At 46.1% G+C, this 57671-nt stretch carries 50 protein-coding genes, 3 tRNA genes and 3 pseudogenes (1 of these 56 running past the window's edge); 31 read left to right on the plus strand and 25 right to left on the minus strand.

Annotated features, from left to right (window positions below; translation table 11 throughout):
* The 4 genes and pseudogenes from ACE3T3_RS11530 to ACE3T3_RS11545 form a co-directional block, all read right to left on the minus strand.
* Positions 1-82 (minus strand): annotated as a pseudogene (locus tag ACE3T3_RS11530) (F0F1 ATP synthase subunit C); the annotation flags it as partial.
* 83 nt (positions 83-165) lie between these two features.
* A complete protein-coding gene (gene atpB, locus ACE3T3_RS11535; protein WP_374667073.1) occupies positions 166-1041 on the minus strand; it encodes a F0F1 ATP synthase subunit A in 876 nt (291 codons plus the stop codon).
* A 104-nt stretch (positions 1042-1145) separates the two neighbouring features.
* Positions 1146-1544, minus strand: a complete 399-nt coding sequence (locus tag ACE3T3_RS11540) for an ATP synthase subunit I (RefSeq protein WP_374667075.1) — start codon at positions 1542-1544, stop codon at positions 1146-1148.
* A gap of 170 nt (positions 1545-1714) precedes the next feature.
* Entirely contained in the window at positions 1715-2551 is an 837-nt protein-coding gene (locus ACE3T3_RS11545) for a metal ABC transporter solute-binding protein, Zn/Mn family (RefSeq protein ID WP_374667077.1), read from the minus strand.
* A 137-nt stretch (positions 2552-2688) separates the two neighbouring features.
* On the opposite strand from ACE3T3_RS11545, the gene ACE3T3_RS11550 reads away from it, so the two are divergent.
* The 4 genes from ACE3T3_RS11550 (at position 2689) to ACE3T3_RS11565 (ending at position 5399) form a co-directional block, all read left to right on the plus strand.
* Positions 2689-3183: a transcriptional repressor gene (locus ACE3T3_RS11550; RefSeq protein ID WP_374667079.1), complete on the plus strand. Its 495-nt coding sequence runs from the start codon at positions 2689-2691 to the stop codon at positions 3181-3183.
* Positions 3159-3947 carry a zinc ABC transporter ATP-binding protein ZnuC gene (znuC, locus tag ACE3T3_RS11555; RefSeq protein ID WP_374667168.1) on the plus strand — a complete coding sequence of 263 codons (789 nt, stop codon included), beginning with the start codon at positions 3159-3161 and terminating at the stop codon, positions 3945-3947. Before ACE3T3_RS11550 ends, znuC begins: the two co-directional genes overlap by 25 nt.
* Before the next feature lie 3 nt (positions 3948-3950).
* Positions 3951-4751, plus strand: coding sequence for a zinc ABC transporter permease subunit ZnuB (znuB, locus tag ACE3T3_RS11560; RefSeq protein ID WP_374667081.1), 801 nt, complete (start codon positions 3951-3953; stop codon positions 4749-4751).
* 132 nt (positions 4752-4883) lie between these two features.
* Positions 4884-5399: a DinB family protein gene (locus tag ACE3T3_RS11565; protein WP_374667083.1), complete on the plus strand. Its 516-nt coding sequence runs from the start codon at positions 4884-4886 to the stop codon at positions 5397-5399.
* A 362-nt stretch (positions 5400-5761) separates the two neighbouring features.
* On the opposite strand, the gene ACE3T3_RS11570 is transcribed toward ACE3T3_RS11565, so the two are convergent.
* A complete protein-coding gene (locus ACE3T3_RS11570) occupies positions 5762-6382 on the minus strand; it encodes a LysE family transporter (RefSeq protein WP_374667085.1) in 621 nt (206 codons plus the stop codon).
* Positions 6383-6548: 166 nt separating this feature from the next.
* Here ACE3T3_RS11570 and ACE3T3_RS11575 point away from each other — a divergent pair, with 166 nt between their 5' ends.
* Complete coding sequence (locus tag ACE3T3_RS11575; protein ID WP_374667087.1) at positions 6549-7469, plus strand: Dyp-type peroxidase; 921 nt, start codon at positions 6549-6551, stop codon at positions 7467-7469.
* A 51-nt stretch (positions 7470-7520) separates the two neighbouring features.
* On the opposite strand, the gene ACE3T3_RS11580 is transcribed toward ACE3T3_RS11575, so the two are convergent.
* From ACE3T3_RS11580 to ACE3T3_RS11595, 4 genes are read right to left on the minus strand one after another with little or no spacing between them, the layout of a single operon-like run.
* Positions 7521-8018: a hypothetical protein gene (locus ACE3T3_RS11580; RefSeq protein ID WP_374667089.1), complete on the minus strand. Its 498-nt coding sequence runs from the start codon at positions 8016-8018 to the stop codon at positions 7521-7523.
* Positions 8019-8021: 3 nt separating this feature from the next.
* Complete coding sequence (locus ACE3T3_RS11585; RefSeq protein ID WP_374667091.1) at positions 8022-10418, minus strand: hypothetical protein; 2397 nt, start codon at positions 10416-10418, stop codon at positions 8022-8024.
* Complete coding sequence (locus ACE3T3_RS11590) at positions 10418-10903, minus strand: hypothetical protein (protein WP_374667093.1); 486 nt, start codon at positions 10901-10903, stop codon at positions 10418-10420. The genes ACE3T3_RS11585 and ACE3T3_RS11590 overlap by 1 nt, the downstream gene beginning before the upstream one ends.
* An 8-nt stretch (positions 10904-10911) precedes the next feature.
* A complete protein-coding gene (locus tag ACE3T3_RS11595) occupies positions 10912-14283 on the minus strand; it encodes a type VI secretion system Vgr family protein (RefSeq protein WP_374667094.1) in 3372 nt (1123 codons plus the stop codon).
* A gap of 206 nt (positions 14284-14489) precedes the next feature.
* Here ACE3T3_RS11595 and ACE3T3_RS11600 point away from each other — a divergent pair, with 206 nt between their 5' ends.
* Together ACE3T3_RS11600 and ACE3T3_RS11605 are read left to right on the plus strand one after the other, a co-directional pair.
* Positions 14490-15644 carry a methionine aminotransferase gene (locus ACE3T3_RS11600; RefSeq protein WP_374667096.1) on the plus strand — a complete coding sequence of 385 codons (1155 nt, stop codon included), beginning with the start codon at positions 14490-14492 and terminating at the stop codon, positions 15642-15644.
* 134 nt (positions 15645-15778) lie between these two features.
* Positions 15779-17146, plus strand: coding sequence for an MATE family efflux transporter (locus tag ACE3T3_RS11605; RefSeq protein ID WP_374667098.1), 1368 nt, complete (start codon positions 15779-15781; stop codon positions 17144-17146).
* A 152-nt stretch (positions 17147-17298) separates the two neighbouring features.
* On the opposite strand, the gene ACE3T3_RS11610 is transcribed toward ACE3T3_RS11605, so the two are convergent.
* Positions 17299-18129, minus strand: coding sequence for an SDR family NAD(P)-dependent oxidoreductase (locus ACE3T3_RS11610; protein ID WP_374667100.1), 831 nt, complete (start codon positions 18127-18129; stop codon positions 17299-17301).
* A 236-nt stretch (positions 18130-18365) separates the two neighbouring features.
* Here ACE3T3_RS11610 and ACE3T3_RS11615 point away from each other — a divergent pair, with 236 nt between their 5' ends.
* The 3 genes from ACE3T3_RS11615 to phoR all read left to right on the plus strand — a co-directional run bounded on the left by ACE3T3_RS11615 (position 18366) and on the right by phoR (position 21388).
* Positions 18366-19067 (plus strand): TetR/AcrR family transcriptional regulator, encoded by a 702-nt coding sequence (locus ACE3T3_RS11615; protein WP_374667102.1) that lies wholly within the window; start codon positions 18366-18368, stop codon positions 19065-19067.
* Between the two features lie 212 nt (positions 19068-19279).
* On the plus strand, positions 19280-19990 hold the full coding sequence (gene phoB, locus ACE3T3_RS11620) for a phosphate regulon transcriptional regulator PhoB (RefSeq protein ID WP_374667104.1): 711 nt from the start codon (positions 19280-19282) through the stop codon (positions 19988-19990).
* Positions 19991-20029: 39 nt separating this feature from the next.
* Complete coding sequence (gene phoR, locus ACE3T3_RS11625) at positions 20030-21388, plus strand: phosphate regulon sensor histidine kinase PhoR (protein ID WP_374667106.1); 1359 nt, start codon at positions 20030-20032, stop codon at positions 21386-21388.
* Between the two features lie 60 nt (positions 21389-21448).
* Here the strand turns inward: phoR and ACE3T3_RS11630 are convergent, their stop codons facing one another.
* From ACE3T3_RS11630 to ACE3T3_RS11640, 3 genes are all read right to left on the minus strand, one after another.
* Entirely contained in the window at positions 21449-22099 is a 651-nt protein-coding gene (locus tag ACE3T3_RS11630; RefSeq protein ID WP_374667108.1) for a glutathione S-transferase family protein, read from the minus strand.
* Positions 22100-22227: 128 nt separating this feature from the next.
* Positions 22228-22626: an OsmC family protein gene (locus ACE3T3_RS11635; protein WP_374667110.1), complete on the minus strand. Its 399-nt coding sequence runs from the start codon at positions 22624-22626 to the stop codon at positions 22228-22230.
* A 138-nt stretch (positions 22627-22764) separates the two neighbouring features.
* Positions 22765-23712 carry a pirin family protein gene (locus ACE3T3_RS11640; protein WP_374667112.1) on the minus strand — a complete coding sequence of 316 codons (948 nt, stop codon included), beginning with the start codon at positions 23710-23712 and terminating at the stop codon, positions 22765-22767.
* 416 nt (positions 23713-24128) lie between these two features.
* Between ACE3T3_RS11640 and ACE3T3_RS11645 the strand changes: the two genes are divergently transcribed.
* Both ACE3T3_RS11645 and dcm read left to right on the plus strand, forming a co-directional pair.
* A complete protein-coding gene (locus ACE3T3_RS11645; RefSeq protein WP_374667114.1) occupies positions 24129-25478 on the plus strand; it encodes a GGDEF domain-containing protein in 1350 nt (449 codons plus the stop codon).
* Between the two features lie 158 nt (positions 25479-25636).
* Positions 25637-26668, plus strand: a complete 1032-nt coding sequence (gene dcm, locus ACE3T3_RS11650; protein WP_374667116.1) for a DNA (cytosine-5-)-methyltransferase — start codon at positions 25637-25639, stop codon at positions 26666-26668.
* A 42-nt stretch (positions 26669-26710) separates the two neighbouring features.
* Here dcm and ACE3T3_RS11655 read toward each other — a convergent pair.
* From ACE3T3_RS11655 to ACE3T3_RS11665, 3 genes and pseudogenes are all read right to left on the minus strand, one after another.
* A pseudogene (locus ACE3T3_RS11655) lies at positions 26711-27642 on the minus strand (restriction endonuclease).
* Between the two features lie 240 nt (positions 27643-27882).
* Positions 27883-29451: a glutamine-hydrolyzing GMP synthase gene (gene guaA / locus ACE3T3_RS11660; RefSeq protein ID WP_374667118.1), complete on the minus strand. Its 1569-nt coding sequence runs from the start codon at positions 29449-29451 to the stop codon at positions 27883-27885.
* Positions 29452-29682: 231 nt separating this feature from the next.
* Positions 29683-30100 (minus strand): annotated as a pseudogene (locus ACE3T3_RS11665) (DoxX family protein).
* A 194-nt stretch (positions 30101-30294) separates the two neighbouring features.
* Here ACE3T3_RS11665 and ACE3T3_RS11670 point away from each other — a divergent pair.
* Positions 30295-30927 carry a DedA family protein gene (locus ACE3T3_RS11670; RefSeq protein WP_374667120.1) on the plus strand — a complete coding sequence of 211 codons (633 nt, stop codon included), beginning with the start codon at positions 30295-30297 and terminating at the stop codon, positions 30925-30927.
* A gap of 17 nt (positions 30928-30944) precedes the next feature.
* Here the strand turns inward: ACE3T3_RS11670 and ACE3T3_RS11675 are convergent, their stop codons facing one another.
* The 5 genes from ACE3T3_RS11675 to ACE3T3_RS11695 all read right to left on the minus strand — a co-directional run bounded on the left by ACE3T3_RS11675 (position 30945) and on the right by ACE3T3_RS11695 (position 34028).
* A complete protein-coding gene (locus ACE3T3_RS11675; RefSeq protein WP_374667122.1) occupies positions 30945-31538 on the minus strand; it encodes a LysE family translocator in 594 nt (197 codons plus the stop codon).
* A 342-nt stretch (positions 31539-31880) separates the two neighbouring features.
* On the minus strand, positions 31881-32288 hold the full coding sequence (locus tag ACE3T3_RS11680; RefSeq protein WP_374667124.1) for a hypothetical protein: 408 nt from the start codon (positions 32286-32288) through the stop codon (positions 31881-31883).
* A 13-nt stretch (positions 32289-32301) separates the two neighbouring features.
* Positions 32302-33138 carry a ParA family protein gene (locus tag ACE3T3_RS11685; protein WP_374667126.1) on the minus strand — a complete coding sequence of 279 codons (837 nt, stop codon included), beginning with the start codon at positions 33136-33138 and terminating at the stop codon, positions 32302-32304.
* A gap of 172 nt (positions 33139-33310) precedes the next feature.
* Positions 33311-33703 carry a SirB2 family protein gene (locus tag ACE3T3_RS11690; protein WP_374667128.1) on the minus strand — a complete coding sequence of 131 codons (393 nt, stop codon included), beginning with the start codon at positions 33701-33703 and terminating at the stop codon, positions 33311-33313.
* A 16-nt stretch (positions 33704-33719) separates the two neighbouring features.
* Positions 33720-34028, minus strand: coding sequence for a BolA family protein (locus ACE3T3_RS11695; protein ID WP_374667170.1), 309 nt, complete (start codon positions 34026-34028; stop codon positions 33720-33722).
* Positions 34029-34263: 235 nt separating this feature from the next.
* On the opposite strand from ACE3T3_RS11695, the gene ACE3T3_RS11700 reads away from it, so the two are divergent.
* From ACE3T3_RS11700 to ACE3T3_RS11710, 3 genes are all read left to right on the plus strand, one after another.
* Positions 34264-34336, plus strand: a tRNA-Gly gene (locus ACE3T3_RS11700).
* Positions 34337-34383: 47 nt separating this feature from the next.
* Positions 34384-34459: transfer RNA gene (locus tag ACE3T3_RS11705), tRNA-Gly, on the plus strand.
* Positions 34460-34505: 46 nt separating this feature from the next.
* Positions 34506-34581: transfer RNA gene (locus ACE3T3_RS11710), tRNA-Gly, on the plus strand.
* A gap of 398 nt (positions 34582-34979) precedes the next feature.
* Here ACE3T3_RS11710 and ACE3T3_RS11715 read toward each other — a convergent pair.
* Entirely contained in the window at positions 34980-36431 is a 1452-nt protein-coding gene (locus ACE3T3_RS11715; protein ID WP_374667130.1) for an NAD-dependent succinate-semialdehyde dehydrogenase, read from the minus strand.
* Between the two features lie 848 nt (positions 36432-37279).
* Here ACE3T3_RS11715 and ACE3T3_RS11720 point away from each other — a divergent pair.
* Entirely contained in the window at positions 37280-38491 is a 1212-nt protein-coding gene (locus tag ACE3T3_RS11720) for an iron-containing alcohol dehydrogenase (protein ID WP_374667132.1), read from the plus strand.
* 255 nt (positions 38492-38746) lie between these two features.
* Positions 38747-39709 (plus strand): alpha/beta hydrolase, encoded by a 963-nt coding sequence (locus tag ACE3T3_RS11725; protein WP_374667134.1) that lies wholly within the window; start codon positions 38747-38749, stop codon positions 39707-39709.
* A gap of 31 nt (positions 39710-39740) precedes the next feature.
* Here ACE3T3_RS11725 and ACE3T3_RS11730 read toward each other — a convergent pair whose 3' ends face one another.
* Positions 39741-40913 carry a transcriptional regulator gene (locus tag ACE3T3_RS11730; RefSeq protein WP_374667136.1) on the minus strand — a complete coding sequence of 391 codons (1173 nt, stop codon included), beginning with the start codon at positions 40911-40913 and terminating at the stop codon, positions 39741-39743.
* 205 nt (positions 40914-41118) lie between these two features.
* Here ACE3T3_RS11730 and ACE3T3_RS11735 point away from each other — a divergent pair, with 205 nt between their 5' ends.
* Both ACE3T3_RS11735 and ACE3T3_RS11740 read left to right on the plus strand, forming a co-directional pair.
* Positions 41119-42630, plus strand: a complete 1512-nt coding sequence (locus ACE3T3_RS11735) for an aldehyde dehydrogenase family protein (RefSeq protein WP_374667138.1) — start codon at positions 41119-41121, stop codon at positions 42628-42630.
* A gap of 272 nt (positions 42631-42902) precedes the next feature.
* A complete protein-coding gene (locus ACE3T3_RS11740; protein ID WP_374667140.1) occupies positions 42903-43802 on the plus strand; it encodes a LysR family transcriptional regulator in 900 nt (299 codons plus the stop codon).
* 185 nt (positions 43803-43987) lie between these two features.
* Here the strand turns inward: ACE3T3_RS11740 and ACE3T3_RS11745 are convergent, their stop codons facing one another.
* Together ACE3T3_RS11745 and ACE3T3_RS11750 are read right to left on the minus strand one after the other, a co-directional pair.
* The gene (locus tag ACE3T3_RS11745) at positions 43988-44593 is read right to left on the minus strand and encodes a 2-hydroxychromene-2-carboxylate isomerase (protein ID WP_374667172.1); all 606 of its coding nucleotides are present in this window, start codon (positions 44591-44593) and stop codon (positions 43988-43990) included.
* Positions 44594-44650: 57 nt separating this feature from the next.
* Positions 44651-45397 (minus strand): SDR family oxidoreductase, encoded by a 747-nt coding sequence (locus tag ACE3T3_RS11750; protein WP_374667142.1) that lies wholly within the window; start codon positions 45395-45397, stop codon positions 44651-44653.
* A gap of 108 nt (positions 45398-45505) precedes the next feature.
* Between ACE3T3_RS11750 and ACE3T3_RS11755 the strand changes: the two genes are divergently transcribed.
* From ACE3T3_RS11755 to ACE3T3_RS11805, 11 genes are all read left to right on the plus strand, one after another.
* Complete coding sequence (locus tag ACE3T3_RS11755) at positions 45506-46096, plus strand: TetR/AcrR family transcriptional regulator (RefSeq protein WP_374667144.1); 591 nt, start codon at positions 45506-45508, stop codon at positions 46094-46096.
* 297 nt (positions 46097-46393) lie between these two features.
* On the plus strand, positions 46394-47515 hold the full coding sequence (gene ribBA / locus ACE3T3_RS11760) for a bifunctional 3,4-dihydroxy-2-butanone-4-phosphate synthase/GTP cyclohydrolase II (protein ID WP_374667146.1): 1122 nt from the start codon (positions 46394-46396) through the stop codon (positions 47513-47515).
* A gap of 11 nt (positions 47516-47526) precedes the next feature.
* The gene (gene ribE / locus ACE3T3_RS11765) at positions 47527-47997 is read left to right on the plus strand and encodes a 6,7-dimethyl-8-ribityllumazine synthase (protein WP_374667148.1); all 471 of its coding nucleotides are present in this window, start codon (positions 47527-47529) and stop codon (positions 47995-47997) included.
* A gap of 4 nt (positions 47998-48001) precedes the next feature.
* Positions 48002-48451: a transcription antitermination factor NusB gene (gene nusB / locus ACE3T3_RS11770; protein ID WP_374667150.1), complete on the plus strand. Its 450-nt coding sequence runs from the start codon at positions 48002-48004 to the stop codon at positions 48449-48451.
* Positions 48452-48474: 23 nt separating this feature from the next.
* Complete coding sequence (gene thiL, locus ACE3T3_RS11775; RefSeq protein ID WP_374667152.1) at positions 48475-49392, plus strand: thiamine-phosphate kinase; 918 nt, start codon at positions 48475-48477, stop codon at positions 49390-49392.
* The gene (locus ACE3T3_RS11780; protein ID WP_374667154.1) at positions 49370-49891 is read left to right on the plus strand and encodes a phosphatidylglycerophosphatase A; all 522 of its coding nucleotides are present in this window, start codon (positions 49370-49372) and stop codon (positions 49889-49891) included. The genes thiL and ACE3T3_RS11780 overlap by 23 nt, the downstream gene beginning before the upstream one ends.
* A gap of 21 nt (positions 49892-49912) precedes the next feature.
* The gene (gene glmU / locus ACE3T3_RS11785) at positions 49913-51277 is read left to right on the plus strand and encodes a bifunctional UDP-N-acetylglucosamine diphosphorylase/glucosamine-1-phosphate N-acetyltransferase GlmU (protein WP_374667156.1); all 1365 of its coding nucleotides are present in this window, start codon (positions 49913-49915) and stop codon (positions 51275-51277) included.
* A 12-nt stretch (positions 51278-51289) separates the two neighbouring features.
* Complete coding sequence (gene glmS, locus ACE3T3_RS11790) at positions 51290-53128, plus strand: glutamine--fructose-6-phosphate transaminase (isomerizing) (protein WP_374667158.1); 1839 nt, start codon at positions 51290-51292, stop codon at positions 53126-53128.
* A gap of 156 nt (positions 53129-53284) precedes the next feature.
* Positions 53285-54106, plus strand: coding sequence for a TnsA endonuclease N-terminal domain-containing protein (locus ACE3T3_RS11795; protein ID WP_111860829.1), 822 nt, complete (start codon positions 53285-53287; stop codon positions 54104-54106).
* Positions 54090-56162 carry a transposase gene (locus ACE3T3_RS11800; protein WP_374667160.1) on the plus strand — a complete coding sequence of 691 codons (2073 nt, stop codon included), beginning with the start codon at positions 54090-54092 and terminating at the stop codon, positions 56160-56162. Before ACE3T3_RS11795 ends, ACE3T3_RS11800 begins: the two co-directional genes overlap by 17 nt.
* 6 nt (positions 56163-56168) lie before the next feature.
* Positions 56169-57671, plus strand: the 5' portion of a protein-coding gene (locus ACE3T3_RS11805; RefSeq protein ID WP_111860830.1) for an AAA family ATPase. The gene runs 153 nt beyond the window's last position; 1503 of the gene's 1656 nt are visible here — the first part of the coding sequence; the start codon lies at positions 56169-56171; its stop codon lies beyond the right edge, outside the window.

Consider the following 57671-nt stretch of genomic DNA (forward strand, 5'->3'; position numbering starts at 1 on the left):
CAAAACCAATCGCAGTACCTAAAGCACCAAAAGCGATCAAGATAGCAGATGCAATTGCAACTAGACCTAAAGTGAGTTCCATGATAATTCCTCAGAGGTTAGGTTTATACCAAATTAAATTAAAAAAATTATACCTAACCACCCGATGATAGTTAGGCAATACCATTAATGCTTTTCGCTTGCCATGCTTAGATAAACAATAGTCAGCATCATAAAGATAAATGCTTGCAGGGTGATAATCAAAATATGGAAAATCGCCCATGGCACTGACAATGCCCATTGGATCCAGAAGGGTAATAATGCAATAAGAATGAAGATCAATTCACCCGCATACATGTTACCGAACAGTCGTAGAGCCAAAGAGATTGGACGTGCAAGGAAAGTTACCAATTCCAAAAGCAAGTTAAATGGAATTAAAAGCGCTTTAGCAAATTTGTTACTTGGATTAAATGGGTTTAATGCCAATTCGCCCACAAAGCCACTCACACCTTTTTCACGAATACTGTAGAAAAGAATAAGAGCGAATACAGATAAAGACATCCCTAAAGTGACGTTTGGATCTGTTGTAGGTACAATTTTGAAATACACACTGTGAGGATCCATTCCAAATACATTGCTGCCGATAATTGCGGCAAGATGAGGAATAAAGTCAATTGGCATTAAATCCATTAAGTTCATGAGGAAAATCCACACGAAAATAGTGAGCGCCAATGGTGCAATCAAACGAGACTTCCCATGGAAAGTATCACGTACACTTGAGTCAACAAATTCGATAATCATTTCGATTGCAGACTGGAACTTGGTAGGAACACCAGCATTTGCAGCTTTCGCTACGCACCAGAACAGCAAACAGAAAATCAGACCAAGCCCGATTGACCAACCCATTGAATCCAAGTGAATAGCAGTGAACCCCATCTGTTGAGCCTCAGCACCACTTTCAGCTAACTTCCATGTACCGTCCGGCATTTTGCCATAGGTCATGTTAGTCAAGTGATGCTTGATGTACTCGGTCGAAGTAAGGGCATGTTCTTCAGCAGCCATAAATCACACCTGGTCAATGTCAAAAAACTAATGGAACTCACGAATATCGCGTGCTGCTTGATATCTCGTCAGCTCCTGAAAAAACTTTTCAATTTTTGCTGCGCTTAAATCCGCTTCTGCAGACGTGATGCCCAAAATGGAGCAACCCACGACATGGCCTGAACAAGGATAAAACCGCAAAACAATGCGGCCGGTGACAGCGGCTTTACATTGCTCAAAATTAAAATGAATCCAACAATCACTATTGCAAACTTGCCCATCATGCCACGATACATGTTGGACAGCACTTGTTTGGTGGCGCGGGCGCCTGCGGCTCGAAAAGACTGCCATGTAAAATAGCAGCTCGCCAGCCAGCAGACCAGTGCACCCAAGGCTGCACTTAATGCTGCAACAGAATCTTTCAAGACCCATCCAATCAAGGCTGAAACAGGAATCATTAATGCTTGCAAGATGATCAAAGCTTTCGCTAATCGTCGATCAATCAAGCGACTAGTTCGGCTCATTTTTATACACTCACAGCAATTATGCTTGACAAGTTTAGCTGATGATTATTTTTAATCGCAGGCATTATAGAGTTACCCCCCTGAACATGCAATCTTTTCCCGACCTAAGTCTGGTTTTTTTGCATGTTTGGATTGCGCTTAAACTAAACAATAGTTGAGTATTTTTTGCATTATTTCCGTGCGTTTAGCACACAGCTGCGGCTTTGTTCCGCCAAAGTTTTCCAGGCATGGATAAAACTGGTCTCTGCATTCATGCTTTCATCCACGGGCTGAAACACGATGGGACTGAGCTTTTGGTATTGATTTTGACTGGCCTGCCCTTCCGCCAAAAGGCACATTTTGGCTTTTGGACGGCTGTCCTGCAGGTATTTGATTTGCGCGATGGTCGGCGCAATATGCGGATCATCGGTCAATGCGCCGGCAAACTTCAAATTGACGGAACGCTCTAAATATTGATAAGCGTCATGATAGGCCCAATACGGCTGCGCGCTGTTGCTGCTGATGCGGTAAGAAGCCATCAGCATATTATGCGCAAAGGCTTTGGCGTTGGCCCAGTACTGCTCGCGGTGCTGCGGCATCTGCTGCGAACGCAGCGCGGCGATAAAAAAGCCGATGCGCACCGCATTATTCGGTTCCAGCCAGACATGCGTATCAACTGTATTGGCGATGGCCTGCCCGCGGGTATTGCGCAGCGGCAGCGTGCTCAAAATGCCTGAATCCAAAAGCGCGACACTTTTGGGGCTGCCGGCCAGCATTTTTTCCAGCGGCGCTTCATGCGCTTTGCCGATCCATATCACCAGATTGGCATCCTGCACAATTTTGCGGTGCATGGGCGTCAGGCTGACATCATGCCCGGATTGATTCTTTAATAATAAGGTCGGCGTCTCCACGCCCTTGGTCACTTCCTGTGCAATAAGATAGATCGGATGTGTAGACACCACCAATCCTTGCGCCCAGCTCATTGAACTGAACAATGCAAAAGCGTAGAAGGCCAAGATACGGGACATGGAAAAATCACTACAGAATGGGATAGTGTTATAATATAACAAATTCTCAAAAATACCTATGCCTGATCGAATCTTGCCGCGCTTCATGCTAAGATTTAAAGTCTTTTTCTTTTAAAGTTTCGCACTTGAGGTTAATCATGAGCTCTTGTTCGCACGAACATCATAATGCATTGCATGGCGTGCACGACCACCCGAACGTGGCGCAGCGGCTTGCAGAAGCGGAAAGCATGTGTTCGGCAACGGGCGCGCGCCTCACCCCTTTGCGCAAGGAAGTGCTGGAACTGATTTTAAATGCGGACGGCCCGATGGGCGCCTATGATCTGCTGGCCAAAATCAAAAGCGGTTCTGACCGTCCGGCTGCGCCGCCGACCGTTTACCGTACATTGGACTTTTTGCTGGAAAAAGGCCTGATTCACCGCCTGACCTCAATCAATGCCTATATCCCCTGCTGCCACCCGCGCGAAGGCCATCAGGCGGCATTTTTGATTTGCACCGAATGCAAAGCGGTAAAAGAAGCATCCGCTCAAGGCCTGCTGCAGCAGCTGGATGAATTGTCTGCATCGGATGGATTTACTGCGCATCACAGCATTATTGAAATTTCAGGAATCTGTCAGCAGTGCAGCCAACACTAAACCCAGCGCCTTTGATTGCGCTGAAAAATATTCATGTGCGCATTGATGAGCGCGATATTTTAAAGAATGTCGACTTCAGCCTGCACGAACGCGAAATTGTGACCTTAATTGGCCCCAATGGCGCGGGCAAATCCACGCTGATTAAAGTCCTGCTGGGCATTCTGAAGCCGCAATCAGGCCAAGTCAGCAGCGCAAAAAATCTTAAATTTTCCTATGTGCCGCAAAAGTTCAATCCTTCGCACAGCCTGCCTTTGCGGGTCAGCGATTTATTGGCTTTAGAAAAATGCGGGGCTGCTATAAAGGAAGAGATTATCCGCGACACCGGCATCGCCAAGCTGCAAAGCGCCAAAGTGCAGCAGCTGTCCGGCGGTGAACGGCAGCGGGTGCTGATCGCCCGCGCGCTGCTGCGCCAGCCGGATGTGCTGGTTTTAGATGAGCCGATGCAAGGTCTGGATATTCAGTCGGAAGCTGAACTATATGATTATGTGCGCAGTCTGCCGGAAAAATACGGCTGCGCGGTGCTGATGGTGTCGCATGATTTGCAATGGGTAATGCAGGGCACGCACCGCGTGGTCTGCCTGAATAAGCATATCTGCTGCAGCGGCCTGCCGGAAAATGTGCAGCAGCATCCTGAATATCAAGCGATCTTCGGCACCAACCGCGTATTCTATCAGCATCATCACGATCATTGCGGGCATGGCGATTCCGCCACTCCTTGCCAGCATGATCCGCGCCCGCACATTCACCCCGAACCGGAAGCCTGAGCCATGATGGAATGGTTACAACTGCTCTTGCCAGCATGGATTATGGGCACCCTTTTGGTGTTCCTGACTGCGCCGCTGGGCTGCCTGATGCTGTGGCGCCGCATGTCTTTTTTTGCCGACACCATGGCGCACGGCACTTTGCTTGGCGTGGCCATTGCCGGCGCGCTGAGCCTGCCTTTATGGATGGGCGTGACCTTGCTGGCCATCCTGCTGGTCGGCATTTTATGGATTCTGCACGATCCGCGCCTACCGAATGACGCGCTGCTGGCGCTGTGTTCCGCTACGCTGCTGTGTGCAGGCCTATTGCTGATTCAGCATTTGCCTGCGCTGCGCCCTGAATTGCTCAGCTATTTATTTGGCGACCTGCTGACGATTTCCTGGAGCGATTTGCCGGTATTTACCGCAGTCATTATTGGCGCCTTGGCTGTGCTGTATAAGCATTGGCAGGCGCAGATTCAAATCGCCATTGATCCGGATATTGCGGTCAGTGAAGGCATCAACGCCAAATGGCAGCGCCTGATTTTCATGCTGCTGCTGGCAACCTTTACTGTGCTGGCGCTACGCGCGGTCGGTTCTTTGCTGATGGGCGCGTTATTGGTGATTCCGGCTTTAACTGCGCGCCTGATGGCCAATTCGCCTAAACAGATGGTCATTTGGGCCTTTGCCTTTGCGCAAATCGGCATTACGGTTGGGCTATGGTCCAGCGCCGGGTTGAATGTCTCGACCGGTTTAAGCATTGTGCTGACCATGGCGATTCTATTTGCCATCATTTTTGCGGTGCAGAAATTTAAAAAAATGGCCTAACCCAGCTCAGCATTCAAGATGCGAATCAAAATATTAAAAATACTCAACTGCCTTCGGGCAGTTTTTTTGATGATGTTTTTTAGTTCATGCTCTGCTATATGTGAAAGATCTGTATTACAAAAAAGTTTGAAGATGGAACTGGATCATTTCATATTGATGGCCCGCTACAACAGCTGGGCCACTCAGCGTTTAAAACTGATTTTAGATCAAGTGTCGGATGAAGACTTTCATAAAGATCAGGGATTGTTTTTTAAAAGTATTTTTGGCACCCTCAATCATTTGCTGCTGGGTGAGCATTGCTTATGGTTTTCCCGTTTCAGCCGAGGCCATTCGCCGCAAATCGCCCTGAACAGCATCATTGAACAGGACCGTTATGCGCTGACCCAAACGCTGCTGGAAAAGTCTTTTCATTGGCAGGACTATCTGCAAAATCTTGATCCTGCACGGCTGGGCGGACTCTTTCATTACCAGACATCTACCGGTCAAAACATTGCTGTTCCCTTTGCCGGCACCTTGCTGCATGTGTTTAATCACGGTACGCATCACCGCGGGCAAATGAGCGCGGCCTTGACCGCAATGGGCTACGATTGCCCTGAACTGGATTTGATTTATATGCTCTTAGAGCAAACAGAAAGCTATCCAAAATAATGAATTGACTGATTTAAAGGCTATTTTTTAATTTATAGAACCGAAACTCTGGATTAAATAGCCCAATTAAAAATACGATTGAAAATGCGATCCAAAAGAACCATGCCATCATAATAATTTGGTCTTTCGTCCACTCTTCAGATTGGGAGGCGCTAAAGAAAAACCATGTTTTCCAGCCCTGAATATACGACGCACCGCCCCACGATATAATCCATTTTGTCACGATGCAATCTAAGACATAAATCAAAATCCATAACGCTGTAGACATTGTTTTTTCTACTTATTTTATTAACTATATCTCAAACATATCAGATCAGCCAATAAGATAACAATACATCATTATTAAAGCTAATTCGTATGAATCACTGATGCACCAAACTGAGCAGGCTGGCCGCGCAGGCAAACAGCACAGCAAAAGTCCGGTTCATGTATTTTTGCTGCTTCGGCGATTTCAATAACCGCAGCACTTTGGCCGCCAGTCCGGTATAGCCCGCCATCACAATCAGATCAATGGTGATCATGGTCGCCGCCATCACAACATATTGAATCACTTGCGGCTTGGACAAATCCAAAAACTGCGGCAAAACCGCCAGTAAAAACACAATGGCCTTGGGATTGCTCATGTTGACCAAAAATCCATTCAGCACCAGTTTGCCGCGTGATTTATTCGGCAGTTCCTGCTGAATATCAATGGATTGCGCCGGCGCCATCCACTGCAGATAAGCCAAGTACAGCAAATAGCACACACCGAACCATTTCACCGCTAAAAATGCCCAAGGGGTGGTGGCAAACAGCACCCCTGCCCCAGCCGCCACAATGCCGATCTGCACCAAAAGTGCCAGCTGCAGCCCTAAAGCATTCCAATAACCGCGTTTAAAACCGTAATTCAGGCCGCTCGACATCGACGCAATCGCGCCCGCCCCAGGAGAAACACTGATCACCCAGCATGCCAGCATATAGGCCAGCCAAATTTGGAAGGACATATCAAAGGATATCTTGCAAATAGAAGCGCAATTATATGACATTTACTGTTTTTTAGGCGCACGAAAGCGATGCGGATTTAAATGCGTTTCTGGGCTACCCACTGTACAGCCATTAAGGCACAATAGAGAAAACCACGCAGAAAATATCAAAATTTAGGAGCCATGAATGACAGCCCAATCTGTAATTTTGCCATTACCTTCAGATCATGCGCGTTTTATTGTCCTTCGTTTAAAAGATTTAAGCATTGAAGAACTGAAAGAAAAACTTGGGGATTTATTGAATACCCGCGACCGCTTAATGACCCAGCATCCGCATGCAGACATTAAAACAGCTGTGGCATTTGGCCCTGAGCTATGGGCCAAGCTGCATGCTGAAGCGCCTGCAGGTTTTAAACAGCTGGCGCCGATTGCGGGATCTTTTCAAATGCCTGTGGTTCCGGCTGATGTGCTGATTCACATTGCCGCACAGCGTACAGACATCTGTTTTGCGCTCAGCCAGTCTTTTTTTGACGGCATTCAAGATAAAGTCGAGGTTTTAGATGAGCGTGTCTGCTTCCGCAATTTTGATGGGCGCGATCTGACTGGCTTTATTGACGGCACTGAAAATCCGCAATTTTCTGATGACCGTGCTGAAACGGCATTGCTGAGTGAAGATGCTGGCGATTTTGCTGATGGTTCTTTTGTGTTTGCACAGCGCTATGCGCACAATTTAGAAAAATGGAAAAAGCTGAAAGTCGATGCGCAGGAACATGTGATTGGCCGCACCAAGCTGGAATCGATTGAGCTGGATGAGGCTGAACAGCCTGAAAACTCACATGTATCACGGACTGTGGTGGAAGATGATGAAGGTGAAGAGTTAGCAATCTTGCGGCATTCATTGCCTTATGGTGATGGCCGCGGCGACCAGGGCTTGTTTTTTATTGCCTACACCAATAATTTAAACATTATCGACAGCATGTTATTGCGTATGTTCGGCACCAGCGGTGACGGCATTCATGACCGCTTGCTGCACTTTGTCACGCCGATGGATGGCGCGTATTACTTTGCACCGAGTGAAGAGCTGTTGGAAGAAGTGCTGGAAGGTTAGATAAATAAAGCCGACGAGAGTCGGCTTTGATTAAATTCAACAAATTTATACTTATGAGCATCCCTCTTGATATTGCAATTTATCAAGTAAACCATAAGTAACTTCAATTACCTTGTCATCAACCACATAAAATTTAACGCCGTGGTACTGATCTAAATTATTTTGTAAATAATAAGTGTTTTCATCATATTCATTTTTTATCAATTTCAAGTTACTAATTTTTGATTTTAATTCCAATGAATTCATTCCTAAAAACACGGAATCTGAATACGTAGCTGTAGAAATCTTATTATCAAAAACCAAATAATCGATATTTCTTTTTTTATTTTCAGCATACATACAATTATCGATAACATCAGTATTTTCTACTTGACTAATTTCACCATTTTTGGAAAGCACTTTAAAATCACTTCCGATGTCCATCCCTGCAAACTCAGATAAAATTTTTTTATTTGGTTCATCATTATCACTACTAGGCAACTCTACTAAGTCTTTAGTATTACATGCAGATAAAATTAAAATTAAAGGAAAAATAATTGACTTTAACATACATTATATATCCTGAATTTTAGGTACACATGTACCTATATGTAAATGGTGATAATGATTTTTAGCATAACTTGTACCTGCAATTTTAGGTTTTTTGGTATATCCATCCTGTGTATAAAATGCAGTAAAACCAAATTTTTTAAATTCTTGAACTAACTTTATATTTCTCTGATCATCATAATTATCGTTTTGAGTCCAAATTGCATTAGCTATATGTGCATTATTTTTGCCTAGATATCTAAAGTCACAAGCTTCTCCATTTCTGTGCGTTACACTTGGTGCTTGAGAACTTCCATCGAGCAAACTAGCACCTGAACTAGGATACTCTTCATAACCCAAATTCATGAAAGTACCCAAAATCGCTGCCATAGATACCCCATTTAAATAAAACCTTATATTTCCTCCTGTTATGAACCATTTATAACCTAAGCCACCCTCTTTATATGATCCGTGTTTTGTAAAATCGATTAAGTAACTATATCCTGAAATAATCTCATTACCTGATTTACGCATAGGAGCTTTTACAAACTTTGATTTACCTAAATTATGTGCCTTACCATTGGCCTCATAATATATAAACTCAGCATAACCAGTTGCGGCTCTGTTTTCTCTTTTAATCTTCCCATCATAGTAAATATGATAACGTGTTGTATCACTTGTAGGTGGAGACTGATTGCTAGCAGTTGTTAATGGCTGACCACCATTTTCGGTGTATGTATTATCTTGAATAGGCTGATTTCTTTCTGACTCTAATTTTGCTTTTTCAGCCTGTTCTTTTGCCTTTTTTTCCTGAGCATCTTGTTGCTTCTTTTGCTGCATTTGGTCAGATTTTTTCTTAAGTTCATCTGCTTCCTTACGCTTTTGATCGGCAATTTCATACAACTTTGAAGCTTTTACAAATCCTTCATTAACTTTAAAATATCTAATTGGTATTCCTTTCAAAACACGAAGCTTCTCCAACTCTTTATTTTTTACACCAAAGCCAAAAACAAACCCCAGAAGCATTTTTACACTAACATCTCCATTACTATCTGTTCTTTTCGCAATTTGCTTATTTCTATAGAAAATACTTACTAGGGTATTTATTACATTTTTATTATTTTCTTTAACATTGATTTTAAAAGAACATACGGGTAATTTAATTTTAATAGTCTGATTAGATAAAGACTGTTCAACTTTAAAATGATGTATTTTTTGAGGTTGACCAGCTCCAGATACTGTAACCTCGATATCTTCACCTACTTCAGCCACTATCCCTTTTTTAGTCCCTGACGAATCAGCTGTATGCTTTTTTATACTCCCTTTATAAGTTAAATAAAAACCCATATTAGAAATAGCTTTCCTTGTATCCTCTTCTATAATTTGAACATTAAAACTCACATCTTTTGTATTACCAGCAATTACCTCTTTTTTTTCTTCAAATGAATTCTGCTCATTTCTTACTTCTTGAGGAGTCTTATCTGATTGAGGTTTTGGCTGAGGAGTACTATTTTGCTCTAACACAACTGGTACAGATATTTCTTTTGTTAATTTAATTGTATAGCTTTCTATCCTATCTTTTTGCTGTGTAATCTCTAATTTCTTACCATCAACGATTACTTTAATTTTAGTATTTGGATGTCTAACAATAACCGGAACTTTCCCTTCATTGTTTGTCTTATAATCATTCGAAATTTTTCCGATTTTACTGTAATATTTACCTTCTTTATATTCCGACTCAACTATAACTTTTTTACCTGAAACAGGATTACCACTCTCATCTATTACATTAATATATACTTTACGATTACAGCAACTTTCCAAATCGTAATGTGCGAATAAGGATATATATTCACCAACTTGCGTACCAAAAGCATCTGTACTATTACCTAAACCTTGAACAAATTCTAGAACATATTTAGGTCCTTTTAAATGTGCTCCTGCTATACAGCCAGATTCAGTTATTTCAACACCACCAACCCTAACACCATAAAATTCATTTAAATTTTGACTATTTAGTCTATTACACAAAGTATTAATCCATTTATTAAAAGCCTTTATTTGAATAGTTCTATCTTTTAAAAAAATACTTTTTGAGGTAACGCCATCTAACCCCGTCCAAGTACCATTCCAATCATTGACTTGTAGGGATTTTTGAAAATCACTTGACGATTTACCATTAAATTCAAAAGGCGGCTTAAAATAACCCAAATCATATAGTGCACTTTCACCAAATTGAAAATAGCCTATAAATCCATACCCAGCAGTTTTACCGTTATGAACATTTCTAGCTTGTAAATTTGGTCTAACTGAATCAGACAATGAGAGATTTGATGACGATTCTCTACGGGAAATAGCATATATATATGCTAGTCGATCTTCTCCAAAAGAAGGTCCATTTTCAAGCGAAACAAAACTCATTATAGCCCCTTAGATTCAAAATCAATTTTTTTAAATAACATTAATATTTTATTTTTGTTATTTTCATTTATACTTTTTGAAAAAATAATCATATTTTCATTAAAATCAAAGCTTCTATCTTTCTTTAAATTAAACATAACACTTCCTAAATTGTTAATGTCATCAATAAAGACATAGAACTCTAAAGGCTTGTTTTTATTTATAAACGAGATAAGCAGAATGTTTTCCTTTGAGTTTTTGATATTCCAACATTCATAAGGGATATGCATCCAATCTCCAGACCCAAGATCTATCTTATTTACTTTTAAAATACGATTTATTGAACTTTTTAAATCTTTTCGCTGAAAATTACATTTATCTGATTCAATATAGTTGAAGCTAACTTTTTCACCATCCAATATTTCATAAGGATATGATTTCAATATCTCCGCATGGGTAAAAGGCATTAGACACATAAACAACATAAAAAGGATTTTATTTTTCATAAAACTTCTCACAATCCAAAACTTTTAAAATCAGCTTCTAAATCACTATCATCATATAATTCTTCCGTGTTGTTGTGATGATGATTATCATCACAACAACAGCAATCCTCACTAGAATCTTGATTTTTTGTGCTGTTCAAGTCATTTTTAATGACAAAAAGCTCATCATGATTCTGACTATCATGTCCTAGAATAATTACTTCAACATTATCAGCACTATCGCTGAAAAAGCGTTGAGTACGACCGAACTCGTCTAAAAACCCATTAAATTCAGTTTTTTTGGCATGATTTATAAATTTAAATTTAATTTTTTGATTTAGTTGATCTTCATCAAATAGTTCACCAAAATCAAATCTTCGGCTAAATATTCCACTCTCAGGCATCTTAGGTAGTTGAGCATTCACAATCGCTCCTGCCACAAAACTATGCTGCCCCGCCTTACTCTCAAACTTACCGCCTGTTGTGGTAAAAATACCGTCCCCATTAATTTTCAGCTGAGAACCGCCAGCCGTCAGCACAATCTCTTTCGCACTAGTTAACTCAATCTTATCTTCCGTAGAAATCAGCTTAATCACTTTTTTCGCAATAATTTCAACCAAATCATCCTGAGCCTGAACTTTCAAAGGTCCTTTTGCTGCATAAGCACTCAAACCTTTTTGGGCAGCGAACAAACTGACCTTATCCTGTGCATGCGCCACTATATTTTTCTGTGCACTTAAATTAATTGATCCCCCTGAACTTTCTGCAATATCTTGCGAAGCTTGTAAAATGATGTCTTCAGGTGTGGTTAAAGCAATGCCGCTAGGCGATGCCAGCAGCAGCAGCGCCTGCCTGAACAGCTTGCCCTGTTCCTGCTGCTGCGGGTTGCTGGAACTTTCTAAATTTTGCGCATAACCTTCCATAAAGCCTTTCACATGTTCCAAAGCTCGGGTTGGCGTGAAAATCTCCGGCTTGCCGAAACCGCCGCCGATCATCATGTCTTCAGGCTTGATTTTAATTTCTTCGACCAGCTTGCCGATGTCTTTCAATGTTTTCAGCGGATCGCTTTTCAGCTGGCTTTTTAAATTACTGACTCGCGCCTGCAGCTGGTCAGAACCATAGTCTTCAAGGTTTTGAATCACCTCTTTCAAATTATCAAAAGCATCTTCAGCATCATCAAAATAAGATTTAAATTGCTGCAACGTACCTTTTGCATCATTGGTAATTGATCCAAGGTCTTGAATAAAACCCTTACAATTTTTTAGCGCCGCTAAAGGATCTGCACACAAATTCTCCTTAAATAGGCTCAGCGTCGTCATCACCGCCTGTGAGGTATTTTTAATTTCTAGGGACTGAATCAGCTTGGGCAAGCGCTCAATCACATTCAGCGCATCAGCCTGCTGCTTTACAGCAATGCTGCTAAGCATTTTCATGCGCTCATGGCCTTGATTCAGTAAGGATTGTGCTTCTGCTGCCGCTAAATGATCTGCAACGGCATTTTCCTGCGCATAGGTACTAATTAATAAGCCTTTTCCAGCCCGCATTGCACCCCAAGCATCAGTTCGCAACTCAAACCCCTCACCGCGCCCATTGCTTTGTTCTTTATCTTTCGGATGGCTGAGATTGCCTAAATTCAATTGCGTCGCCGCATGGCTGCTTTGCAGCTGGGTGCTGATCTGCCCCGAAGTATCATCAAAGCGCAGCTGGTTAAAGCCGCTGCCGCCGACTTCCTGCGAACGGATGCCGCTAAGCTTTTTGGTGTCCGGCAGCTGGCCTTTGACATCAAACATGGTTTGATAGCGTTCAGCCTCATGAATGCGCCCCACCACAAATGGCCGGTCGACATCCCCTTCAAAAAAGTCAATGACGACAATTTCACCGATGCGCGGATGAAAGCGTGCGCCATAGCCTTCACCGGCCCAAGGCGTCAGCACATCCACCCACGCCGAATCGGCATCGCTGTCATTGCTGCCGGCGCCGCCATCATGCTGATGGTCATCACTGCGGGTAAAGCTGAAACGGACTTTAATCCGCCCCCAAGCATCGACATGAATGCTTTCGCCTTCCGGACCCACCACTTTCGCCCGCTGCGGATACGCCATGGGCCTGTGCTGCAACGGATCATATTCAGGCACAACGCCAATGCTGCGGCGCATCAGCTGCAGTTCATTGGCTTGACGCTCATCACCTAAGGATGACCAGCGGCTGGCGCCGAGCAGCGCTTCCAGCTGCATCAAAATATCTTTGGGCAGATTGTTCTGGTTATAAAAGGCTTTACCCAAAATTAAAAATTCACGGTCTGGCCCGCTGTGCTGATCAATTTCAGGATGATCAGTCAGCTGAAACCAATAGCCGACTTGCGCATCGCGCACACTGCTGATGGCGGTAAAGGATTTGGCCTGCAGAATTTGATATTGATTCAGCTGCTGATTCAGCTGCTGCAGCTGATCAGCGCCGGAAGCGGCGACTTGATCATCGCCGTTCAAGTCGCCGGTCCATGCAGGACTGATCGACCAGACTTGCTCCAGACTGAGGCTTTCATTGTCCTGCTGTTCACTGTGCACATGCGTGCTGAGCAGCGGACTGGATTGATCCTGCGCCAGGCTTTGCGCCTGCCAGCGCTGGGTTTGAATGGCGGTGGACTGCAGCTGGCGCTGCCCGATCAAACTGGTGATGGTATCGAAATGTTCTGCCGCATGGCTGCGGTGAAAGCGGATCGAGCCGCGGCCGAACGCAGCAAAAGCCTGATTGCTGTCAATTAAGCGCAATTGCTGCGCCTGCATCGGCACGGCGGATGCCGCTACAGTCAGCTCAGCTTCATCAATCAGCCAATTGATGCCTTCACTGCGCCACAGCCGGGTTAAAAAGTCATAATCGCTTTCATTGGCCTGCATCACAAACGGACGCACCGCATAATCGCGGCTGAGACCCTCTAAATTCAGGCTCAAGCTGGACGCAAACAGCGCGCTTTTTTGCTGCCATTCACTGAACAGCACCTCGGTTATGCCGCGCACGCTTTTATTCATAAATACGCGGCTGTTGCGGCGTTTATGCCAAAGCGCTGAAGCATCTTCAATCACCAGCTTATACACCGTCAGCGCGCCGTCACTTTGCCCTTGGCTGGCGCCGGTGATCACACCCGTCATGCGCTGCAGCTGGCCTAAATCGGTCACTTGATCAATCGCCGCCCGTCCGCCGATAAACTGTTTTAAAGGAATATGCGCATGGGTGGACAGGCAGATCAGTTCGGCGCGCAGGCCCTGATTGATGCGGTGCTCACCTTCCATGCGCTGCAGAAAGATTTGGCTGTTGAGGTGTTCATTTGAAAAATGGATATGCAGCGCGCGCTTTTGCACACTGAGGCCAAAATTCTCAATTAAGGAATAAATATTTTTTAGCATCTTTTATTTTTTTAATACATTTATTTTATTTGTGAGCGCATTCTAAAAAATGCTGTTTTTTTAGTCCAGTCTTTTTTTGCTGCTGCATGCAATTTAATCCGATCTGCGGTACGCTCAAAGCATAAAATAATCAGCCGATTTGAACTTTCCGCGGCCGGATCAGGCTGTTACACTGCAGTTTATCTCCATATTTTAATTATCAAAACATGCTCCAGATTGAATCCAAACTTCCTGCGCAAGGCGTGACGATTTTCAGTGTCATGAGCGCTATGGCGCAGCGCCTGAATGCGCTGAACCTGTCGCAAGGCTTTCCTGATTTTCCGGCACCGCCTGCATTGCTGGACGCCTTAGCCAAAGCCGCACAGGATGGATTCAATCAGTACGCGCCGGGCGACGGCCTGCTGAGTCTGCGTGAGCAGCTGGCGCAAATGTTCCTGCAGCGTGACCAGCTGCAGATTGATCCAATAACAGAAATCACTATTACTCCAGGCGCAACCATTGGCATTTTCAGCGCCATACAGGCCATGGTGCATGCAGGCGATGAAGTGATTATTTTTGATCCGAGTTATGACAGCTATGCGCCCAGCGTGAAGCTGGCGGGCGGCGTTCCCGTTCATATCAACCTGCAGGCCCCCGGTTTTCAGGTGGATTGGAATGCGGTCAAAGATGCCATCAACAGCAAAACCCGCATGATCATTGTCAATACCCCGCATAATCCTTCGGGCGCGATTTGGTCCAAGCAAGATTGGCTGCAGCTGATTGAACTGATTCAAGAAAGCAATATTGCGGTATTGTCCGATGAAGTGTATGAACATCTGATATATGACAGCCAGCGCCATTATTCCGCGCTGTCTTTTCCAGCGCTGCGTGAACGCAGTTTCGTGGTCGGCTCATTCGGCAAAACTTTTCATGTGACTGGCTGGAAAACCGGCTACTGTGTTGCTGCGCCAGCGTTAATGACCGGGTTCCGCCAAGTCTATCAATTCACCAATTTCTGCGGCGTCACTCCAGTGCAGATGGCTTTGGCGGATTTTATGGCTGCGCACCCGGAACATATTGCCGAGCTGCCGCATTTTTATCAGGCCAAACGTGATCTGTTCAATGCCGGCATTCAACACTCGCGCTTTGAGTTTACCGCTTCGCCCGGCACCTACTTTCAAAATCTGGATTACAGCGCCATCCGCCCTGATTTGGATGACAGCGCCATGTGCCAATATCTGGCGGAGCAGCACGGCATTGTGGCCATTCCTGTATCTGTGTTTTATCAAAAACCGCCTGAAGATTTGCGTTTAATCCGTTTCTGCTTTGCCAAAAAAAATGAAACCCTGCGCCGTGCCGGTGAAATTCTGTCGCAGGTTTAAGGCCCGATTTTAGCTTCATTTTTTCTGCTTAATTTCGAGCCTGAATTACTTTAGAACTAAGGCTTTTTTAAGCATTTCCTGCTAATGTCAGCATTATTCAATACACCTCATAAGAACACGGTATAAGATTTGATATGACTGAGCACCAGCCGCTTGACGGTCAGCAAACCCTCTGGAAATCTTTTTTGATTTTTCTGGTTCCGCTGATTGCCACCAACATCCTGCAGAATTTGTCCGGCACAGTGAATACTGTTTTTGTCGGCCAAATGCTGGGCGTGCATGCGATTGCGGCTGTCTCGGTCTTCTTTCCCATTCTGTTCTGCCTCATGGCTTTTGTGATCGGCCTTTCTGCTGGCGCAACCGTCTTGGTCGGACAGGCTTGGGGCGCAAAAAATATTGAAAAGGTGCAAAGCGTGGTGGGCACCACCCTGTTTATGACGCTGATCGGCGGCAGCCTGATCGCCTTTTTGGGCGTCATTTTTGCCAAATATATTCTGCTGGCGCTGGGCACCAATTCCGAAGTCATGCATTTATCATTGCCTTATGTGCAGTGGATGCTGGCCGGAAGCCCGCTGCTGTTTATCTATATTATTTACACCTCTATTTTGCGCGGTGTCGGCGACAGCACCACGCCGCTGATCACATCCTGCATGACCATCGGCGCAGGCCTGATCATCACCCCCGTGCTGATCGCCGGCAAATTCGGCTTCCCGCATATGGGCATTATTGGGCCAGCCATTGCGACCACTGTCGGCTTTAGCATTGCACTGATTTTTTTATATTTTTATTTAAATCATAAAAACCACCCGCTGCGTCTGGATGCCGGTCTAATCCGCCATATCCGCTATCAGCCTGAACTGGTGAAGATTATTTTGCGCCTCGGCGTGCCGACCGGCATTCAGATGATCACCACATCGGTTGCAGGCCTGGTGATTGTCGGCTTGGTCAACCGATACGGCGCAGATGCGACAGCAGCTTATGGTGCGGTCAATCAGGTTCTGAATTACATTCAATTCCCTGCGCTTTCGATCGCTATCGCCGCGTCTATTTTTGCGGCTCAAGCCATTGGCGCAGGCAAGTCAGACTTGCTGCACAAGGTCAATCATACCGCGCTGATCATGAATGTCCTCTTTACCGGCACCCTGGTGATTCTGGCTTATCTGTTTTCTAAATATTTAATGGCGCTGTTTATTACCGACCCGCAGGTGGTGGTTTTGGGTCAGGAACTGCTGTTTATTGTGCTGTGGTCCATTCTGTTTTTTGGCGCCAGCGCGATTTTTGCGTCAATTATGCGCGCCAGCGGAACGGTGACGGTGCCGATGATCATCAACATTGTGGCGATTCTGCTGATTGAAGTGCCTTGCGCCTACCTGTTCAGTCAATGGTGGGGACTGAAAGGCATCTGGTACGGCTATGCGCTGGCCTTTGTCTGCCTCTGCCTGATGCAAGGGCTGTATTATCATTTGGTCTGGAAAAAGAAAACCATCGAATCGCTGGTCTAAGAGGCTGTATTTCAACCGCGCTGAAGCCTGTTCATATCAGGCAGATGGATGGCGGCGTTTGCCTCCCTGCAGGAAAAACCCTGCCACGGCTTTTATTCCCGCAGGCGTAAAAAACCTGCAATGCGCAGGTTTTTCCATCAAAGCCTTTCAGCTTATTGACCAAACTTGGTCGCCATCGCAGTCAGCTTCTGATAGCCAGTCGGCAATAGACGCTGAATAAAATCAATGGCTTTCGCATCATTACCGATCAATAAGCGGCGCTTGTCTTTTTGCACTGCTTCAATAATCTGACGCGCCGCTTCTTCCGGCGGACAGCGCAGGAATTTATTAAAGGACTGCGCTGATTTTTGCGGATTCATGCCTAAGCTTTTCAGGCTGTCATTCATTTTCGCCGCATTGGCGATATTGGTGCGGATGCCGCCCGGATGCACGCACAGCGCGCTCACGCCGCAGTTTTCGATATCCAGTTCCTGGCGCAATGATTCAGTAAAGCCGCGCACGGCAAACTTGGTCGCATTGTAGGCCGACTGCGTTGGCTGAGCCGTCAGGCCAAACAGGCTGGAAATATTGATAATATGGCCTTCACCGGACTTTTTGATCAAAGGCAAAAACTCTTTGGTGCCGTAGACCACGCCCCAAAAATTAATATTCACAATCCATTCCAGCTCTTCGTAGCTGGCGCCTTCCACGGTCGAGCCCAAAGCCACGCCGGCATTGTTGAAAATCATATTGACTGAGCCATGATTCTGCACCGTCTCCTGCGCCCAAGCGCGGACTTCTTCCAGATTGGCCACGTTGACTTTTTTGGTGGTGACACGCACGTTGCTGTCTTTCACCAGCTCTGCCGTGTTTGCCAAACCCTGTTCATTCACATCGCTTAAAGATAAGTGGCAGCCCTGCTTCGCCAGCAGCACCGCCAATTGCTGTCCGATACCCGAACCCGCACCCGTAATTGCAGCGACTTTATTTTTAAAATTTTTCATTCTGTTTCCTTTGCTTAAACGGTTCTGAGCCTGATCCGGTTTCAGCGCGGCGCAGGCTGAATTGCCCGATGCCCGCATGGACGTCTCATGCATTCAATATAGTTTTGACAATTTATATTGTCAATATCATCTCAGGACGCGCTGGCGGCATTTGGGGAGAATGCCGAAAACATAGGTGTTCTGCTTATTTATTGATAAGATAGCGCCATAAACCGTTTCAGAAAGATTTGATTTTTATGACTGAACAGCAGCCAACAGAAAAACAGCCGCCGGCAAAAAGCAATAAAGAACGCCAGTTTAAAGGCCTGTCTTTAACTGAACGCAAGCTGCTGCGCCGGGAAAAACTGATTGAGGCCGGCATTGAAGCCTACGGCACCCACGGCTTTTTTTCGGTTACGGTCAAAGACATTTGCAATGAAGCCAAGCTGACTGAACGCTATTTTTATGAGTCTTTCAAAAAAAGTGAAAATCTGTTTCAAACCATCTTCTTACAGCTGATTGATGAGCTGCAGCGCAATGTCATGCAGGCCATTATGCAGGCCTCTGCCGATCCGAAAAAAATGATTGAAGCCGGGCTGACCGCGCTGCTGACCACGCTCAAAGACAACCCGCGCATGGCGCGCATTATTTATATCGATGCCATGCTGGTGCAGGAACTGCATAATCAGGCCACCATTCATGAAACCATGTCGCGCTTTGACCGCATGATCCATGCGTTTGTGATGCTGATGATGCCGAATATCAACCGCCCAGAACAGGAAATTGCCTTGGTGGCGACAGGCCTCAACGGCTATGTCACGCAAATCGCCATCCGCTGGGTCATGAGCGGCTTCAAGCAGCCGATGGATGAAGTGTTATCTTCCTGCAGCATTGTGTTCTTATCCTTGCTGCAGACTTTTTCAGAAAATGGGCCGCTGCTGAAAAAAAACCAGCACTGATTTCAAATTTTTCACTGATTTTTGTTAACACATTTAAAATCATGATGTTAATTTTAAATAATGCAGAATTTCAGGCACATAATTGTCACAAAATCTTTCAAAAATGGGCTGTCCATGTCTTTTTGCAATGATACTGTCATAATTAATCTTTGTAATAAGCCTGTCATAAATATAAAACGGTCCACCGTTTGCATGAAATAGGGTATTGCGCTGTGAAAGATGACTACATTCTGATTGTCGACGATGAACTCCCGATCCGGGAAATGATCCATACCTCTTTAGATATGGCTGGCTTCCAATGCCAGCAAGCCGAAGATGCCAAACAAGCGCATCAAATGATTGTTGATCAGCGCCCTGCCCTTGTCCTGCTGGACTGGATGATGCCTGGCGGCGTCAGCGGCGTAGACCTGTGCCGCCGCCTCAAGCGCGACGAAACCTTATCCGAAATTCCAGTGATTATGCTGACGGCGCGCGGCGAAGAAGACCACAAAGTGCAAGGTCTGGATGCCGGCGCAGACGATTACATGACCAAGCCCTTTTCTACCCGTGAACTGGTGTCGCGCATTAAAGCGGTGCTGCGCCGTTCCAATGCCTTGGGCGGTGAAAAAAGCATTGATGCCAATGGCCTGATTCTCGATCCTGTCAGCCAGCGCGTCAGCCACGGCGACAGCATTTTGGACATGGGCCCAACCGAATACCGCCTGCTGGCGTTTTTCATGACCCATCCGGAACGCGCTTACACCCGCGCGCAATTGCTGGACCAAGTGTGGGGCGGAAACGTGTATATTGAAGACCGCACCATTGACGTGCATATCCGCCGCCTGCGCAAGGTCTTGGAACCGTATGGCGCAGACCGTTATGTACAGACGGTGCGCGGCACCGGCTATCGTTTTTCTACCCGTGCAGATGCCGTACTGGGCTGACTGCTGCAAGGCTAGAGTTTTATAGGTTAACTGTATTTTATGTACGAACCCTATCCTGTCCCTGAGCTGGCGCGCGAACATAAAAAATTCCGCTACAGCAGCTTATGGACTTTTGCCAAGCAGGATTTGCGCCTGCTGGCTTTTCTGCTGATTATTGGCGGCTGCATTGGCCTGGGGATCGGATATTTCTGGATCTGCATTTTTGCCGCCTTCAGCATCTTTTTTGCCTTGCAGCTGCGCTCGCTGTATTTGGTCAATGAATGGATTTCCAACCGCCCCTATGATGTGCCGCCCAATTTAGACGGCATTTGGGGCGCATTGCTGTTCAATGTTTACCGCGCGCAGCGTCAGGAACGCATTGTGCAGGCGGAAATGGTCGGCCTGATCGACCGCGCGCAATCCTCGCTGGTCGCGCTGGCCGAAGCCGTGGTGCTGATTGATGAAAACCATCAAATTGAATGGTGGAACCCGGCTGCCGAAACGCTGCTGGGCATTCAGGCCACTGACCGCGGCCGCAATATTTTGACCATTTTGCGCCAGCCCAGCTTTATTGAATATTTCAACAATATCGATCAGGCGCCGGATGGCCTGAAAATGAAGTCCACCGGCTTTGAAGAGCATTATGTGCAGGTCAAAATGACCCGTTTTGGCGGAGAAAGCCGCCTGCTGGTGGCTTATGATATGACCCGCATGCACAATCTGGAACAGATGCGCAAAGACTTTGTCGACAATATTTCGCATGAATTGCGCACGCCTTTGACGGTGCTCAGCGGCTATATCGAAACCTTTACCGATCAGGAAGACATCAATCCGCGCTGGAAGCGCGCCTTTGATCAAATGCAGTCGCAGACCCGGCGCATGAATGCCTTGGTCAATGACCTGCTGCTGCTGTCGCGTTTGGAAAATGACAAAAAAATCGCCAAAAATCAGATTATTGACATGCCCAGCCTGATGAATCAGCTGTATGACGATGCACATGCCTACAATGTCGATTATGGCCACGAGCTGAATTTAGACATTGACAGCCACTGCGACTTGATCGGCTCGGACACCGAACTGGCCAGCGCCTTCAGCAACCTGATCACCAACGCCATTAAATACACGCCCAAAGGCGGAACGGTGACCATCGGCTGGCATGATGACGGCGAGCACGGCTATTTTACCGTGGAAGATACCGGCATCGGCATTGACCCGAAACACTTGCCGCGCCTGACCGAGCGCTTTTACCGCGTGGACAGCGACCGCAGCCGGCAAACCGGCGGCACAGGCCTCGGCCTCGCGATTGTGAAGCATGTGCTGATGCAGCATCAGGCGCATTTAGAAGTTGAATCAAAAGAAAACCGCGGTTCGATCTTTAAAGTGGTGTTTCCTAAAGAACGCCTGTACAGCGCCAGCTGATCTGCTGCGCACAATGAAAAGCCTGCTGATGCAGGCTTTTTTTATTGCATGCCGCAAAAATCAGCTATTCAGCATTTTCTCTTTCAGCAGAGCGCGCTGAAAGGCCGGACGGCTGCTGATGCGCTGCACAAACGCCTGAATTTGGGGATATTGGCCTGGCGCCCGCGACTGCATGGCCTGCAGCGGGAAGCCCATCTGAATATCCGCAAAGCTGAATGCCCCGGCAAAATAGTCATGCGCGGATAAATAGTCTTCTAAAAACTGAATATGATCTTTCAGGCGCGGCTGCACAAAACCAGCTTTTACCCCTTGGCTAATCTTCTGAGCAACGGGCTTAATCAGCCAAGGCACATGTTTCGGCACATTGCTCATCACCAGCTGCATCACCAACAGCGGCATCAGCGAAGCTTCGGCATAATGCATCCAGTAGCGGTATTGCTGGCGCTCGGCAGCATTTTTCGGCGCAAATTGCCCTGCGGCATCCAAGCTTTCCTGCAAATGCTCCAAAATGACTGCAGATTCTGCAATCGTCTGCTCGCCATCCGTCAAGATCGGCGCCTTGCCTAAAGGATGCACAGCTTTCAATTCCGGCGGCCCTGAAAAATTCGGCAGGCGTTTATAGAATTTTACCTGATACTCTGCGCCCAGTTCTTCCAGCGCCCATAAGATTCGGAACGAACGTGATTGTTCCAGATGATGCAGCGTCAGCATATTGTTATCCTTATTGTTGAACTGAAAAATTGGCCCTTTTAAGCCTGATCAATGCCTGACCGCTGACATGCTGCCGGCAGGAGCCTGACAAAAATAAAAGCCGCGCTGTACGGCGCGGCTTTCAATAGCTAAAGCAATTGGGTCTGAATTTCTACACTGCGCAATAGGGTTTTCGTCACTGGGGTTTTGCTGCAAATATCCAGCACTTTCTGCTGCAACGCCTCATCCAGCGCATTTTGGAAATGCACACGGCGCTCAATCCATTCCTTGCCTTCTTTATTGGCGCAGAAATCGGCCTCAACGCTGAACTCGCCCAGCGCAATGCCTTTATGCTGCGCATACATGCGCAAAGTAATCATGGTGCAGGAAATAAGGCCTGAGCAAATCAGGTCATACGGCGCTAAGCCTTGGTCCTGACCGCCAAATGATTCCGGCTTATCAGTGATCAGCTGATGCTTGCCGCTGCTGATGGTTCCAGACCACGGTTCAGGCAGCGTCTCTACTTTTGCTTTTGCAATAACAGCCATATTCTGTCCTTCTTTATCTTCTTTTATATGCAAATTTTGTCTGTAAAACCGTACATAATGCATTGAAATCATGCATAGAAATCTTTAAGCGCCGCACACAGATGCAGCGCCTAAAGCCAAGCAGGCGAAACCCTGCTGTTATTTCGATGGACGCATTTTGTCCGGAAAAGCCGGCGCTTCCAAACGCGGGCCTTCATAATCAGGAATATTGCCGAAGCGCTCATCGCGGTTAATCCACTGCTCGCGGGCCGCGTTCAATTCTTCCTGTGTGCGGCCTACAAAATTCCACCACAGCAGAATCGGCGATTCAAACGGTTCCCCGCCCAGCAGCAGGACTCGGCTGTGCGCATGAATTTCCAGATCGACATGATCCAAGCCGGATTCCAGCACCACCATATTGTCTTCAGTCAGTTCATGGCCATTGATGGATGCAGTGCCTTCCAAAGCCATGAAGCCGTATTCAAATTTTGGATTCAATGTTAAGCGGGTGCGCGTGCTGTCTTTGGCCGCCAAATCAACGCCTAAAAGTTCGCTATGCACAGCAACCGGCGATTTCTGGTCTAAGAACTCGCCCACCAGCACCGTAAAGTCCACACCATCTTGGCTGATTACAGGCAATTCAGGATAATGATCAAAACGCGGCGCCATATTGATTTTGTCATCCGGCAAAGCAATCCACAGCTGCGCTGCATGCATATGCGTTTCCGTTTCCGGCGCGACTTCGGTATGGGAAATGCCGTAGCCCGCAGTCATCAAGTTTACCTGTCTGGGCCGGATCAGCTGTTTGCTGCCCAAACTATCGGTATGCATCATGGTGCCTTCTATCATCCATGTGAATGTCTGCAGCCCGATATGCGGATGCGGGCCGACGTCGAGACCCTCTCCTTGCGGAAACACCACCGGGCCGGCATGATCCAGAAAGCACCACGCGCCAATCATGCGTTTATGGCGGCTGGGCAAAGCGCGCTTAATGACGGTACCTCGGCCAATTTCAGCGCTGCGCAGCGGAAAATCCTGCACAAATTGATTGATGTATTTTTCACAATCGTCCGAAGATGACAGCTCGGTGTAATTGGTATTGGTCATAATCCTTTCCTGAATCTGGCGAAATGTTGTCTTATGGCTGAAAACGGCATGCTGTAAAACACAGGCAGCTGAATATGCGCTATTGCTGAAATATTGCATGGAATGCATTTATCTTAGCCAGTTTCAGCGCCAAAACCCATGCGTTCTGCAATACGTTGAATATTATAAATAGGACAATCCTGAAGGCTCTATCCTTTCTTCTGCTGAATCTTGCCTGCTGAGCCTTCCTGCTAATCTAGCATGCTGCAATTAAAGGCAAAAGCGCCAAAAAGTATCTGAATTTTTAAATCTGCGGGCATTTACACATTTTGTCATAAATTTCGCTAGAAAATACCCAAATCTGGTGAGTTTATTTTTTAACCAATTTTCCCATAATAGCGCTTACACAACTTTGCTGTCGCAATAAGGAATAATGTATGACTGCCGATTTGCGGATGGGTAAAAAATACCATTCCAGCCAAGCCACACAGCACATGCCTCAGCAGCATTTACTGAAATCTTCTGAATGCAGCCTGAGCAACCGTGCCGTTATTGAACAAGCGCTGGCCGATCACCGGGCTCAGATTCCTGCGCATTTTCAGCAGGCATTCCTGAATTTCCAGTATCAGCAGCAGCATTTTTTCCTGCGCCGCATCAACTACATTGCGCAGCTGGTGTTTTTGATCTACTTTTTTGCAGATTATTTTATTATGCCGGATGTATACTATGAATCGGCTCTGCTGCGTGTCGGCTGTGTAGCCGCATCTTTAATCGCGTGCTTTTATCTCTTTCGGTATAAAAAAGATATCCGCCTGCTGGATATGCTTTTGCCGATCAGCACCGCCTGCAGCATGGGACTTTGGATTCTTTTGCTGCTGCAGTCATCCAGCCCATGGACCAGCTCCTATATTTATGCCTCCGTAATTTTTGTGCTGATTGCCAATCTCTGCATTCAAGTGCGCTTTAAACCTGCGCTGTACAGCACGATTTTTATTACCTTATTTGCCATGATCGGTGTGCTGAAACTCATGCTCATACAGGAAGCGCTGGTCTTTTTCCTCACGTTCATTCCTATTTTTCTGTTCAGCCTGTATATCAGCTGGAACAGCGCCTTAAACGGCCGCAGAAACTTTTTGCGTTCTTTGCTGGATGACTGGAACCTGAACAGCTACAAAAACATGGCGCATACCGATGAGCTGACGCAGCTGTTCAACCGCCGCCAATTTGTGCATGTTGCTGAACGCCGCATACATGAATGGCCGCTGCCTGCCAGCACCTGCCTGCTGATGTTTGATGTCGATTATTTTAAAAAAATTAATGATACTTATGGCCATGACGTCGGTGACCGCGTCCTGCAGGTGATTGCTGACATCACCCGTAAAGAGATGCGTCAAAAAGACGTGCTGGCGCGTTTTGGCGGTGAAGAATTCATCGCCTTGCTGTCTGAAACCTGCATTCAGGATGCCATGCTGATCGCAGACCGTATCCGCGTGCGCATCCAAAACGAATGCGTCCAAGTGAAAGGCAAAAGCCTGAACTTTACGGTTTCCATCGGCGTTGCTGAATTAAAATCCCATACACAGGATTTGGATGAATTGGTGAAGCAAGCCGATCTTGCGCTCTACCAAGCCAAAGAAAGCGGCCGCAATTGTATTGTGCAGTATGCGCCGGCCATGAGCATGCAGCATAAACTGACCCCGGTTAAAAGCAAAAAATCTTTTGGTCCGTCCAGAAAGGCTTATTCACGTAAAAAAGAAGCAGTTTCTGATTCTTGGTCCATCCTGTAGCACGAGCTGCATAGCGCATGATCAGCGTCAGCATGTCCGCATAGGCCGGGAGCCTCAGCTGAATTTTGAATGCATGAATTAACAGGATTGACCCTTTTTATTTCGCCAGTTTTAATTAAAATGAATGCGAGTTTTTATTCTCGAGTATTGAGTCTTTAATGCAGTCTGACCCGCTTCATCCCCCATTTCCACAGCCTGAAGATCATAAATTTACATTTATCGACCTGTTTGCCGGCGTGGGCGGCTTCAGAATGGCATTACAGCAACTGAATGGGCGCTGTGAGTTTTCCAGCGAATGGAATCCGCATGCGCAAAAAACCTATTGCGCCAACTATGGAGAATCTCCGAAAGGCGATATCACCTTAGATGAAACCAAAGCAAAAATTCCAAAAACCTTTGATATTCTCTGCGGCGGTTTTCCCTGTCAGGCCTTTTCCATTGCCGGGCATAGAAAAGGTTTTCAGGAAACCCGCGGCACGCTGTTTTTTGATGTGGCCGATATTGCCAAGAAGCACCGGCCCAAGGCGCTGTTTTTAGAAAATGTCCGCAACTTGGTCACGCATGACAACGGCAATACCTTTCAAGTGATCTGCAACACGCTGGAAGAGCTGAGCTATCGCGTATTTTATAAAGTCCTCAACAGCATGACGCATGCCAATATGCCGCAATACCGCCAGCGTATTTTTATTGTGGCCTTAGATCCCGTGCAGGTGCCAAGATATCAAGAATTCCGTTTTCCTGAAGAAATCCCGTTAACCACATCTATTCGCAGCCTGCTGGAAAAAGGCAAAGTCGATCAAAAATATTATTACGGGCCAAATCATAAATATTATTCAAGAATGGCCGAGGCTGTGACCTCGCGTGACAAGGTCTATCAATGGCGCCGTGTGTATGTGCGTGAAAATAAGCGCAACGTTTGCCCCACCCTCACAGCCAATATGGGTTCAGGAGGCCACAATGTGCCAATCATTAAAGATGACTACGGCATCCGCAAGTTGACGCCTAAAGAGTGTTTTGCCTTTCAAGGCTATCCTGTCAACGAGATGCATTTTCCCAAAAAAGTCTCTAATTGCAATTTATACACTCAGGCTGGAAATTCGGTCACCATGCCGCTGGTCAAGCGCATTGGCGAACAGATTTTAAAAGTGCTGGATTTAAATGAAATGCCGCAGCAAAGAAAGGCGGGGTAATGTTTGGGGGATAAAAAAGAGCGCCGAGGCGCTCTTTTTTAACTAAAAAGTATCTTCATCAAAGCGGTCTTGGTCAATTTTATAAATATGGAAACTACGTTCAATCTGAACACCTAATCCAAATTCAATCATGAGTGATGTTAATTTATCACCGTCAATCAAGACAATACCCAATTTCTTTGCAGACTCATGTGCTTCTTTACTAAAACTTGAAGTCGTAATGAAAACACCTTTTTTTGCTACCTGATCTGCTAAAGCACCTTTGAATTGCTGAATATCTGGACGGCCCACTGTGCTTTCCCATCGTTTCGCTTGAATATAAATTTTATCTAGCCCTAGACGATCTTCGCTAATAATTCCATCTATACCGCCATCACTGGTTTTACCAATTGCTTTAGCTGCATCTTGATGGGATCCGCCATAGCTCATTGCAACCAATAGATCGACAACCAATTGTTCAAAAAATTTCGGTGTATTTAATTTAATTTTTTCTAATAACTCATCTTTAATTGACTGATTAAGTTCTTTGGAAGCTATTTCGATGCTTTCCTCAGGCGTTTGTATTGATGGATATTGTTCTGAATTTTTAATACCTTCCAAACTTTGAACATGAATATTGTCTTCTTGTTTTTTCCAAATTTAAAGTCATTAAATCCATCAAATTGAGACAAAAATTCATTAGTTATAATATGCAATTTTGATAAATCAATTGTTTTACCTAAGTCGCTAATTTCACAATATGCCCTTTTAGGCTGATGAATCAAACCTGCTTTTACAAGATATGTCTTCGCCCAAGCCACTCTATCCTTAAATATATTCTTTCCGCTTGAAAGTGTTTTATTTAATTCTTCTTCTGGTAGCTCTGATCTTTCAGCCAAGATATTTGCCGCCTCTGAAATTTTTATCGGCCTATCTAATTCTGATAACAATTTCATTAATGGAAGCATCAACTGATCATATGTAGGCAAAGGCATTTAACTTGCTCTTTTTAAAATAATATTTTTATTAATTATAAACAAAAAAAAGAGCGCCGAGGCGCTCTTTTTTATTGAAATATTTAGGTCACCCTAAATAGCCTCAAGCATAGCTTTCGGCGTAAAACGGGCATGAAGCCTAGTCTGCCGCGAGCATCTTGCACAAAGTTTAAAGCAGTGCTTTAAACTTTGCTCATGGCGTAATTTAGGCGGACAGCAGTGCTGTCCGAAATCCCTAAATTACTCCCATTCAATCGTAGCTGGCGGTTTAGACGATACGTCATAAACAACACGGGAAACATCTGCAATTTCGTTCATGATACGAGTAGAAATTTTATCTACAAGATCATAAGGAAGGTGTGCAAAACGTGCAGTCATAAAGTCAACTGTTTCAACTGCACGAAGCGCGATTACCCATGCATAACGACGGCCATCACCGACTACACCAACAGATTTAACGGGTTGGAATACCGCAAATGCTTGCGCAGTTTTGTCATACCAGCCGCTTGCGCGAAGTTCTTGCATGAAGATGTCATCCGCAAGACGAAGAATATCTGCATATTCTTTTTTCACTTCACCCAAAATACGCACGCCTAGACCTGGGCCTGGGAATGGGTGACGGTAAAGCATTTCAAATGGAAGACCTAAAGTTGTACCTAAACGGCGCACTTCGTCTTTGAACAAATCACGGATTGGCTCAACCAATTCAAATGCTAAATCTTCTGGTAAACCGCCCACGTTATGGTGTGATTTAATTACGTGCGCTTTGCCGTTTTTAGTGGCTGCAGATTCAATCACGTCAGGGTAAATCGTACCTTGAGCAAGGAAGTTCACACCATCAAGCTTACGCGCTTCTTCAGCAAAGACTTCGATGAACTCACGGCCGATGATTTTACGTTTTTTCTCAGGATCAACTTCGCCCGCAAGCGCAGTAAGGAAACGGTTTTCAGCATCAGCGCGGATCACGCGGATACCCATGTTTTTCGCAAACATGTCCATCACTTGCTCGCCTTCGTTCAAACGAAGCAAGCCGTTATCAACAAATACGCAAGTCAATTGATCGCCAATCGCTTTATGCAAAAGCGCAGCAACCACAGATGAATCCACACCGCCTGAAAGGCCTAGAAGCACTTTTTGATCGCCAATTTGCGCGCGAAGCTGTTCAACACGTAAATCGATGATGTTTTCTGAGTTCCATAAGTTACGGCAGCCGCAAATTCCGTGAACGAAGTTTGATAGCAACTCCGCACCTTTTGCGGTGTGCGTCACTTCTGGATGGAATTGGATACCGTAAAAACGGCGGGCTTCATCAGAAACCATCGCAAATGGGCAGCTTGGCGTGCTTGCAGTCACTTGGAAACCTTCCGGAATCGCAGTCACTTTATCGCCATGGCTCATCCAAACTTTAAGTTTGTTTGCTGAATCTTCAAGATCACCAATCAATTTGTCACGGACTTGAATATCAACTTCCGCATAACCAAATTCATGTACAGTGCCCGGCTCTACTTTACCGCCCAGCTGTTCTGACATGGTTTGCAGGCCATAGCAAATGCCAAGAACAGGCACGCCAAGTTCAAATACAACTTGCGGCGCGCGCGGACTACCTTCTTCATGAACACTTTCTGGACCGCCTGAAAGGATGATCCCGTTTGGGTTAAATGCACGAATGTCTTCTTCAGACATATCAAAGGCGTACATTTCTGAATAAACGCCAGCTTCACGTACACGGCGTGCAATAAGCTGGCTATATTGAGAACCGAAATCCAAAATCAGGATGCGGTCTTCAGTAATTTGGGTATTGGTAGTCATGGCAAACAACTATGCAGGCAACGAATATAAGCGCCGTATTCTAGCATTTTTCTTGGACTTTCGCACACTATTCGGACAGGCCCCTGAATTGCCCGATTTCAATCAAGCATACAGCGCACCATCTGGGCTGAAATGCCGTCAAAACAAGCCGTTCACCATAAAAAAGCCGCACGGTGCAGCTGTTTTATGGCCGTTTTGGTGATTGCTTAGATTCTGCAAACCGGCTGCGCATTATTTTTCAATCTGCTGGTCAATGCTGAATTTGCCTGCGCCATGCAGCATCAAAAAACAGTAAACCGCCTGCCATGGCAACGTTTTTCATAAAATGAATACCGTCTTCTGCTCCGCCATGGAACATGAACGCAGTCATTAAACTGAAGGTGGCCAAGCCAAAGGCGGCAAAACGCGCCTGAAAACCCAAAAGCAGCGCTAAGCCGCCGCCCAGCTCAACCAAAATCGTTAAAGGCAGCAATGCGCCCGGCACACCCATAGATTCCATATAGCCCACTGTTGCGCTGTATGCAGTTAATTTTCCCCAGCCGGCCGCAATAAAAATATAGGCCATAAAAATGCGGGCGATGGTGCTGACGGAGGCATTGACAGCAGGCTGCGCGCTGATATTTTTGATGACAGCATTGGGATTAAACATAGGACACCTGATTTGTTTCTGCTTTAACAATGAGGCCTATGCTAGTTCGTCGCCGTTTTTTAGATAAATACCCTTTTTTAATACTTATTGTTCTAAATTTGGAATGATCATTCAGGAAATTAATTACGTTTTAATACTGACTTTAAGCGGTTGGGCTGATAGGATCAGACTACATTTTTGCTTACTTTTCAATCATGGAACTTATTGATTTTATATTACATGTAGATGACCATCTGCTGGAATTCATCACCAATTACGGCGTCTGGATTTACGGAATTCTGTTCCTGATTATTTTTGTGGAAACCGGTTTGGTGGTGATGCCATTTTTACCGGGCGACAGCCTGCTTTTTGCTGCCGGCGCATTGGCTGCGTCAACAGGCGCCATGAATCCGTGGGTGCTGTTTATTCTGCTTTTTGCTGCAGCGGTGCTCGGCGATACGCTGAATTATCATATCGGCAAGTATATCGGCCCTCGGGTATTTGAAATTGAATCGCGCTTCATCAACAAGCAGCATTTGCTGGCGACGCAGCAATTTTTTGCCAAACATGGCGGCAAGACCATTATTTTCGCGCGCTTTATTCCTTTTGCCCGCACCTTCGCGCCTTTTGTGGCCGGCGCAGGCAGCATGCATTATAAATTTTTCTTAACTTATAACGTGATTGGCGCAGCCTGCTGGACGGGTTCTTTTATCCTGCTGGGCTATGTTTTCGGCAATATGCCGATTGTTAAAGACAATTTCACGCATTTAATCTTCGGCATCATCATCATCAGCGTGCTGCCCGGCATTATTGGCTTTATCCGCCAAAAGCTCAAAAAGCGCGGATAAATGAACAGGCTGGGCGCTTAGGCAAAAAAGCGCATCAGCACTGGAAACATGCACAGCACCAGCATCATTGCCGATCCTTTATATAAGAGATCGGCTTTTATTTTCTTGACATCACCCGACAGAATGGCCCGGCCAAAAGACATCCAGAATAATGCGCAAGGCAGCAGCGCCAGGCTGAACGCCGCAAAAACCAAAATGAAATTGGTCGGGTTATTCCATGTTTCCAAAGGCATGATGCCGGCAGCAAATAGCAGGGCTTTCGGGTTTTTCAAAGTCGAGAAAAACAGCTGGCGCGGACGGATCGAAGTGAAGCGCTGATTGTGCTTATGCAGATCTGCAGACTTCCACAAATGAAAAGCCAGCCAGAAGACATAAACCATGCTGAAAAAATGCAGCAAATGAATCAAATTCGGCCATATCGGCGCACTGAGATGAATCAGCAGCGCCCACATATTGATGGCATAAAAGTAGCCAAAAAATTCTGCCGGAACAAATAAACTGGTTTTCGCAATGCCCTGTTGATGCGCTGAGCTCGCCAGCAATGCATTGGTCGGCCCTGGCGTCATCAGCACCGCAATCACTGCTAGAACAAAAAGCCAACTCTCAATCATAACAACCTAAAACCCAGTCAAAGTGGGCACACCTTAGCCGAAACCAATTTAAAAAAACAAGTACAGTACAGGTCAAAAATCGGCATTTTATGCATTGAAAATATTTAATTTATATTTTCCAGAAAAGGCTGGGAATACGGACAGAGAAATATCGGACAATAAAAAAAATATATTTTTCAAAATTTTATAAATATTAATTTAACGCTAAAGGTTTATGGCGCGAGAAAAATTCATCTTCATTCAATGCATCAGGCATGGAAAAACTTTATTACACTTTTCTCCTGCCCAGCCTCAGATAATGGATATTTTCCCAAGGCTGGGCAGAAGATGAAATACCGTTTGCTATTGAGCTGGCGCCGTCCGCGGAATCATCGGGCAGCCTTTGAATTTAGCCGCCTGCATCACCGCTTCCTGCTCGCCCATCAAACGGGCAATTTCCGTTTTTTTGCTATTGGATGATTGCCCCATATTGACCGAAACGCTTGGGCCGATGCCCCATCCGCCGTGGTTGCTCCATCCACCGCCCAAACCGACACCAACACCCATGCCGGTGCGTTTCGGCGGCTGCACGCCATTATTGAGGTATTCCTGAATACGGTTATATTCGCTCTGCAGCTGGAAACAGTTCAGTGACTGGTACTGTGTTGGAGATACATAGGTCGGTTTGACCGTTGTGGCGCAAGCGCCCAACAGCAATGCGCTGCCCGCGAAAAGCCCCAACTGGAAAAAGCGCTGTTGTATTGATTTCATAACATTCTCAATCTTATTTCTGCTCAATTTCATTGAACAATGATTGGTAGGCCTGCGTCAATTTATGATCTGCAGCCAAATGGATTAAAGGCTGATTTTTATGATGCGACTCTTTCATCAGCACCGACGGCGGCAGCATATTTTCCAGCACCGGCAAGCCCTCATCTTTCAGCTGCTGCACCACTTCACGCGGCAGTTTGGCCTGCGCCTGAAATTGGTTCACCACAATGCCTTCAATTTCCAAACGGTCATTGTGATCGTCCTGCGTTTCAATCACATTTTCAATCAAGGTCTGCAAAGCGCGCTTGGAAAACACATCGCAGTCAAAGGGAATCAGCACCCGATCCGCGGCAATCAGCGCAGACAAAGTGAAAAAGTTAAAAGCCGGCGGCGTATCGATAAAAATACGGTCATACTGGCCCATCATCTGCTGCAAGGCATCGCGCAGTTTGTAAATTTTGTGCTTAGATTCCAGCGCATGCGCCAAAGCGCCTAAACTGGGGCTGGCCGGAATCACATCGAGATTTTTAAACGGCGACTGATGCACATAGCTGTCCAAGCCTTTGGAGCGGTTTTTTAAAATTGAACCGATGGCATTGCCCAATAGCCCCTTGCTTTGCTGCGTGCCCAGCACTTCATCAAAATAATTTTCAATATTCGGTTCCAATGCCGGCTTGTCCGCCGAATAAGTCGCATCATCACCCAGCAGGTATTGGCTGGAGTTGGCCTGTGGATCAAGATCGATCACCAAAGTTTTCAGCCCTTGATGCGCGCTGATGGCCGCCAAGTTCACTGTAATGCTGGATTTTCCCACACCGCCTTTTTGGTTAAACACCACACGTGTACGCATTGCTCCCCCGCTTTATCTCTTTATTATTTAGACGGTTCCAGTCTACCTGAGAACCGCTGTTGAAGAATTTATTATGTCTAACAATTACACTGTCTCTTTATTCAGCGCAAGCTGCACGCATTCAGGCACCGTCATTCAGCCGCGATGGCCAAGATAAATCGGCCAAAGCGCATTAGCCGAAGTTCGGCTTAATGATGACCAGGCCAATAATCGCCGCAAAGGCAACTGCCGCCAGGAATAAGCCGGCACGGCGCTGCGCCAGCTGTACAGTGTCGGTTTTCCGGTAAGCTTTGCTTAAAGAAGACAGCAGCACTAGGAATAAAATGATCTTGGCGTAAAACCAGGGCTGCACATCAAAGTTCTTCATATACAGCAGCACAATGCCGGTGCCCGCAATCAAGGTCATGGACAGATGCTGCAGCGCGACAAAAAGCGTGCGTCCAGCCGGATTCGGCTGATTGCCCTGCACCCCCTGAAACAACGTGGAAGCGCGCAGAACAATCGCCAGGCATGCCAGCGCAACCGCAGACATATGAATAATTTTGATCAGCAAATGGGTATCCATATCAGTTCAGCATCCTTCAAGGCTTCGGCGCATGCGCGCATTCGGGGCTTGAAGTATCCTGCCCTTTCCATTCTTCAGGCAAAAAGGCATGGATGGCCAAGGCATGAATGTTGCCCGGGCCCAATAAATCGCCTGCAGCCGCATAGACTTTTTGATGGCGCTGCACTAAACGCAAACCCGTAAAGGCTTCACTGACAATGACAACTTTAAAATGCGATTCTTTGCCGGGAAAATAGCCGCCGTGCCCTGCAGATTCATTCACCGCCTCTAAATGGATTGGCGTTAGCTGCTGTAAACGTTCGATGAGTTGCTGTTCCAAGCTCAAGGCTGCGCTCCAAAATTTAATCAATACCGCTGGAGTATAACGTGTTCTGCAGGCCGGTTTCGCCTTTGACGCTAAATTTAAATCGCCTTTGCGCTGCGTCAAGCATCAGAAAGCGTCGCAATCTGCCCAAAAAATTAGCAACCCCTGCAAAATTGTTTTTATTTTATGCAATCGAACCAATGTTTTGCATAAAATGATTGACCTGAAAACTGCTTACTGTATTATACGTGGCTATGCGGGAATAGCTCAGTTGGTAGAGCATAACCTTGCCAAGGTTGGGGTCGGGAGTTCGAGTCTCCTTTCCCGCTCAAAATTTTTTCATTCGGTTTTTTATTTAAAAAATTGGATAGACTCCGCGGGAATAGCTCAGTTGGTAGAGCATAACCTTGCCAAGGTTGGGGTCGGGAGTTCGAGTCTCCTTTCCCGCTCCAAATTTTTTTCGATTCAGTTTTTTAGTAAAAAAACAGGATAGACTCCGCGGGAATAGCTCAGTTGGTAGAGCATAACCTTGCCAAGGTTGGGGTCGGGAGTTCGAGTCTCCTTTCCCGCTCCAAATTCAAAAAGCCCTCATCGAAAGATGGGGGCTTTTTTATTGTTGATTTATAATCCTTTGCATCAGCTTACGCTTTACCAAATTCGTGAATAACCGCCTATTCTACAAACGCTTTTTAGTGAAATAACGTAGTCCAGAAACCCAGCCATGCTGCTTCAGAACAAACCATTTCTGAAAGAATTGAAAATCAAATCCGAACACTGAAACCCAATCATCCCCCCAAAACAAAAGCCTGCACAAATGCAGGCTTTTCACATACAGCAATATTTATAAATCTGAAGTAATTTCTGCCAGCATCGGCGGACACACACTGGATAGGCCGATCAATACGCAGCACGCAATACGCTGCAACTTTAAAAGCTTGCTGCATGAAATTTCGATTTCAAATCAAGCCAAGATCAGACGCCCAAGCACAGGTATTTAATGGTCATGAATTCTTCTAAACCGTATTTAGAACCTTCGCGGCCAATGCCGGACTGCTTCACGCCGCCGAAAGGCACCACTTCATTGGAAATCGCAGTGGAGTTCATGCCGACCATGCCATATTCAAGCTGTTCTGAAACCTTGAAAATACGGGAAATATTTTCGGTATAGATATACGCTGCCAAGCCATAAATCGTTGCATTGGCCTGTTCAATCACTTCTTCATCGGTTTCAAAGCAGATCAACGGCGCAACAGGCCCGAAGATTTCTTCAGACACAATCTCCATGCGTTGATCCACACCCGTTAAAATAGTGGGTTCAAAGAAGCTGTGCCCTAAAACATGACGCTGGCCGCCGCATGCAATTTTCGCGCCTTTGCTGCATGCGTCATCAATCAGTTTTTGTGCTTTAAGCACAGCTTTTTCATTGATTAATGGGCCGATTTGCACGCCGGCATCCAAGCCGTTGCCAATTTTTAAGGCTTGTACCGCAGCCACAAATTTTTCTGTAAAGGCCGCATAAACATTTTTATGCACATAAATACGGTTGGCGCATACACAGGTTTGCCCTGCATTGCGGTATTTTGCCAGCATCGCGCCTTGAACCGCTTTGTCTAAATCTGCATCTTCAAACACGATCAATGGCGCATTGCCGCCAAGCTCTAAAGCCAGTTTTTTAACGGTTGGCGCACATTGCTGCATCAGCAAACGGCCGATAGCTGTAGAACCGGTAAAGGTCAATTTTTTCACTTTTTCATGTGCAGTAAAGACTGCGCCGATCGCTTCAGATTTGCCTGTCACCACATTGATCACACCTGCAGGAATGCCTGCTTTTTCAGCCAATTTTGCAAGCGCTAAAGCGCAGTAAGGAGTTTCAGAGGCCGGCTTAATCACCATGGTGCAGCCCGCAGCCAGTGCAGGCGCGGCTTTACGGGTGATCATCGCCAATGGGAAATTCCACGGGGTAATGGCCGCTACAACACCGACAGGCTCTTTGATCACTAAGAAGCGCTGGCCTGCATTGGTGGTTGGAATCACATCGCCATAAATGCGCTTGCCTTCTTCTGCAAACCATTGAATAAATGACGCGGCATATTTCACTTCGCCCAATGCTTCCGCCAATGGCTTGCCTTGCTCAATGGTCATGATGCGGGCAAGGTCATCGGCATGCTCTAAAGTCAGCTTATGCCATGCCAGCAATAAATCGGCACGCGCTTGCGCCGTTAAAGCCTTCCACGCTTGCAAAGCGCGATATGAGCTTTCAACCGCTTGCCGCGCCTCGGCTTGCCCCATATTGGGGATTGAACCAATTTCCTCATCTGTCGCAGGATTGGTCACAAGCACCCGGTCTTGATCATCTGCATCTACCCATTGTCCATCGATAAAAGCAGATTGCTGGAATAGTACGTTCTCTTGTAATGCTGACATTTTTTAATCCCTGCCTTTGGCGTATTGGGCTGAGAATAAGAATCGGCTTATTCCCAACCCCAAAATGGCGTTTTCAATTTATTGAGGCTTTGCTGCACAAACCTATCATTAAACTTTGCGGATTCGCTTGGATCGCTCCAGATTACTCTACGCTTTTCAGATGGCAAAAGCATATTGATATTAAAATTAGCTGCAAAAAAGCCGTGATGGATTGCCTCTGCTCATCGGCTCGACTGGCTTGAATTTTTTAGATAAAGGCGGATGAGAACCTAAGCAGCATCCGCCTGAACAGCGTCAGCAATGGCACCCATTGCCTATTGATCCAGCTGCTGAAACCTTGCAAATACGGGCTGTTCCATTGACGGCAAGCAATGCCAGTGATTCGCCAGTTTGGCGATTGACCCGATCAAATTCCACTAGATAAGCAGATGAGTTTTGCCTATACAGATGGACATATGGCACAAAATACTGCCAGCAAGGGATTTCAGATAGCCAATTCCTCACTCGACAAAACCCCGATCAAAAGATTGGCTTTTTACACCCCGCCTCTATCCAAAATCCATCCTTTCTGAGAAGCCGCCAGCGCAGTTTTCTTTGCTTCTCTATTAAGCAAGCGCTCGATGGCTATCGACCTTAGTTGTAAATTCCATCCTTTTGTTTTCTTTTTTTAAGATTAAATTCTTTTCTAAATCAATATTTAAATTCTTAAATGCGCTGCGGGCAGGAGAACGCCCTGCACATGGTAGGTCTTTGGTAGGTGCAATTTTTTAGACAGCTATTCAATACTCATTTTACGGTGAGCATCACCTATAACAATGACGACAAATAATGGTAGAAGGAATCGCACCATGGCTTTTAAAAATATTGCAGATCAAACCAACGGTTTTTACATCCCTTGTGTTTCACTTTTCGGTCCAGGCTGCGCCAAAGAAATTGGCAGCAAAGCGCAAAATTTAGGCGCAAAAAAAGCGCTGATCGTGACTGACGCAGGATTATTCAAATTTGGCGTGGCAGACACCATCGCAGGCTATCTGAAAGATGCCGGTGTTGACAGCCACATCTTCCCGGGCGCTGAACCAAACCCAACAGACATCAACGTGCATAACGGTGTGAACGAATACAACGCCAATGGCTGTGACTTTATTGTGTCACTCGGCGGCGGCTCGTCGCATGACTGCGCCAAAGGTATCGGCTTAGTGACCGCAGGCGGCGGCCACATCCGTGACTACGAAGGCATCGACAAAAGCACGGTGCCGATGACCCCGCTGATTGCAATCAACACCACAGCAGGGACGGCATCGGAAATGACCCGTTTCTGTATCATTACCAACACTGAAACTCACGTTAAAATGGCGATTGTCGATTGGCGCTGCACCCCGCTGATTGCCATTGATGATCCAAAACTGATGATTGCAAAACCGGCTGCGCTCACAGCGGCAACTGGTATGGATGCGCTGACGCATGCAGTTGAAGCCTATGTTTCTACTGCAGCCAACCCGATTACCGATGCCTGCGCTGAAAAAGCCATCAGCATGATCAGTGAATGGCTCAGCCCAGCGGTGGCGAATGGTGAAAACCTTGAAGCGCGTGATGCGATGAGCTATGCGCAATATCTGGCAGGAATGGCATTCAACAATGCGTCACTAGGCTATGTGCATGCAATGGCGCATCAGCTTGGCGGTTTCTACAACTTGCCGCACGGCGTCTGCAACGCAGTACTGCTGCCGCATGTCTGCGAGTTCAACCTGATTGCCTGCCCTGACCGCTATGCACGCATTGCACAGTTGATGGGAGTCAACACAGACGGCTTAACCGTGACAGAAGCCGCTTTTGCAGCTATTGATGCGATTCGTGAGCTGTCAGCGTCTATTGGCATTCCATCAAGTCTTTCAGAGTTAGGCGTGAAAGAACAAGACTTGGGCGTCATGTCTGAAAATGCGCAAAAAGATGCCTGCATGCTGACCAATCCGCGCAAAGCGACGCATGCTCAAGTGGTCGATATCTTTAAAGCAGCGCTCAAATCCAGTGCTGAAGTGGTGAATTTCAAAGCGGCTGTATAAGTCACTCCCCCTCTCTTGCTTCATGCTTAAGCAACCTAAGGGCCTGTAATTATTTACAGGCCTTACTGAATCTCCATTTCACCTGCATTCAGTGAAGGATGGCCAAGGAATGGCCGCTTTCATCCTTAGGTTGCTCTTTTTTTATTTTCCCTCGCCTTATTTTCCGGCATCCGCAGCTCACGATTTTTAATTTGACAAAAGCAATGTCCTCATCAAGGATAAAGCACAAATTTAAAAATTTTGATGAGTATAAAAATGAATGCACTTGCACCACATTATCAAGCCGATATTCTCGGTCAGGGCTATGAACAAGCGACCTTAAATTTCCCAGATGACTATGAAGGCCAAGTGACCGCCACCTTGGTACGTAAGAAAGCCAGCCAACCGACCAGCAAAGCCGTGCTCTATATTCATGGATTTATTGATTATTTTTTTCAAACCGAAATGGCTGAGCAATTCAACCAGCATGGTTTTGATTTTTATGCACTCGATTTGCGCAAATATGGCCGCTCGATTTTGCCGCATCAAAAATATTACAACGTCCGCGACCTCGCTGAATACGATGCCGAAATTGACCAAGCCCTGAAGATCATTGCGGCCGAAGGTCATGATGCCCTGCTGCTGTGCGGCCATTCGACCGGCGGCCTCACCACTACTTTATATGCAGCGCATCACGCCAATCATCCGCTGATTAAAGCGCTCTGGGTCAATAGTCCCTTTTATGACTTTAATATGAACCCGATTAAACGCGCTTTGGGCGTTCCGCAGATCAGCAAATTGGCCAAAAAATTTCCCAATCTCAAATTTCCAAGTGAGCTGAATAAGTGGTACACCGCCAGCCTGCATCAGGATTTAAAAGGTGAATGGGACTTTAATCTGGACTGGAAAAAAACGCGCTATCCGATGGTCTACATCAGTTTTATCCGCACGATTTATGAAGCGCAAAAAGAGATTCATCGCGGAGTTAAAGTCGATGTGCCGGTTTTGGTCATGCACTCACATCAAACTCAAAATCCGAAAAAATGGGGTAAAGCCGCACAGAGCAGCGATGTGATTTTAGGTGTGAAAGATATTCAAAAATATGCCAAAAAGATTCAAGGCGATGTCACGATTCAGAGCATCAAAAATGGCTTACATGATCTGGTGCTGTCAGAAAAACCAGCACGCGATCAAGTCTACCAGCAGCTGTTTCAATGGCTGAACAGCAAAGGCCTATAAACACCCGCCAAGGTGAAGGATGTGATTGATGCTATTTGAATTTTAATAGATTTTGATGAATCGGATGGCTATCCGGCATCAACTCAATTAAACGCTCAACCGCATCAATGGCTTCCGGGAAGCGTGCCACATGGCGCAGCAGCACATCAGTTTCATTGGCTTTAAAAATCGCATCACTCAAGCGCGACTCTAAAAAGTCGCGCCAGGCGCATAAAAACGGGCTTTCGGTTTTGGCCAAAAAGACACCGGAATACAACTTCAGGGCCGATTCGATATAGCCGGCATCCAGCGCCTGTTCCGCCTGTAAAAAATCAGCTTCGACATTGGCTAAAATGCGGTAAGGCCGTGAGCCGAGCATGCCGCCCAGCACATCGCGCAGCTGCGACATTTCCGCCTTTAACGTGCCGATACTGACTTTGCGCTCACCGTACAGCGCCTGATGCAGCGTATCTAAAGTCATGCCCTGCGGGCACAGCGCCAAAATGATTAAAATTTCAATCTGCCGCGGGGTCATCACCAGCACTTTGCCGTTGAACAGCACTTGCGAAGCGGAAAATGCCCGGATATACAATTGCTGCTGATGCTGCTCCAGCAGCGCCGCCTGCACAATGGACGCGCAGCGTTCGGCGGCCAGCAAGCCCAGGCTGTTATGGTTTTTCCACATGGTCGACAGATCAATGACGCCGAGAATCTGCTTGGTATGCGGATCAATAATCGGCGCGGCATAGCAGACCCAGTCGTGGATCGACGCCATATAGTGTTCATTGGAAAAGACGCAGCTGGACTGCTGAGTTTTCAGGGACAGCGCCAGCGCATTGGTGCCGACCAGCTCTTCTTTCCACTGCCCGCCCTGCATAAAATGCACGCTTTCCGCCGCGCTTTGCATCTGCCGGCTGGAAGCGCTCCAGATAATCGTGCTGCCGACATCTCCGACAGCAATCACCATGGAAGACTGCTGCGCGATGTGCTTTAAATCTTCAGCGCAGCGGGTTAAGGCATGCCGCAGGGCATTCGGCGCCTGCTGCGCAGCCGGCTGCAAAGGCGCAGCGGAACGGTCTTTGGGAATTTCTGCCGTTCGGGAGCGCTGCCACGAGCTGAGTATGCTTTGACCCAGCAATTCCGCATGCAGGGGAGATAGGCTGCTGCTTTGCCTAAACTGTTCTATCTGCTTCCTTTTTTCAATTAAATTCCGCATCACTGTCATCCTTTAGCTTCTCAGCTATGACTGAGGCCGATTCCTATCATTATTATCCTTGTAACCATTTGTCTGAAGGTTGTAAACCGCCATTCAACCAACCTTTTTCCAACCTTATATTAGATATGCTAGTTAAATAATGTACAAAAGTACCTTATACCAAAGCAGTAAGCTTTGGGACTAAGAACACCATAATAAGCAAAGGAATATACATATGCGTTACGTCGATCCTAATCAACCCGGTTCAAAAGTCCAATTTAAATCTCAATACGAAAACTTTATTGGCGGCAAATGGGTCGCGCCAGTAAAGGGCGAATACTTTGACAACATCTCTCCGGTGGACGGCAAAGCATTCACTAAGATTCCCCGCTCGTCCGCTGAAGATATTGAGCTGGCGCTGGATGCAGCCCATGCAGCCAAAGCCGCCTGGAACAGCTCATCACCCACTGTGCGCTCCAATATCCTGCTGAAAATTGCCGACCGCCTCGAAGCTAATCTAGAACTGCTCGCTGTGGCGGAAACTTGGGACAACGGCAAACCCGTCCGTGAAACCTTGGCTGCAGACATTCCGCTGGCCATTGATCATTTCCGCTACTTTGCCGGCTGCATCCGCGCGCAGGAAGGCGGCATTTCAGAAATTGATGAAGATACTATAGCCTACCACTTCCACGAGCCTTTGGGTGTAGTTGGCCAAATTATTCCATGGAACTTCCCGATCCTCATGGCGACATGGAAGCTGGCGCCGGCGCTGGCGGCAGGCAACTGCATTGTGCTCAAACCGGCAGAGCAAACGCCTGCCAGCATTTTAGTCCTTGCTGAATTGATTCAGGATATTTTACCGCCAGGCGTACTGAATATCGTCAATGGCTATGGTGTTGAAGTCGGCCGCCCATTGGCGACCAATCCGCGTATCGCAAAAATCGCGTTTACCGGCTCAACATCTGTCGGCCAGATGATCATGCAGTACGCCACTGAAAATATCATTCCAGTGACGCTGGAATTGGGCGGCAAATCACCGAATATCTTCTTTGAAGATATTATGGACAAAGAGGATGACTACCTCGATAAAGCGCTGGAAGGTTTTGCCATGTTTGCGCTGAACCAAGGTGAAATCTGCACTTGCCCTTCACGCGCCTTGGTGCAGGAGAGCATTGCAGATAAATTCCTTGAGATGGCGGTAGAACGCGTAAAACGCATTAAAACCGGCCACCCGCTGGATACTGAAACCATGATTGGCGCGCAGGCGTCACAGGAACAGCAGGATAAAATTCTGGGCTGTATCGCCACTGGTAAAAATGAAGGCGCTCAGCTGATCACCGGCGGTGATCCGCGCAATGAAGTGGGTTCAGGCTTCTATATCGAGCCGACCATTTTCAAAGGCACCAATGACATGAAGATTTTCCAGGAGGAAATCTTTGGCCCAGTGCTATCGGTTGCGACCTTTAAAGACTTTGACGATGCCATCAGAATCGCCAATGACACCATTTACGGCCTAGGCGCTGGGGTTTGGTCACGTTCTGCGCATACGTCTTACCGTGCAGGCCGCGCCATTCAAGCGGGCCGCGTATGGACCAACTGCTACCACATCTACCCTGCGCATGCGGCATTCGGCGGCTATAAGAAATCAGGCATCGGCCGTGAAAACCACAAAATGATGCTTGATCATTATCAGCAAACCAAAAACCTATTGGTGAGCTACTCAACCAAGGCGATGGGCTTCTTCTAATTTTTCATTTGCCCAGCATCACAAAAAAAGCGGACACAGGTCCGCTTTTTTATTCACTGTCAATTCATTCACTGAGTTCGGCCGATTCTGAAAACCGGCCGAATTTAAAAAAATCACACTGCTGCGCCGCTAAGCACAGCGCAATCAATAGCAGCCAAACCGCTAAAAGCTGACGCATGCTGAAACCTTCCTGAATATTCAGCTTTCAACATAGGCAAAATAAACGATCTAATCTAATATCAAATTTATAGCTATCCATCTCATTTTAAGATATGAAAACCCTCAAGCAGTTTCAATATTTCATCGCCATCGTCGAACACGGCAGTTTCACCGCCGCATCAGAACAGCTGTTCATTGCGCAATCGGCCCTAAGCCGGCAGATTAAAATGCTGGAAGAAGAGATAGGATTCAGTTTATTTGACCGCACGGATAAGAAAGTCCAGCTGACGGCAGCCGGTTTGTCTTTTTATCAAAAGCTGAAAATGCATTTATTGCATATTGAGCATTCCATAGAGGCCGCGCACAGCATTGCGCATGGACACGGGCGCTGCCTGCAGCTGGCGCATTCCAGCAGCATCGTGATGGATCCGCTGAAAATTCAATCCCTGAATGCACTGTGCCAGAAATATGCGCTTGAAATTGAAATCCATACGGTCTCCTCGGAACAGCAAGTCGAAGCCGTGCTGAATGGCAGCATTGATCTGGGCATGATCCGCCCGCCAGTGCTTCGCAGCCTGCAGGATGTGCGCTGCGCCGAACTGTATGCCCAGCCGCTGCATGCGGCCGTACATCAGGATGATCCTTGCTTCCTGCACAAAGACTGCGCCGATATTGCCGAATTCAGCGGAAAGCATTTTGTTTCCACACCGCATGCAGAGCGCGGCGGTTTAAGTTATTTAGCCGCAAATTTATGCATTAATCATGGATTTTATCCGCAGAATTCATCCATCCGCTCGCGCAAGGCGTCCCAGTTGGCGCTGGTTGCAGCGGGCCTTGGCATTTGCATTGTGCCGGAAGAGTTCCGCAGCCTGCTTCCCTCTGCAGTAAAGCTGATAGCGCTCAATCCCTCTCCGCCGCTTTCCAAAGTTTGCTTGATTTGGAATAAAGATGCCGATGCGGTGGTGCAGCAAGCCGCCGCTGAACTGCAGAACAGTTTCGCCTGCCGCCCATAAATTGACAGTTTTTAGCCCAGCACGCTCACGGAAGCGCAATCCTTTTGGCAGCTGTCCGCTCTTGCTGAGAGCCTATTTGCCCTGGCAGCAGGGCGATAACAGCTGAATCCTGCCTCATCTTAAGACAGATCTGCAGGCATAGCCTTGCATTGGATCAGCTTTCATTTTACTCACTCGATTGGCCGTCAAACATGCACCGCAGATGCGCTCAATGCCGATTCAATAAAATGCAGATGATCTACGCCCCAATACAGCTCATCACCCACAAACCAGCTCGGTGCGCCGAATACACCGCGGTCAATGGCTTCTTGCGTGATCACTTTCAGCTCGGACTTCACTTTTTCATCGTCCAGCCATGCCTGCACTTGCGCCGCATCCAAACCCAGCTCCTGCACCAGCGTCATGAATTCAGCCGCATCATTTAAATTGCTCGGATGGCCAAACATCGCATCAAACAGTGCAGTCAGAACCGGCAGGAAATGTTCCGGCTGAAACAGTTGCACTGCCGTGACTAGGCGCATCAGCTGCAAGGTATTGATGGGAAAATAGGGATTCATTTGCACAGGAATGCTCCACAACTTTGACCAGCGCTGCAGGTCAATCATGGAATAGCGCGCCTTGGCCGGCACGGCCATCGGGCTGCTGTTGCCTGTGGCTTTAAAGACCCCTCCCAAGAGCATCGGTTTCCAAATGATTTCTGCCTGACGCTGCGCAGCAATATGCTGTATGCGGTGGAATCCCAAGAAACTGTAGGGGCTGCCCAAATCAAAATAAAACTCGATCACTTTCATCATTCACTTCCTGTATTTTTCTCAAATCTTTTCTTGTTGTTCGTTCGCAAAAGCCTATTACCAATGCTCCATCCATGGTCTCAGGTCTAATTCATGCGTCCACGCATCCCGCGACTGCTGCGCCAAATGCCAGTAATTTTCAGCAATATGCGCAGGGTTCAATATGCCATCCTGCGGTTTTTTTGCATACAGCTCAGGAAATGTATCTTTAATAAAATCGGTATCAATGGCGCCATCCACCACCACATGCGCGACATGGATATTCCGCGGCCCCAGTTCACGCGCCATGCTTTGCGCCAAGGCCCGCAGCGCATGCTTGGCTCCAGCAAAAGCCGCAAAATACGATGCGCCGCGCAGGCCAGCCGTTGCGCCGGTAAAAATGATCGTGCCGCGCTCACGTGCAACCATGCGCTTGGCGACTTCACGGCCGGTTAAAAACGCCCCGAAGCAGGCCATTTCCCAAATTTTAAAATACTTGCGTGCCGTCTCTTCCAAAATGCTGCAAGGCACATTGGCGCCAATGTTAAACACCATGACTTCAATCGAGCCAATGTCTGCTTCGATCCGCTCAATCAGCTCAATCACCTGCGCTTCTTTGCGCGCATCGGAGGCAAAACCATATGCCATCCCGCCCTGCTGCTGAATCTCTTCAATCAAGGGCTGCAATTTATCTGCACTGCGCCGCGTCATGCAGGCAATATAGCCGCCGCGGGCAAAACGCTTGGCAATTTCTCCGCCTGTTGCGTCGCCTGCGCCGATCACCAAAGCCACTCTCGGCGCTGTCTTACTGTGCTGCTGTTCCATGCGCTGACTCCACTGCCATCTTTATATTTATAAAATAACGACCGTTATCATAACGAATACTATGTTATAATTTCCAACAGGTCAATCAATGAAAAGGCTTGCTCCCAAATGCGCTATCCAGCGGGATATAAACAGCAAAAACGTCAAGAACTGCTGCAGATCAGCGGCCAGCTGGCCAAACAGCAGGGCTTTGTCGCAACAGGCGTTGACAGCTTCATGCAGGCTGCCGGCATGACCAGCGGCGCATTTTATTCTCATTTTTCATCGAAACAGGAACTGTTCAAAGCGCTGATTGAGACTGAATTGCAGCAAAGTTTTGCGCATTGGCAAAACAATCCGCATCACAGCGCAGCCGAATGGATTGACTTTGAACTGGAACGCTATTTGACGCTGTCCCATCTCAAGCATCCCGATCAAGGCTGTGTACTGCCGGCCTTGGCGGCTGAAATTGGCCGTGCCGATCATGACATTCAGCAGGCCTATCAGCAGGAACTGATGCGCGGCCATGCGCTTTTCGCAGCGCATCTCGGCAGTGAAGAAAAAGCCTGGGCCATGCTGTGCCAGCTGGTGGGCGCAATCTTGATCGCCCGCGCCATGCCGGACCCTGCCGTGCAACAGCTGATTTTAACCGCCAATAAATCGGTGATGCGGGACTATCTCAACGCGCAGGCTGCAGAAAATAGCGCCGAAAAGGTCTAAACAGCAATAAATGCAGGAATTTTCATATTTGGCATCTGCAGCGCAGAAAGGCTGTTTTTCAGGCCTTGGCAATAGAACCTCATCCTTTTTCATGCTTTTCAATCGTTTAAAGATTGCGCAGATGAGCTGCTTTTTGAAATGCTGCTGACTTTAAAAGTCCGCTCGGACTGTGTATAACAATGAACCTGCAAAGGAAAATGATAAGCATAGGCAAAGTACGCAAAAAAACGTTAGACTATGCAGCAATCTATATAAATTTAATGTCTTCACAGAAGACGGAAAAGAAGGTGAAGGCTGATGCCGCTCAATACAGTTGAAGAGCTCGTCGCAGATATTCGTGCAGGCAAGATGGTCATCCTGATGGATGATGAAGATCGTGAAAATGAAGGTGATTTAGTCATCGCAGCGACTCATGTCCGCCCAGAAGACATTAACTTCATGATTACCCATGCCCGCGGCCTGGTGTGCTTGACCTTGAGCCGTGAGCGCTGTGAACAGCTGAAGCTGCCGCTGATGGTCGATGCCAATGGCGCACAGCATGGCACAAATTTCACCTTGTCGATTGAAGCGGCCAACGGCATTTCAACAGGCATTTCACCTGCTGAACGCGCGCATACCATTCTGACTGCCGTGGCCGCGCATGCCAAACCTGCTGATATTGTGCAGCCGGGCCATATTTTCCCGTTGATGGCGCAGCCCGGCGGCGTATTGCACCGTGCAGGCCATACCGAAGCGGGATGTGACTTGTCACGCTTGGCCGGCTTAGAGCCGGCATCGGTGATTTGCGAAATCATCAATGAAGACGGCACCATGGCGCGCCGTCCGGATCTTGAAGTTTTTGCTGAAAAGCATGGTCTAAAAATCGGCACCATTGCCGACCTGATTCACTACCGCATGACCAATGAACAAACGGTTGAGCGGATTGATCAGCAAACGCTGGACACGGAATACGGCACTTTTGAACTCTTCCGTTACCGTGAAATCGGCAACCCGGATATTCACTTAGCCTTGGTTAAAGGCGAACCGAAGCAAGGCGTGACCACGGTGCGTGTGCACGGTTTCAGTCCTGCGCGTGATTTGCTGAAAATCCGCAAGCAAGACGGTGAACCGGCATGGAACCTGGACAAAGCGCTGAAAGAAATCGCCAGCAGCGACCGCGGCGTTTTAGTCTGGATCGGCCAGCGCCATTTGCAGGACTTAGGGCCTGCACTGGAAAGCCTGGCTGCGCCAAAACCGGCAAAATCCAGCGCTGCGCTTTCGCAGCAGTACCAAACCATCGGGGTTGGCGCACAAATTTTACGTGACTTAGGCGTGGAAAAAATGAAGCTGCTCAGCTCACCATTACGCTTTAACGCATTATCAGGCTTTAACTTAGAAGTGGTGGAATATGTCGCCGCTCATCAAACATCAGAGAAATAATCGAGGTTGCTATGGCAGTTCGCCGTATTGAAGGTATGTTACATCTCGCGAGCGAAGGCCGTTACGCGATTTTAGTCGGCCGTTTTAACAGCTTTGTTGTTGAACATCTGCTGGACGGCGCAATTGATACATTGCAACGTCATGGCGTATCAGAGGATAATATCACTGTTGTTCATGCACCAGGCGCATGGGAACTGCCAGTGGTAGCTAAAAAATTAGCTGAAACTGAACGTTTTGACGCGGTGATTGCGCTTGGCGCGGTAATCCGCGGCAGCACGCCTCACTTCGATTTTGTTGCCGGCGAATGCGCTAAGGGTTTGGGCGTTGTTGGCCTGAACACTGGCCTGCCGGTGATTAACGGTGTATTGACTACGGACAGCATTGAACAAGCGATTGAACGCTCGGGTACAAAAGCAGGCAATAAAGGCAGCGAAGCTGCATTGACTGCAATTGAAATGGTTAACTTGTTAAAGGCTATTTAACGCTATGTCGCAAACACTTCAAGCAACTTATGCAGCAAAACGCAAAGCACGCCGTTTTGCTGTGCAAGGAATTTATGAATGGCAGATGAGCCACAATCCAGTGCATGAGATTGAAGCGCGCACACGCGTGGAAAATGCCATGCATAAAGTGGATCTCAGCTATTATCATGAATTGTTGACTCAAGTGGTTGCCAATCATGAAGCATTGGATGCGCTCTTAATCCCTGTGCTGGACCGCGAACTTTCTGCGCTGGACGGCGTAGAGCTGGCGGCGCTTCGCCTAGGCGCGTATGAATTGAAAGAGCATCTGGAAATTCCATACCGTGTGGTTTTGGATGAAGCGATAGAACTGGCTAAACACTTTGGCGGTGCAGACAGCCATAAATACATCAATGGTGTATTGGACCGTTTAGCCACTTCCCTGCGTGCAGCAGAAAAACAGCAAGCAAACTGATTCTTTAAAGTTGATTTGCTGCTATGGCTGAGTTCTCGATCATCGACACCTATTTCAACCGCAAGAATGCAAATTCGGTCGATCTAGGCGTTGGAGATGACTCAGCCCTGCTCACCCCTCCGCCGCATCAGCAATTGGTGATCTGCGCCGATACTTCGGTGGCAGGAAGGCACTTCCCTCTCGATACGGATCCGCATGCCATCGGCTGGAAATCCGTTGCAGTCAACCTGTCCGACATTGCCGCCATGGGCGCAAAACCGCACAGCATTTTACTGGCCTTGAGCTTACCCCAAATTGATCATGCTTGGCTGAAAGGCTTCAGTCAGGGCTTATATGACTGCTGTGATCAATTTGGCGTGAGTTTAATCGGCGGCGATACCACGCAAAGCCCGCATCTGACCATTACCGTCACGGCGCTGGGCTGGATCGAATCCGGCCAAGCCATCACCCGCTCAGGCGCCCAAGTCGGCGACCTGATTTGCGTCAGCGGCACCGTTGGCGATGCGGCTTACGGCCTGCAGCATTTGGGCCATCCGCTGCAAAAGCGCTTAGATTATCCAACTCCCCGCTGCCAGCTGGGTGAACAGCTGAAAGGCCTCGCCTCCAGCATGATTGATGTCTCAGATGGACTGGCGCAAGACCTCGGCCATATTCTACAGGCCTCACAGGTCGGTGCAGAAATTCATCTGGAAAACCTGCCTGTTTCTGCCGAAGTTGCAAAACTAGAACAAGAAAAAAAATGGCAACTGGCTTTAGCCGGTGGTGATGACTATGAATTATGCTTTACAATAAGCCCAAACAGCCATCAGCTGTTGATACAGCAAAAATTAGATGTAAATCTTACAATTATTGGACAAATTACCAAAAAATTGGGATTCACTTATTTACAGAATGGCGTAGATTGTTCCATTCCATTTCATGGGTATCAACATTTTGCATAAACCGGAAATTAACTTTAAGCAAATGCGCTGGCAAGACCGCTTCATTGTGTTTTGCGGTGTCGGTTTTGGCTCTGGGCTTGCACCCAAAGCGCCAGGCACCTTTGGCTCCGCCTTTGCCTTGCTGTTTATTCCGTTCTGGCTTGCAATTGGCTTTTTCAACGCCATCTTGGCCATAGTTTTCATGTCATTGATTGGCATTTATATCTGCGGGCAGACCGCCAAAGTCATGGGGGTTCATGATGATGGCCGCATTGTCTGGGATGAGTTTGCTGGACAATCCATCACGTTTTTACCTTTGATATATCTTGGAACAATGAATTGGCTCTGGGCGCTTATCGGGTTTGGCTTATTCCGCCTGTTCGATGTCTGGAAACCCTGGCCAATCAGCGTGATTGACCGCCAAGTCGGCGGCGGTTTCGGCATTATGCTGGACGATATCATTGCTGGCATTTGGGCCGCGCTCTGCATCTGCGTTTATTTTTATTTCACGTCTATATGATAAATACTCCTAGGATTTAACATGTCTACTAGCGTTATCATTCTCGCCGCTGGCAAAGGAACACGCATGCGTTCCAGCTTGCCCAAAGTTCTCCAGCCCTTAGCTGGCCGTCCTTTGCTTGGGCATGTAATTGAGACTGCAAAAAAACTCCAAGCCAATAATATTATTACGATTTATGGACATGGCGGAGACCGGGTTCAACAAGAATTCGCACAAGAAAATGTGCAGTGGGTCGAGCAGGCTGAACAGCTGGGCACAGGCCATGCGGTTAAAGTTACCCTGCCTGTTCTGCCGCAAGATGGGCAATCTTTAATTTTATCCGGCGATGTGCCATGCATTAGCCAAGCTACACTGCAAAAACTGCTGGATGCTGCGCAAAACACCGGCATTGCCCTCGTGACGCTGACGGTTGCCGATGCAACAGGCTATGGCCGCATTGTGCGCGAAAATGGCAAAATCCAAGCCATTGTCGAGCATAAAGATGCGTCTGAAGAACAGCGTAAAATCAAAGAATTCAACACCGGTATTTATTGCGTCAGCAATGCCAAACTGCATAAATGGCTGCCGCAATTATCCAATGACAATGCGCAAGGCGAATATTATCTGACCGATATCGTAGCGATGGCGATTGCCGATGGTCTAGAAGTGGCCTCTGTAGAGCCTGAACGCGCTTTTGAAGTAGAAGGCGTGAATGACCGTGCGCAGCTGGCGGCGCTGGAACGTGAATTCCAAGCCTATCAAGCCAAATTACTGATGCAGCAAGGCGTGCATTTAATTGATCCAAGCCGCTTTGATCTGCGCGGACAGCTGACAGCCGGCACAGATGTGTGTATCGACATTAATGTGATTATCGAAGGCCACTGCGAATTCGGCGATCACGTTGAAATCGGTGCGGGCTGTGTCATTAAAAATACCAAAATCGCCGCGGGCACCAAAGTGCAGCCCTACAGTGTATTTGACAGCGCCATCGTCGGTGAAAATACGCAGATTGGCCCATTTTCACGTTTGCGCCCTGGCGCCAAACTGGCAGATGAAGTGCATATCGGCAACTTCGTTGAAGTTAAAAATTCGACCATTGGCCTAGGCTCTAAAGCCAATCATTTCACTTATTTAGGTGATGCCGAAGTCGGCGCAGGTTCCAACATCGGTGCAGGCACCATTACTTGCAATTATGACGGCGCCAACAAATTCAAAACCATTATTGGCGATGCCGCCTTTATTGGATCCAACAGCTCGCTGGTTGCACCTGTTCAAATCGGCAACGGCGCGACTGTCGGCGCCGGTTCAACCATTACCCGTGATGTTGCAGATAACTGTTTAGCCGTAGAACGCTCTAAACAATTTGTCAAAGAAGATTATCCGCGTCCGCAAAAGATGAAGAAATAAGAGGGTTTTACTATGTGTGGTATTGTCGGCGGCATTGCTGAACGCAGCATTACAAATATTTTAATTGAAGGCCTAAAACGCCTTGAATACCGCGGTTATGATTCTGCTGGCTTAGCCCTGATCAACGCAGGTCAGGTGCTTCGCGAGCGCCGTGTCGGTAAGGTCGCGAACCTTGAACAAGCCGTAAATGAATCACATATTGCCGGTTCTTTAGGAATTGCGCACACCCGCTGGGCAACTCACGGCAAACCGACTGAAAATAATGCTCATCCGCATATTTCAGGCAATGTCGCTGTTGTTCATAACGGGATTATTGAAAATTACCAAGAGCTGAAAGATGATCTGGAAGCTTTAGGCTACGTGTTCACCTCACAGACCGATACAGAAGTGGTTGCGCATTTGGTCAATGATGCGCTGAAATCAACACCAAGCCTGCTGGAAGCGGTGAAACAGGTGGTGCCGCAATTAAAAGGCGCTTATGCCCTAGGCATCATTCATACCGATCATCCAGATGAATTGATCACTGTGCGTGAAGGTTCACCTTTGGTGATTGGTGTCGGCATTGGTGAAAACTTTATCAGCTCAGATCAGCTTGCATTGCTGCCGATTACCAACCGTTTTATTTATCTTGAAGAAGGCGACATTGCGCGCCTGACCCGCACCAGCATTGAAGTGTTTGTCGATGGCAAGCGTGTTGAACGTCCAGTCAAAGAGCTGGATGCAACCGTCAGCAACGCATCGAAAGGCGAATATAAGCACTATATGCTCAAAGAAATTTATGAGCAGCCTGAAGCGATTAAGCAAACCATTTCTCAAGCCTTAAATAGCAATACGCTGCGTGAAGATTTTCTGACTGCTGCCGTTGAAGATTTTTCTAAAATCCAGCAAGTTCAGATTATTGCCTGCGGCACCAGCTACCATGCCGGCATGATTGCAAAATACTGGTTTGAGCAATTGGTCGATGTGCCTTGCCAAGTCGAAATTGCCAGCGAATTCCGTTATCGCTCACCGGTGATTGTCAACAACACATTATATGTGTGTATTTCTCAATCTGGTGAAACCGCCGATACTTTAGCTGCGCTACGTGATACACAAAAACGTGCAGCAGCGAAAAACTTAAACATCACCACAATGACGATTTGTAACGTTGCAACATCATCGATGGTGCGCGAAACTAATCACAGCTTGTTAACCCTTGCAGGCCCTGAAATTGGCGTGGCATCGACCAAAGCATTTACCACACAGCTTGCTGCACTGATGTTGTTGGTACTTAAAATTGGCCAAATCAAACATACTATTGCTGATACCCAAATTTCTGAAATTGTGGCTGAACTTTGGCACACACCAAAAGTTATTCTAGATACGCTGCAAAATAATGCTGAAATTTTGCGTTTATCAGAACTGTTTGTAGAAAAAAATCACTGCCTGTTCTTAGGCCGTGGTACAGAGTTCCCAATTGCGCTTGAAGGTGCATTGAAGCTGAAAGAAATTTCGTATATTCATGCCGAAGGCTATGCGGCGGGTGAGCTTAAACACGGTCCATTGGCCCTTGTCGACAATGACATGCCGGTAGTAATTTTGGCGCCGCAAGATGACATGCTGGATAAACTCAAATCCAATATGGAAGAAGTTCAGGCACGCGGCGGTGAACTGTTTGTCTTTGCGGATGAAAATAGCGGCATTAAAGCCAAAGACCGCCAGCATGTGGTTTATGTACCGAGTGTGAATGAAATTTTAGCCCCGATTGTTTACAGCATTCCGGTACAGCTGCTCTCCTACCATGTCGCAGTTCTGCGTGGTACGGATGTCGATCAGCCACGTAACTTGGCCAAATCGGTAACGGTAGAATAATTTTTCGATAAAAGGCTGGAATTGTGGTCAGACAAAATAGTTATTAACTATACAAAACAGTTGCTAACTATGACATTAAAGTTATTAACTACACAAAATAGTTGTTAACTATAAAAAGCCCAAGTATACTGATTAAAAAGTATACTGGGCTTTTTAATGGCTAAATCTCTGAATGGCTTAACCGAGATACAGATTGCTAAACGAATCAAAGAAGGACGTGGACAAGGTTCAGGTGCTAACTATAAACCTTGGCTAAGAATTCATGAAGTGCCATCCCAAGGTCTATCCCATCGTATCTACTCATTTAAAACCAAACGCACCCATCATCTGCTATCCAACTTGGAGCTTGGCGTCTTTTTAACTTTAGACTGGATGGGTCATGTACAAGATATACGCGAGCAATACCCTCTACTACGAGATGAAACCATTGAGATTTCCTCTAATAATGGCATTAGACATCCTAATATTCGTGGCATCAATCAGGTAATGACTTCGGATTTTTTAGTAGATAGCTCATCCCATAAACAATTTGTTATTCAGGTCAAACCTTTATCAGAACTCAAAAATCCTAGAACTATTGAGAAATTAGAAATCGAAAGGCGTTATTGGGCGAGCAAGGAAATTCCTTGGTACATCATTACTGAAAAAGAGCTGAATCCAACTGTACTTGATAATATCAAATGGCTTTATTCATCTCAGACAGATATGCACGATTATGACCAACTGCTTAATGCTTTGAGTAATTTTGAATTTTTCTGCCAAAAACACCTACAAATGAAACTATCTGATGTCTGTAAATCTATTGATCGAGAATATCAACAAGACCTTGGTCAATCCTTGGCTGACCTAAAACAACTTATGGCCCATCGCCTAATCAAATTTGATATTACCCAGAAATTCAAAGAATTAAGAGTAAAAGATATCACATTCTATCAACATCAACTTGTAGAAGGATTCCTCAATGTGGCAAATCAATGAGGTTCTTAAATTTGATGATCAACTTTACCGTATTCTTTTTATTAATTTTGGAGATATATTCTGGATTCAGATCAATAAAAAGAATGCTTTACCTGAAGTAGTGAGAGAAGAAGCTCTTTCTGAATACTTAGATAATGAACGCTTAACACGCGCTAAAGACCCTTTTGTCAATTTGATTTTAGAAGAACCTGCTTTAGACTCCATTGCCTTTATCAAAAGAGACAAGGCTTTCAATCTTATAAGAGAAATTATCCAAGAACCGAACCACTATGAACCATCAATTCGGGCAACTTTAATTCATAAAATTGAGTCTTCTGGTTTGGTGTCTAAACCAACGATTTATAAATATCTGCGAAAATATTGGCAAAGAGGACAAATTCCCAACGCGCTATTGCCAGATTATAAAAATAGTGGTGCCCCCGGTAAAACTCGGACAGAAATTAACACCAAGAAAAATGGACGTAAACGTCAATTTGGTGATGGTGAAGGTTGTCAAATTACCCTTGAAATAGAAAGACTATTTAGATTGACGATCTCTAAATATCTACTCGTAAATAGTCCACTCAAAACAACTGAAGCGTATCAAAAGTTCCAAAGCTTATATGAACAGTACTACCCCAAAGAAGATAGCAAGAATTATCCAACTTTAAGGCAATTCCGGTATTTTTATCATCGAGAATACACAAAACCCCAACTTATCGAAGCTCAAACAAATCCTACTGATTTTAAAAAGGATAAGCGTCCCTTATCTGCAACAAGCACATCAAGTGTACTTGGACCTGGTAGTCGTTATGAAATTGATGCAACGATTGCTGATATTTATTTAGTTGCAGATGATGATCGGACCAAGATTATAGGTAGACCGACCTTTTATAGCATAAGTGATGTCTTTAGTCGTATGATCGCTGGTTTTTATGTCGGTGTTGATAACCCTTCATATGCAATCGCTATGCAAACTGTATCTGTTGCATGTAGTAGTAAAGTTGTTCTTTGCAAAGAGTTTGATATCGAAATATCTGAAGATGAGTGGCCGACTGTTGGTTTACCAAGTGCAATTCTTGCTGACCGAGCAGAAATGTTGAGTGAACAAGCTGAAACTCTGACCAATGGCTATAATGTGCGTTTAGAAACAGCTCCACCAAGAAGAGGAGATGCCAAAGCAGTTGTAGAAAGCTGCTTTCGTACTATTCAAGCTGAATTTAAACCCTATGCTCCAGGTATTGTTCAAGGTCATCGGATTAAGAAACATGGCGAATCTGATTATAGACTTGAAGCAGCACTTACCCTAAAAGAATTCACTCAAATTATTATTCAGGCGATTCTATTTCGTAACAATCATCATGTTCTAGAAAAATATGATCGAGATGAGGACATCCCTGAAGATATTCCATCTATTCCACTTCACCTTTGGAATTGGGGAATTCAGAACCGTATGGGCAAGCTCCGTACAGTTGATGCTGAACAGTTTCGAGTTTCATTATTGCCACGGACTAAAGTTTCAATCTCTCCACTAGGAATCAATGCATGGGGATTGTATTACAATAGTAGTGAAGTCTTACGAGAAGGCTGGTTACATCGTAGTGATGAAATACAACGTCCTCAGAACCTAAAAGCAGCATATGATCTTCAAAACACAAATAAAATCTATCTTTTCCCAAATTCTGCTAGCCAATCCTATTGGACTTGTTCCTTAAATATTCGGAGTCGTGCTTATGCAAATATGAGTTTCTCGGAGGTTTGGGATAAGCAATATCTTGAGAAATATGCGCAAGCGAATGCTAAACATGCAGAAACTCCACACAGTATCGCCTTTAAAAGATCAGTTCAGGCAATCATTGATAACGCCAAAAAGCAAACTCCTAAATCAACTCAATCAAGCCGTGAAAGAATTAGCCAAATTCGAGCCAATAAAAAGGAACAAAGGCAAAAAACTAATTTAACACCTTTACCAGAAAGTCAACAAATGGCTAATATTATAAAGTTTAATAAATCAGTAGAAGATGATGACTATAGTCTCCCATTCTCTCCTGGACTATTCAGTGATGATGAGGAGTAAATTTTCATGCATCCGTTAAAAGTTCAAGCTGTTTACCAAGATACAGGTGTTCCTGCCTATAAGGGCAACCCATTCATTGAAGCTTTACCTCCTTTACTGGAAGCTTATACTCAGACTCGTCATTTAAGATCTAGTTCAGACCCTTCTCTTCAAGATCTCAATGCCCCACGAGTCGTCCGCTCCCATTCAATTGCTCGTCTTAGTGATGAGTTTTTCCAACCACTTAATAACCACATCCTTTTAACAGAAAGAATCTCATTGATGATTCGTGGAGGGTATGTCGGAAGGAATCCACGTACAGGTGATCTTCAAAAACACCTACAAAACGGATACGAGCGCATACAGAAAGGTGATCTTCAAGCTTTTAGATTTGAAAGTGTGAAATCAACAGCTCAAAGTATGGTTCTGATTGGCTGTTCTGGATACGGAAAAACGACGTCATTAATTAGAACTCTTTCAGCCTATCCTCAAGTTATTTATCACCCTGATCTAAATATTGAGCAAGTCGTTTACCTAAAAATTGATTGTTCACATAATGGTTCCTTAAAAGAAATTTGCTTAAATTTCTTCCGAGCATTAGATCAAGTCCTTGATACTCAATATGAGAAGCAATATGGGCTAAAACGCTACAACATTCAGGCATTACTCACTAAAATGTCACAACTAGCGAATGCTCATGCATTAGGGCTATTGGTCATTGATGAGATCCAGCATTTAAGTCGCTCAAAATCTGGTGGCCCTCAAGAGATGTTAAATTTCTTTGTCACAATGGTAAATACTATTGGTGTACCTATCATGTTAATTGGTACACCTAAAGCCAGAGAAATTTTTGAGGCTGACTTTCGCTCAGCACGTAGAGGAGCTGGTTTTGGAGCTATTTTCTGGGAGCCATTACAAGAATACATTGATAATCAGCTTAACCCTGAATGGATAGCTTTTACAGATAAGCTTTGGAAACAGCAATTACTTAACCAAAGAGATGAGTTCCTATCAGATGATATTCGACATATTTGGTATGACTTGAGCCAAGGCATTATTGATATTGTAGTTAAGTTATTTGTTCTTGCCCAATTAAGAGCTATTGCAACAAATAAGGAACGAATTACATCTAAGCTGCTGCAACAAATTTATAATGAAGAATTGAAACCTGTACACCCCATGCTAGATGCATTACGATCAGGAAATATTGAGAAAATTTCACGCTATTCTGATTTAGTTATCCCTGATATGGATCGTAAAATTTTTGATCTTCAACAAAAAATCAAAAGTATACCTGTTGATAAATCATCAGAAGATTTTTTTAGACAATTGGTTACTGAGGATGAGCGTCGTATTTATACTATGTTCAAAGATGAATATAAGCCCCAACACCTGATCGAATGTATCAAGACTGCATATCAAGAGCAGCCGACAGCTTCACGCCAACAGATTATTCCAATTATTTTTAACTTATTATCTGCTGATAGCTATTCATCAAGTGATATTGTTAAATTAATACCCCAAAAATCA

It is taken from the genome of Acinetobacter sp., from assembly GCF_041919735.1.
GTDB lineage: Bacteria > Pseudomonadota > Gammaproteobacteria > Pseudomonadales > Moraxellaceae > Acinetobacter.

Coding starts and splice junctions, on each gene's coding strand:
- atpB (WP_374667073.1), bottom strand. CDS start 1,041: ATGGCTGCTGAAGAACATGCCCTTACTTCGACCGAGTACATCAAGCAT.
- ACE3T3_RS11540 (WP_374667075.1), bottom strand. CDS start 1,544: ATGAGCCGAACTAGTCGCTTGATTGATCGACGATTAGCGAAAGCTTTG.
- ACE3T3_RS11545 (WP_374667077.1), bottom strand. CDS start 2,551: ATGTCCCGTATCTTGGCCTTCTACGCTTTTGCATTGTTCAGTTCAATG.
- ACE3T3_RS11550 (WP_374667079.1), top strand. CDS start 2,689: ATGAGCTCTTGTTCGCACGAACATCATAATGCATTGCATGGCGTGCAC.
- znuB (WP_374667081.1), top strand. CDS start 3,951: ATGATGGAATGGTTACAACTGCTCTTGCCAGCATGGATTATGGGCACC.
- ACE3T3_RS11565 (WP_374667083.1), top strand. CDS start 4,884: ATGGAACTGGATCATTTCATATTGATGGCCCGCTACAACAGCTGGGCC.
- ACE3T3_RS11570 (WP_374667085.1), bottom strand. CDS start 6,382: ATGTCCTTCCAAATTTGGCTGGCCTATATGCTGGCATGCTGGGTGATC.
- ACE3T3_RS11575 (WP_374667087.1), top strand. CDS start 6,549: ATGACAGCCCAATCTGTAATTTTGCCATTACCTTCAGATCATGCGCGT.
- ACE3T3_RS11580 (WP_374667089.1), bottom strand. CDS start 8,018: ATGTTAAAGTCAATTATTTTTCCTTTAATTTTAATTTTATCTGCATGT.
- ACE3T3_RS11585 (WP_374667091.1), bottom strand. CDS start 10,418: ATGAGTTTTGTTTCGCTTGAAAATGGACCTTCTTTTGGAGAAGATCGA.
- ACE3T3_RS11590 (WP_374667093.1), bottom strand. CDS start 10,903: ATGAAAAATAAAATCCTTTTTATGTTGTTTATGTGTCTAATGCCTTTT.
- ACE3T3_RS11595 (WP_374667094.1), bottom strand. CDS start 14,283: ATGCTAAAAAATATTTATTCCTTAATTGAGAATTTTGGCCTCAGTGTG.
- ACE3T3_RS11600 (WP_374667096.1), top strand. CDS start 14,490: ATGCTCCAGATTGAATCCAAACTTCCTGCGCAAGGCGTGACGATTTTC.
- ACE3T3_RS11605 (WP_374667098.1), top strand. CDS start 15,779: ATGACTGAGCACCAGCCGCTTGACGGTCAGCAAACCCTCTGGAAATCT.
- ACE3T3_RS11610 (WP_374667100.1), bottom strand. CDS start 18,129: ATGAAAAATTTTAAAAATAAAGTCGCTGCAATTACGGGTGCGGGTTCG.
- ACE3T3_RS11615 (WP_374667102.1), top strand. CDS start 18,366: ATGACTGAACAGCAGCCAACAGAAAAACAGCCGCCGGCAAAAAGCAAT.
- phoR (WP_374667106.1), top strand. CDS start 20,030: ATGTACGAACCCTATCCTGTCCCTGAGCTGGCGCGCGAACATAAAAAA.
- ACE3T3_RS11630 (WP_374667108.1), bottom strand. CDS start 22,099: ATGCTGACGCTGCATCATCTGGAACAATCACGTTCGTTCCGAATCTTA.
- ACE3T3_RS11635 (WP_374667110.1), bottom strand. CDS start 22,626: ATGGCTGTTATTGCAAAAGCAAAAGTAGAGACGCTGCCTGAACCGTGG.
- ACE3T3_RS11640 (WP_374667112.1), bottom strand. CDS start 23,712: ATGACCAATACCAATTACACCGAGCTGTCATCTTCGGACGATTGTGAA.
- ACE3T3_RS11645 (WP_374667114.1), top strand. CDS start 24,129: ATGACTGCCGATTTGCGGATGGGTAAAAAATACCATTCCAGCCAAGCC.
- dcm (WP_374667116.1), top strand. CDS start 25,637: ATGCAGTCTGACCCGCTTCATCCCCCATTTCCACAGCCTGAAGATCAT.
- guaA (WP_374667118.1), bottom strand. CDS start 29,451: ATGACTACCAATACCCAAATTACTGAAGACCGCATCCTGATTTTGGAT.
- ACE3T3_RS11670 (WP_374667120.1), top strand. CDS start 30,295: ATGGAACTTATTGATTTTATATTACATGTAGATGACCATCTGCTGGAA.
- ACE3T3_RS11675 (WP_374667122.1), bottom strand. CDS start 31,538: ATGATTGAGAGTTGGCTTTTTGTTCTAGCAGTGATTGCGGTGCTGATG.
- ACE3T3_RS11680 (WP_374667124.1), bottom strand. CDS start 32,288: ATGAAATCAATACAACAGCGCTTTTTCCAGTTGGGGCTTTTCGCGGGC.
- ACE3T3_RS11685 (WP_374667126.1), bottom strand. CDS start 33,138: ATGCGTACACGTGTGGTGTTTAACCAAAAAGGCGGTGTGGGAAAATCC.
- ACE3T3_RS11690 (WP_374667128.1), bottom strand. CDS start 33,703: ATGGATACCCATTTGCTGATCAAAATTATTCATATGTCTGCGGTTGCG.
- ACE3T3_RS11715 (WP_374667130.1), bottom strand. CDS start 36,431: ATGTCAGCATTACAAGAGAACGTACTATTCCAGCAATCTGCTTTTATC.
- ACE3T3_RS11720 (WP_374667132.1), top strand. CDS start 37,280: ATGGCTTTTAAAAATATTGCAGATCAAACCAACGGTTTTTACATCCCT.
- ACE3T3_RS11725 (WP_374667134.1), top strand. CDS start 38,747: ATGAATGCACTTGCACCACATTATCAAGCCGATATTCTCGGTCAGGGC.
- ACE3T3_RS11730 (WP_374667136.1), bottom strand. CDS start 40,913: ATGACAGTGATGCGGAATTTAATTGAAAAAAGGAAGCAGATAGAACAG.
- ACE3T3_RS11735 (WP_374667138.1), top strand. CDS start 41,119: ATGCGTTACGTCGATCCTAATCAACCCGGTTCAAAAGTCCAATTTAAA.
- ACE3T3_RS11740 (WP_374667140.1), top strand. CDS start 42,903: ATGAAAACCCTCAAGCAGTTTCAATATTTCATCGCCATCGTCGAACAC.
- ACE3T3_RS11745 (WP_374667172.1), bottom strand. CDS start 44,593: ATGAAAGTGATCGAGTTTTATTTTGATTTGGGCAGCCCCTACAGTTTC.
- ACE3T3_RS11750 (WP_374667142.1), bottom strand. CDS start 45,397: ATGGAACAGCAGCACAGTAAGACAGCGCCGAGAGTGGCTTTGGTGATC.
- ACE3T3_RS11755 (WP_374667144.1), top strand. CDS start 45,506: ATGCGCTATCCAGCGGGATATAAACAGCAAAAACGTCAAGAACTGCTG.
- ribBA (WP_374667146.1), top strand. CDS start 46,394: ATGCCGCTCAATACAGTTGAAGAGCTCGTCGCAGATATTCGTGCAGGC.
- ribE (WP_374667148.1), top strand. CDS start 47,527: ATGGCAGTTCGCCGTATTGAAGGTATGTTACATCTCGCGAGCGAAGGC.
- nusB (WP_374667150.1), top strand. CDS start 48,002: ATGTCGCAAACACTTCAAGCAACTTATGCAGCAAAACGCAAAGCACGC.
- thiL (WP_374667152.1), top strand. CDS start 48,475: ATGGCTGAGTTCTCGATCATCGACACCTATTTCAACCGCAAGAATGCA.
- ACE3T3_RS11780 (WP_374667154.1), top strand. CDS start 49,370: ATGGGTATCAACATTTTGCATAAACCGGAAATTAACTTTAAGCAAATG.
- glmU (WP_374667156.1), top strand. CDS start 49,913: ATGTCTACTAGCGTTATCATTCTCGCCGCTGGCAAAGGAACACGCATG.
- glmS (WP_374667158.1), top strand. CDS start 51,290: ATGTGTGGTATTGTCGGCGGCATTGCTGAACGCAGCATTACAAATATT.
- ACE3T3_RS11795 (WP_111860829.1), top strand. CDS start 53,285: ATGGCTAAATCTCTGAATGGCTTAACCGAGATACAGATTGCTAAACGA.
- ACE3T3_RS11800 (WP_374667160.1), top strand. CDS start 54,090: ATGTGGCAAATCAATGAGGTTCTTAAATTTGATGATCAACTTTACCGT.